We start from the raw sequence: 57671 nt of genomic DNA, 5'->3' as shown, positions 1-57671 counted from the left end.
GAATGCCGGCAAGGCGCCGAATGCCTTCGCGCTGGACATGGCTGCACTGGCTTCGCCGTTGCCGCGCGCCTATGAATTTGTCGATGGCAGTGCGTATCTGCCGCACGTGGAGCGCGTGCGCCGTGCGCGTGGCGCGGAAGTGCCGGAATCGTTCTACGTGGATCCGTTGATGTACCAGGCCACCAGCGCCGGCTTTCTCGGTCCGCGCGATCCGGTCGTGGTGCCGAGCGAAGATTTCGGCATCGACCTTGAAGCGGAAGTGGTCGTGGTCACCGACGATGTGCCGATGGCGGTCACACCGGAACAGGCTGCGGGTCATATCCAGCTCGTGGGACTGGTCAACGATGTCAGCCTGCGCGGCCTGATCCCGGCGGAACTGGCCAAGGGTTTTGGCTTCCTGCAATCGAAACCGCGCTCGGCGCTGTCGCCGGTATTCGTGACGCCTGACGAACTCGGCGATGCCTGGCAGGATGAAAAACTGCACCTGCCGATGCGCACCTGGCTCAACGGCAAGTGGTTCGGCGAGGCCGAGTGCGGCGTGGATATGCAGTTCAACTTCGCGCAGCTCGTGGCGCATGCCGCCAAGACGCGTTCGCTTACGGCGGGCGCCATCGTCGGCTCCGGCACCATCGCCAACCAAGACACCAGCAAGGGTGCATCCTGCCTGGCCGAGCAGCGCACGGTCGAAACCTTGCGCGATGGCAAACCGAGCACGCCGTTCCTCAAGTTCGGCGACACGTTGCGCATCGACGTCACCGATCAGCATGGTGCGTCGATCTTTGGTTCGATCGAGCAGGTCATTGCGCCGTTGAAGTAATGCGCGCGATCCCGCCTCGGCGGGATCGCCAAACCGCGACACGCGCAGGTGACGCGCCGGGACATCGGCGTTATCTTCGGGCGATGTTTTCCTCACACGCCAGGAGTTTCCCCATGTCCCAAGTCACCCTCAAGGGCAATCCGATTCAGGTCGACGGCCATCTGCCGGTCGTGGGCGACAAGGCACCTGCTTTCAGCCTGGTGGCCAAGGATCTGTCCGACGCCACGCTCGCCAGTTTTGGCGGCAAGCGCAAGGTGCTGAACATCTTTCCCAGCGTGGACACGCCCACCTGCGCCACCTCGGTGCGTCAGTTCAACCAAAAGGCCAGCCAGTTGAATAACGCCGTGGTGCTGTGCATTTCGGCGGACCTGCCGTTTGCGCAAGCGCGTTTCTGCGGTGCCGAAGGCCTGGATAACGTGGTGACGTTGTCGACCATGCGGGGCCATGATTTCCTCAAGCATTACGGCGTTTCGATTGCTTCCGGCCCGCTCGCCGGCCTGGCGGCGCGCGCTGTCGTCGTGCTGGACGAACACGACAAAGTGCTGCACACCGAACTGGTCGGCGAGATCGCGCATGAGCCGAACTACGAGGCGGCACTGAAGGCGCTCAGCTAAGTTCTGCATGGTGCCACTCCCTTGGGGCTCCCAAGGGAGCGGTGACCAGGCACCCCTTCAGCCGATCTGGCGCGTGTGGCATTGGCTGGCGCGTACATCCGCCTTTATGCTTGGTGGCTTCAAGCCGGCGGGGACGGTTCGGCCGGTGATGGTGCGTAAGCACGACTATGGCTCAGGGGTGTAGTTATGCAAGGTCCTACAGGGACGTCGATCATCAATCCGGCGGTTTTGGGCAAAGCGGCTGATGTGCGTCAGGAGTTCGTTTCGGCGCCGCCTTTTCCGCATGTCGTTATCGACGACTTCCTTGCGCCTGATTTTGCGCAGTCCCTGCTTGACGCATTCCCGGCGTTCGAGCGCGGTAATGCGATGGGGGATAACGGTGAGCTTGGCGGCAAGTCCACGGTAGACAAGGTTCGCGGCCTGGGTGCGGCCTATCAGCGACTGGACGATGCAATCAAGAGTCCGGAGTTCCTGCAAGCCCTCGGTACGATGACCGGCATCGATGGGCTGATCTATGACCCCTGGTACCTGGGTGGCGGAACGCACGAGAACCGCAATGGCATGGCCCTGGATCCGCATGTCGATTTCAACTATCACCCGAGCGAGCGTTGGCATCGCCGGCTCAATCTGATCGTGTACCTCAATCCAGTCTGGGATCAGGACTGGGGCGGTTGTCTGGAACTGTTCCGCGATCCGCATGCAGATCATCGGCCGTCGCGTTCAGTCAGTCCGGTCTTCAACCGTTGCGTGATCTTCGAGACGTCCGAGGTATCGTGGCATGCGTTTGACGCCATCCGCTTGCCGCCGGAACACGAGGGTCTGACACGCCGTTCGATCGCCCTGTACTTCTATACCAAGGATCGGCCGGCGGAGCAGACGGCATCGCGGCACACGACTTATTACGTCAATCGTCAACTGCCCGCGCATTTTGCCGAAGGGCGTGTGTTGTCGCGCGGTGATCTTGCCGAGATGAAGCATTTGCTGGAGATGCGCGATGGCCATATCCGCATGCTTTACTCAGAAAACACGGCTTTGCGCGAGGCGCAGGATCGTGGCCTGACCGGGCATCTGCTTTACCTCGCCAAGCGTGCATACGTGCGTTTCCGGCGTTGACGTCCTGGTCTGCTGGATGGAAAAGGCCGGACGTTTGTCCGGCCTTTTTTATGGCTCTTCGCGAAGATACGCGGTGACTGCCGTTTACTGGCGTCCAACCATCGGCAGGCCGAGCGGTCTTGCCTGCGAATGCTCAGGAAGCCCGAGCCCCAACCGCAGACTGCGGCCAATGCGTTCGGCGTGCTCGATCACCTGGGCGGCGCCAGCTTCGTCCAGGCAAGCCTTTGCCGTGGTTTGCCACAAGGCCAGCCAGCGCTCGAAATGCTCTGCGCGAATCGGCTGCATGCGGTGTACCGCCATCGGGTTGCCGCGATAGCTGCCGGCGCGCAGGGCGACCGACGCCCAGAACGAGACCAGGGTGCGCTTATGTTCGTCCCAATCGTGCACGGCGGCGTTGAAGACCGGGCCGATCAGTGGATCGAGACGTACTTGCTCGTAAAAGCGGTCGACCAGCCGGGCTATTTGTGTTTCATCGAGTGGAGCTGCGTGCTGCATGTTCCGCATGATAATCCCGGCCTTGCCTGCACGCGATGTGGTGAAAAGCCGCCGCAAGAAAAAAGCCGGGCAAAGCCCGGCTTTTTCGCATGCAGGCAACGCGGCCGATTACTTGGCCGTCGCCAGCGCCTTGGTCATGTCCAGCATACGGTTGGAGAAACCCCACTCGTTGTCGTACCAGCTCAGCACCTTGACCAGCGTGCCGCCCATGACGCGGGTCTGGGTGGCGTCATAGATGGAGGAATGGGCGTTGTGGTTGAAGTCGATCGACACCAGCGGCTTGGTGTTCACCGACAGGATGCCCTTCAGTGCACCGTTGGCGGCTTCGTTGATGACCTGATCGATTTCTTCCTTGCTGGTATTGCGCGCAGCCACGAAGGACAGGTCGACCACCGATACGTTGATGGTTGGCACGCGCATGGCGAAACCGTCCAGCTTGCCGTTGAGGTCCGGCAGCACCAGGCCGACCGCGGCAGCGGCGCCGGTCTTGGTCGGGATCTGCGAGTGCGTAGCCGAACGGGCGCGGCGCAGGTCGGAGTGGTAGACGTCGGTCAGCACCTGGTCGTTGGTGTAGGCGTGGATGGTGGTCATCAGGCCGTGCACGATGCCGATCTTGTCGTGCAGCACCTTGGCCAGCGGCGCGAGGCAGTTGGTGGTGCAGGAAGCGTTGGAGATTACCTGATGGGCGGCGGTGATCTTGTCGTGGTTCACGCCGAACACGAAGGTGCCGTCCACGTCCTTGTCGCCGGGAGCGGAGATGATCACTTTCTTGGCGCCGGCGGCGATGTGCGCGCCGGCCTTGGCCTTGGAGGTGAACAGACCGGTGCATTCCAGCACCACATCCACGCCCAGTTCGCCCCAGGGCAGCTTGGTCGGATCGCGTTCGGCGCAGACCTTGATGCGGTCGCCGTTGACGATCAGGTCGCCGCCGTCCACCGAGACCTCGCCCGGGAACTTGCCGTGGGCCGTGTCGTACTGGGTGAGGTGGGCGTTGGTCTCGGCATTGCCGAGGTCATTGATCGCGACGATCTGGAACTCGTTCGTGCGACCTGCTTCGTACAGCGCGCGCAGAATATTGCGGCCGATACGACCGTAACCGTTGATGGCGACCTTGATGGTCATGGGACAGCGTCCTCCGAAGTGATGGCGGGCAGCAAAGCGGCGGTCCAGGCGGGCCGCCGAAACGCGCATTTTAGCCCGAACCCGGGGCATCCCTCATCCGGGGCTGGCTCTGCCGGCCGGGTGGGGGGCAGGATTATGCGAATACCCCTTCCCCCGGAGAAGTCCATGAGTGGCGAACAATTGGTCGAACTGAGTCTGGAGCAGGTCGAGGATTATGAATTCCGGATCCGTTTCGACGGCACCGCCATGCCGGACCTGATCACCGATGAAACCAAGCCCCTGGGCGGCGAGGTAGGTCCCAACCCCTCCCGCCTGCTAGTTGCCGGCGTCGCCAATTGCCTGGTCGCCAGCCTGCTGTTCGCCTTGCGCAAGTTCAAGAATGCGCCAGGCAAGCTGTCGGCCAAGGTTCGGGGAAGCCTTACGCGCAACGAACAGGGACGCTTGCGCATCACCCACATCGCGGTGGATCTGCAGTTGGCCGACGTCGTCGCAACGCTTGAGCACGCCGATCGCGCCCTGGCTCAGTTCGAGGACTTCTGCATCGTCACCGAGAGCGTGCGGCAAGGTATTGCGGTGGACGTGAGTGTGCGCGATGCCAGCGGTGTGCTCGTGCACAGCAGCAACGTCTGACTGTCACGTTGCCTGTGGCAAGATGCGCCGCTTTCCATTCACGAGTTCGCTTGCATGTTTTCCGTCCGTCGTGTCGCTGCTGCTTTGTTCGCTACGCTCGCCATTGCTCCGGCCGCACAGGCCTGGGGGCCATTAGGTCATAGCGTTGTGGCGGAGCTGGCGCAGCGTCACCTAAGCCCGGCGGCGAAAGCGGAAGTGGCGCATCTGCTTGCGCTGGACCACACCACCTCGCTGGCCGACATCGCCAGCTGGCCGGATGAAATCCGTGACGATCCCAAGCAACAGGATTTGTGGAAGCAGACGCGTGCGCTGCATTACATCGACTTCCAGGGCGATTGCCATTACACCCCGCCACGCGACTGCAAGAATGGCCAGTGCGTGGTCGAGGCGATTCCGCACTACCTTGCCATCCTCGGTGATCGCAGCCAATCCGATGAGGCGCGCCTGCAGGCGCTGAAATTCGTGGTGCATTTCGTTGGTGATATCCACCAGCCTCTGCATGCGAACTATCAGGAAGACGCGGGCGGCAACAAATACCAGGTGCAATTCCAAGGGCAGGGCACGAATCTGCATCGCGTGTGGGATTCGGGCTTGCTCAGCACGCGCAAGATGGATTGGAAGTCTTACGCGGACATGCTTGATGGCGAAGGCGCCGTGCCGCTACCGCCGTCGATCGCACCTTACGACAATGCCGCCGTGCTTTGGGCGGAAGAGTCTTGCCAGATCACGCGCAACATCTATCCGGCCAATCACAAGATCGATCAGGCCTACATCGATGCAGAGTTGCCAGTGGCCGACACCCGCCTGCGCGAAGCAGGCAGGCGGTTGGCGGAGGTGCTCAATCTCGCGTTGCAGAACGGGTGAGCGCTTTTCAGGCCAGCCCGCTATGGGCTGGCTTTGGCTTGAGTCTGTTTATCTGACGCCATATCGCTTGAGCCGATATGGCTGTCGATGAAGCTCACGATCTTTTCATAAGCTTCTTCCCGATGTTGGGGCAGAAAGAAGCCGTGACCTTCATCGGGTTCGACCAGGGTTTCGTAATGCTTGTTGTCCTGATCCAGTGCCTTGGTCAATTCCTTGAAATTCTTGAACGGCGCACGCGGGTCTTCGCCGCCATGGATCAGCAAGAGATCGGCCTTGATGCGGTTGACGCCGCTGAGCGGCGAGCGGCGCAACAGGTCATCCTGGTCGTAACCGAGGGCGAGCTTTAAATACGCATCGCCTTTGTCAGTTTGCTCCGTGTCGCTGTTGCTCAGCTGCACGCGCAAGTCGTAGACGCCCGAATACCCAACCGCGCACTTGTACAGATCCGGTTCGCGTACAGCGCCTTCGATTGCGGCATAGCCGCCATAGCTGGCGCCGTAGATGCAGATACGTTGCGCATCGGCATAGCCCTGGTGGATGGCCCATTCGGTGGCATCGGTAAGGTCATCCTGCATGCTCAGGCCCCACTGCCGGAAACCGCGTGAGACGAAATTGACGCCATAACCGCCAGAGCCGCGATAGTTGATTTGCAGGACCGCGTAGCCACGATCGGCGAACATCTGCGTTTCCGAATTGAATCCCCACGTGTCGAAGATCCAGTGGGGACCGCCATGCGGCAGCACGATCAGCGGGAACGGCTTGTTGCCGGCCGGCACGGTCAGAAAGCCATGCAAGAGCAGCCCGTCCCGGGTCGTCAGTTCAATCGGTTGCATCGGGCGCATCTGGTGCGCGTCGATCCAGGGCATGGCGCTGAATACGTAGCGTGCGTTGCGCGTGTCCAGATCGAACAGGTAGTAGTCGCCCGGATTGCGATCGCTGACCACCCGCACGATGGCGCGCTTGCCGTCACGTGTGAAGCTGGAAAAGTAGGCCAGCTGACCAGGAAAGTTGGCAGCCAGGGCTTTGCTTAGTTGGGCTTCCGGACTGTTTTCATTGAGATAGAACAGTTTCTGCTCACCATCGTTGGTGATGATGGCGTAGTAATCCAGGCCATCGGCGGTCGGCAACAGCTCGCCGGGATCGGCGAACTGGCCTTGGTACACCTTGGTGAATGTGTGATTGGCCAGATCCATCAGTTCGATGGCGTCGGGCCGATCGCCATGCGCCATGCGTACATAGAGCTTGCTGTTATCGCGATTGAATCCGATGGGGGCGAATTCGACGCCGGATTTGCCCGGGTCGTTGAGCACCGTCCATGCATCGCTAGGCGAGGCGCGAAGCCAGACCATGTCGCCCTTGAACTGATTGTCCGCATAGGCCACACGCACCTGGCCGGCATGATCGGCAATCAGCTTGGCATTGGGGACCGGGGAGTTGCCCTGGCTGACCGCTCGTCCATTGCGTATATCAAGAATCTCGGCTTCAGTGAAGCTTCCTGCACGCTCGTGGGTGAAGTCGTTGACCGCGATGAGGATCTTGTTTTTATCGATGGGATAACGGCTTATAGGCTCCGCATAGGCGTTGCGCTTTTCCGTCGTGTGAATCAGGGTGCCGGTCTGCGGACCGCCCGCGCGATAGCCGAACAGGTCGACCTGATCGCTGCCGTCCGCATTGGTGGCGAAAAGTTCGCCGGTTGGTAGTGGTGTGTCCAGGCCGCCGCGCTGGGTGGCCAGCGTTGCCACGATGCGGTCATCGCTGGCCCAGAAATAATCGGCGATGAGCGTGTTCGAGGCGGAGCGCAGCACGTGCACTATCTTGGCGGTCTTCGCGTCGACGATGCCGATCAGGTTGCCATAGGGATTGTCCGGCAGCGGCACGAGTGCCGCGAGGTAGCGGCCATCCGGGGAGATGGTGACCTTGGAAAAGTCCGGCTGTCGAATGAAGTTGCCGATGGGTATCGGACCATGCGCGGCAGTATTGGGGGCTGCGTCAGCGGCGGCTCCCTCATGAGTTATCAAGAGAGAAGTTACGAGCAGGGCCATTAGGCCCCATTTACGTCTAGCCATCCATTTTCCCCTTTGGATTTTTGCGGCGATGCGTCACGGTATGCATTCGTTTGCATAGCTGGTGACTGTCCGAATACGAGTGTAGTTCTGTTAGTCTCCGAAGACGACTACGAACACCGAAGCGATGACTACCGATACTCATTCCCGCCGCACCAAGATTGTTGCCACCCTGGGCCCCGCCACCGATGCGCCGGGCATGCTTGAAAAAATCATCGCCGAAGGCGTGGATGTGGTTCGCCTCAACCTGTCGCATGGTCAGTCCGATGATCATCGTGCCCGCGCCGTGGCTGTGCGCAAGGCGGCCGAAAAGGTAGGGCGCGAAGTGGGCATCCTGGCGGACTTGCAGGGGCCGAAGATCCGTGTTGAACGCTTTGCCAACGGCCCGGTTGAACTGAAAGACGGCGATACCTTCGTGCTGGATTGCCGTGTCGATGCGCCTGCGGGCGATGCATCGCGTGTCGGGGTGAGTTACCTCGGCCTGCCGCAGGATGTGAAAGCCGATGACGTGTTGTTGCTGGATGATGGCCTGGTAGCGTTGACGGTGCTTGAGGTGGTCGGCACGGAAGTGCGTTGCCGGGTATTGATCGGCGGTCGTCTTTCCGATCGCAAGGGCTTGAATCGTCAGGGTGGTGGCCTGTCCGTGTCCGCGTTGTCGGAGAAAGACAAGGCGGACATCAAGCTGGCCGCCGAGATCGGTGCGGATTTTCTTGCGGTGTCCTTCGTGCGTTCCGGTGCGGACATGGAGCAGGCACGACGCCTGTTGCATGAAGCCGGTGGTAATGCCTCGCTGGTCGCCAAGATCGAGCGCGCCGATGCGATTCCGGTGTTGGGTGAAATCATCGATGCGTCCGATGTGGTGATGGTGGCGCGTGGCGATCTTGGCGTGGAAATCGGCGACGCCGAGCTACCGGGCCTGCAGAAAAAGATCATCCGCGAGACGGTGCAACGGAACCGCGCCGTCATCACCGCGACACAGATGCTGCAGTCGATGGTGCGCTCGCCGATTCCGACCCGTGCTGAGGTGCTCGACGTCGCCAATGCTGTCATCGATGGCACCGATGCAGTGATGTTGTCGGAAGAGTCGGCAGCGGGCGCGCACCCGGACAAGGCCGTCGCTGCATTGCGCCGTATCTGCCTGGGCGCCGAACGCCAGTTCGAACCCAAGGAAGACATGACCGCCAGCGGCGGCCACCGCCTCGATCGTACCGATCAGGCGATCGCGCTGGCGGCGATGTTGCTGGCCAGCGAAGTCGGTGTGCGTGCAATTGTGGCGTTGACCGAGTCGGGCGCCACGGCACAGTGGTTGTCTCGCTATCGCAGTGCGGTGCCGATCTATGCGCTGTCGCCGTTCGACGATGCGCGTCGTCGCATGCTGGTACTGCGTGACGTGCAGCCAGTGAAGTTCACCCACGACACCTTGAACCCCGCCGTGTCGGCACGCGAGGCCGTGCGTCAGTTGTTTGCAGCCGGCAAGCTATCGGAAGGCGATCGCGTGGTGCTCACCCACGGCGATCACATCGGTCGCGGTGGCGGCACCAATACGCTGAAGCTGCTTTCGGTCGGTGCGGATGGCATGGTGGAAAGCCTGCGCGATCTTTGAACAGCGGAGCGCTTGGCTGTCACGCAGATGCATGGCGGTTGGCTAGGGCAGGCCCTAGGGTCTGTTAGCACTATTGGCGTAGCCCGCGTTGCCGAGGAGTGGTCGTCAGGTGGTAGTGCGTGGTGCAGGCTTGGCTGGCTGCCAAGGCAAGCCGCGCGCTGCCGCATGGTGGCCACTCCTCGGCAACCCGAAGGGCCGGGTCTGTTTGCCCACCATCCTGCCTCATCACTCAGTCGTGTACCGACGTACACTCCCTCACTCTTCCTTGACTGGCGTGCAAACAGCTTCCGGCGCGGGCCACGCCAATAGTGCTAACAGGCCCTAGACTAGGTTCCATCCCCAACCGCCATACCTCGGAGGCATGTCATGCACGCTTTGACTCGTTTCGGCCAATCCCTGCTGGTGGCCGGTGTGCTTGCTGCCGCCATGCCTGCCATTGCCCAGGAGGCGCAACGCGTCGCGCCGGAGCAGCTCTCCAGCAACTGGATACTGATCAACAATCCCCGGGAAGGCATCCAGGTCGATGTGCCCAATAGTGGCGTGAACATCTACAAGCCGGGTTGCGTGGCGGTGACCTACACCATCGGCTCCGATGGCGTACCGATGAACCTGCAGGTCGCCAAGATGGTGCCACCGAGCGATCTCGGCAAGGCAGCGATCAGCGCGGTGTCCAAGTTCCGCTATGGGCCGTCGCTCAGCAACAAGAACGAAACCCCGATCTCCACTTATTACATCGTCCCGTTCAACTCGCCGGACGATAAAGCCCAGCAGGCCGCCTTGATGGCTCCCTGCAAGCTACCGGGCTACGCCCAGGGCTGATCGCGCCCCCGTTCGGTCCGTCTGGGCGCCGCCTGGACCGGTTGGGTCTATAATCGCGCCTTTTCAAACCTAACCGCCCGCACGGGTGGCGTCCTTCTCTTGCGGCGGTAAGCCGCCAAAGTTTTACGGAGTCGTCCAATGAGCATTGAAGATCTCGAGAGCATCGCCCTGGCGATGGTCGCGCCGGGCAAGGGCATCATCGCCATCGATGAGTCGACCAACACCATCAAGAAGCGCTTCGAGGCGGTCGGGATTGAAAACACCGAAGAGAACCGCCGCGCCTACCGTGAGTTGCTGTTGACCTCGCCGAGCCTCTCCGATCACATCTCCGGCGCGATCCTGTACGACGAAACCATCCGCCAGTCGACCAAGGACGGCGTGCCGTTCACCCAGGTGATGAAGAAGCACGGCATCATCCCGGGCATCAAGGTCGACAAGGGGCCGGTGCCGCTGGCCGGTTTCCCGGGTGATGTGGTGACCGAAGGCCTCGACGGCCTGCGTGAGCGCCTGGCCGAATACGCCAAGCTCGGCGCCCAGTTCGCCAAGTGGCGCGCGGTCATCAATATCAGCGAAGACAACCCCAGCTCCACTGCCATCGAAGCCAACTGCCACGCGCTGGCCCGCTACGCCGCGCTTTGCCAGGAGGCCGGTCTGGTGCCGATGGTCGAGCCGGAAGTGATCATGGACGGCGATCACAGCATCGAAGTCAGCTATGAAGTGCACGAAGCCGTGCTGCGCAGCCTGTTCAACGCGCTGTATGAGCAGAACGTGCTGCTGGAAGGCACGATCCTGAAGGTCAGCATGGTCATCCCGGGCAAGGATGCGGAAGACCAGGCTAGCGTCGAGGAAGTGGCCGAAGCCACCGTGCGCGTGCTGAAGACGACCGTGCCGGCCACCCTGCCGGGCATCGTGTTCCTCTCCGGCGGCCAGAGCGACGAACAGTCCACCGCGCACCTCAATGCGATGAACCGCATGGGTCCGCATCCGTGGCCGCTTTCCTTCTCCTACGGCCGTGCCATGCAACAGGCTGCGCTCAAGCTGTGGTCGAAGGACATGAAAGCCAACTACGCCGAAGCCCAGAAGACGGTTTCCGCCCGCGCCAAGGACAATGGTCTTGCCGCGCTGGGTCAGTGGAAGGGCTGATCGCTTCAGCCGGCATTGATCTGGCCATAAAGAAAGGGCGCCGTTGGGCGCCCTTTCTGTTTCAGCGTCAACCAGCTAACTGAGATCAGAAGCGGTATTCAGCGGAGACCGTGACGGCATTGGTCTGCAACTGCACGCCCTGGTTGCCGCTCTTGCCCTGGCCATCGTAGTAGTCGTAGTTCACGCCCACGCTCCAGTTCGCAGCAAGGTTGTAACCCACGCCCACGCCGGCATACGGGCGAATGCGCTCGAAGCGCTGGTACGAGGAATCATACGTGTCGGTCAGGCCGGAGCCCTGTGCATACATGGCGCCCGCGCGGATTTCGGCATACCAGCTCGGGTTGAAGTTCCAACGCAGGTTGGCGCCGAGGGTCGGGCCATACAGGCGGCCACGGTTCGAAGACACGTTTTCGGCACCCTTTGCATTGACGAAGCCCAGGTACTGGTAACCCGCTTCTACGCCGACCGAGGTTTCCGGATTGATGGCGAAGCGGTAACCGCCCTTGACGCCACCGATGTAGTTGCCTTGGTTGTCATACGGGCCCTTGTTCACCTGGCCATAACCGGCATCGGCGCCCACGTACCAGCCCTGCTGGGCAAGCTGAGCGGGGGCGGTCTGCGCGAACGCTGCGGGGACAGCGGCAAAACCGACGGCGGCGAGAGCAACAGCAAACAGCGTCTTTTTCATGGAGTACTCCTTGTTATGCATTGATCAGGTCGTCGGCACTTAGGGGGAAGCCGAAAGCCTGTACGCATGCGTGCGGCGATGCGTACGGGTTAGATGGGTTTTCGCTGACGTGATTCAACACCAAGAAGTTTAGTATTAAGACTTTATTAATATTTAAGAATTGCCTCTGAATACGTATGAATTTGCGACATTCGGCGTTCGGACAGATGGGCGCCAAGGCCTGCGCCGCGCGGACCGGCTGACTTCAGTCGCGTCAGGTTTTGCGTTCGCAGGCGGGAATCGGACGACAGATCGCAAACGATCGGCGACAATAGCTTCTTTTGTTGCCTGCCTCCGGAGATAAACCTGATGACTTCCCGTCGCGAACTTGCCAATGCTGTCCGCGCCCTGGCCATGGACGCTGTGGAGAAGGCCAACTCCGGCCATCCCGGCATGCCCATGGGCATGGCCGACATCGCCGAAGTGCTGTGGAATGACTTCCTGAAGTTCAATCCAGGCAACCCGAAGTGGCCTAATCGCGACCGTTTCGTGCTCTCCAACGGGCACGGTTCGATGCTGCAGTACGCCTTGCTGCACCTCACCGGCTATGACCTGCCGATGGAGCAGATCAAACAGTTCCGTCAGCTCCATTCCCACACCGCTGGCCATCCGGAAGCCCATGAAACGCCAGGTGTGGAAACCACCACCGGCCCTCTGGGCCAGGGTCTGGCCAATTCGGTGGGTTTCGCGTTGGCGGAAAAGGTGCTCGCCGCGCATTTCAACCGCCCGGGCCACACCATCGTCGATCACCATACTTATGTGACGGTGGGCGACGGCTGCCTTATGGAAGGCATCTCGCACGAAGTGGCTTCGCTGGCCGGTACCTGGAAGCTGGGCAAGCTGGTCGCGATCTACGATGACAACAACATTTCCATCGACGGCGAAGTGGAAGGCTGGTTTACCGATAACACGGCCAAGCGCTTCGAGGCGTATGGCTGGAACGTGATTGGCGTCATCGACGGTCATGATGCCAGCGCGGTGAAAAAGGCGCTGGAGCAGGCTACCTCGCAAAACGAAAAGCCGACGCTGATCATCTGCAAGACCATCATCGGCTTCGGTGCCCCGCACAAGCAGGGCAAGGAAGTAAGCCACGGCGCGGCGCTCGGCAAGGATGAAGTTGCCGCTGCGCGCGATGTGCTCGACTGGCGCTATGCGCCGTTCGAAATCCCGCAGGACATCTATGCCGGCTGGGACAAGAAGGTGATCGGTGCCGAGCGCGAGCAGCAGTGGAACGACGCGTTCGCCAAGTACGAGACTGCCTATCCGGAACTCGCCGCCGAATTCCGCCGCCGCATGGCTGGCGAGCTGCCGGCGGACTTCGCGGAAAAGGCGCAGGCTTATATCGCGAAGATGCAGGCCGAAGGTCCGGACGTCGCCTCGCGCAAGGCTTCGCAGATGACGCTGGACGCGTTTGGTCCGTTGTTGCCGGAACTGGTGGGCGGTTCGGCCGACCTGGCCGGTTCCAACCTCACCATGTGGAAGGGCAGCAAGAACATCACGGGTCCCGAAGGTAACTACGTGCACTACGGCGTGCGCGAGTTCGGCATGACCGCGATCGCCAACGGTCTGGCGTTGCATGGCGGTTTCCTGCCGTATGACGGTACCTTCCTGGTATTTTCCGACTATGCGCGCAATGCCGTGCGCATGAGCTGCCTGATTCCGGCGCATGTCATCCATGTCTATACGCACGACTCGATTGGTTTGGGCGAAGACGGCCGGACCCATCAGCCGGTCGAACACTTGGGGTCGCTGCGACTGATCCCGAACAACAGGGTGTGGCGTCCATGCGACGTGACGGAATCGGCGGTGTCCTGGAAAGCAGCCATTGAGCGCAAGGGCGCACCGTCCTGCCTGATCTTTTCGCGTCAGACGCTCAAGCATCAGCAGCGCACAACGCAGCAGGTAGTGGACATCGCGCGCGGCGCCTATGTGCTTTCCGATCCGGCGGATACCAAGTTCAAGGCGATCTTGATTGCTACGGGCTCGGAAGTGGAGCTGGCGATGGAGGCTGCTCGTACGCTGGCGCAGCAGAACGTGCCGGTGCGTGTGGTGTCGATGCCATGCACGGAAGAGTTCGATGCACAGCCGCTGGAATACCGCGAAGCCGTGCTGCCGAGCTGGTGCCGTGCACGCGTGGCGGTGGAAGCGGCCAATGTCGATTACTGGTTCAAGTACGTCGGCCTCGATGGCGACGCGGTCGGCATGACCACCTACGGCGCTTCTGCGCCGGCGCCCCAATTGTTCGAGTACTACGGATTCACCGTGGCCCATGTGGTCGACACGGTGAAGCGCGTTATCGGCTAATGCATGGCGTTGCCCCTTCCTCCGCAAGGAGGAAGGGGTATTTCATGAGATTGAACCGCAAGTCGCTGGATTAGCGGCTGGCCAGCGTCGTGAGGACGCCGAAGCCGATCGCCATCACCACTGCAACCGCCATGCATGCACTGGCAAGACGTATGCGCCGCGCATCGATGCGTGGAATCAGTCGCCACAATGTGAGCACGCCGACCAGCATGGATATCGCCAGCACAAGGCGAAACAGGTTGCTGGCAAGCAAAGGCGTGAGTGGTGGACGCAGCACCCCGATGTGCGCTGCCACACCGGCACTGACCAGGATCACGAACAGGCACCAGATCAGGCAGGCAAGGTAAGCCCGGTTGAAAACCACCGGCACACGTTCGCTCCAGCGCAACACGAGCCACACGATCAGTGCGGGGACGATGGCGCCGACACTGCTGTAAAGCACCCACCAGATAACGCTGCTGAGCAGCGTAAGCAGAACCGTCATGGGGTTTCCCTGAAACCGATGCGACGGAGCAGTTTATCCATCAACCAGGCCGGACCGATCAACAGGTAGGCAAGATCGGTAAGAAAACTCGGCCGACGTCCTTCGATCAGATGGCCAATAAACTGACCGATCCAGGCCACCACAAACACGGTCAGGCCAAGCTTGAGTAATGAGGCGGGACCGATTTGCGCAAAGGCCCAGGCGCAGCTCAGCGCAATTAACACCAGTGCGATCAACAGTGCCGCACCAAGCCGGCGCGAATGTTTCCAATACCAGGTAAACGCCAGCACGATCGCCAGCACCGCCCACGAGCCCGGACGAAACCACGCTTCCGGCACGGGAATCGTCCACATCATGGCGACGGCGCTCCACACGATCGGTGGTACGCAGATCCAGTGCAGCAGCTGATTGGCGGGGTGCTGATGATCGTGGCTGTAGCTATCGAGCCAATCGTGCATGCTGCGGTTGCCTGGCTCGATCGATCGCATCAGTGCGCGCTACTTTTGGAAAAGAGGTTCAACACCAGGACGCCGGCGACGATCAGCGCGATGCCGAGGACGCCGGGCAGGTCAAGTTTCTGCTGATAGACCGCGATGCCGATAAGGGTGATCAGGGCGGTGCCTGCGCCTGACCACACCGCATAGGCAATGCCGAGCGGCATCTGCCGCAGGGTCAGGCTGAGGCAGAAAAACGCCACGCCATAACCCGCGATCACCACGACACTCGGCAGCAGTTGGCTGAAGCCGTTCGATGCCTTCAACGCACTGGTAGCGATGACTTCGGCCAGGATCGCCAGGCCAAGGGTGAGCCAGGCTTTCATCACTTAATCCAGGGTGATGCCTGCCAGACGCTGCAGCGCTTCGGCGTACTTGGCTGCCGTGCCGGCAATCACGTTGGCTGGAATCTGCGGGCCGGGAGCCTTCTTGTTCCAGTCCAGCGTTTCCAGGTAGTCACGCACGAACTGCTTGTCGTAGCTGGGTGGACTGATGCCGATCTGGTATTGATCGGCGGGCCAGAAACGCGAGGAGTCCGGCGTGAGCATTTCATCCATGACGTAAAGCTTGCCGTCCTCATCCGTGCCGAATTCGAACTTGGTGTCGGCGATGATGATGCCGCGCTCGGCGGCATAGGCAGCCGCCCACTTGTAGATCGCCAGTGTCGCGTCGCGCACCTGTTCGGCCAGATCCTTGCCCACCGCCGCTACGACGGCATCGAAGCTCACGTTCTCGTCATGATCGCCCACCGCCGCCTTGGTCGACGGCGTGAAGATCGGCTCGGGCAATTGCTCGGCTTGGCGTAGTCCTGTCGGCAGTGTGATGCCGCACAGCGAGCCGGTTGCTTTGTAATCCTTCCAGCCCGAACCGATCAGGTAGCCGCGTGCAATGGCTTCCACCGGCACCGGCTTCAGTCGCTTGGTAACGACAGCGCGCTTGTTGTACAGCGCGAGATCGGCGCCCTCGGGCAGTACTTCGTTCAGCGGCGTGTGCAGCAGGTGATTGGGCACGATGTGCGCCGTCTTGCCGAACCAGAAATTGGAGATCTGAGTGAGCATTTCACCCTTGCCCGGAATAGGGTTGGGCAATACGACGTCGAACGCAGACAGGCGATCGGTCGCCACGATCAGCAGGCGATTGCCAGGCAGGGCATGGACATCGCGCACCTTGCCGCGGTGGATCAGCTCAAGGCCAGGCAGGTTCGATTGCAGCAAGGTGGTGGGCACGGCGCGCTCCGGTAGATCGACAAGCGGGCTATTGTAACGGGCTGGGCACGCGGAATAGATCAGGGCGCCCCTGCACGCTGCTAGAATCCGTCCCTTTATATCCATCTGTTGCCAATGCGAACCGTACTCGTCGCGGCACTCGGTCTCATCTGTGCCCTGCCAGCGCTTGCCGCCGATATGCCACCCAAGCCGGTGCGCCTTGGGTTGTGCGCGGCTTGTCACGGCGAAACCGGAATGGCGCAGATCCCCGGCGCGCCGAATCTGGCCGGGCAACGGCTGGATTACCTGCGCAAGGCCTTGAAGGATTACCGCGACGGCAGTCGCAATGTACCGCTGATGCGCGCGGCCATCGGCCCCGTCAGTGATGCGGACCTGGATCAACTCGCACGCTGGTACAGCGCGCAGACACCCCAACCACAGGCCGCTGCGCAGCCATGAGCTACACCTATACGTTCTGGTTCGCCATGGCGGGCTTGCTGTTTGGTCATGGCCTGGTTGGGGCGGGCGTAGGAGCGATTGTCGGTTTCGTGCTGGACAACCTGCGCTTCAGCCAGCGCCGCAGCGCGACGCCCGAGGCCGGTGGCTACGTATCGCCGTTGTTTGCCCTGTTGGGCGCAATCGCGAAATCCGACGGCCGCGTCTCCGAAGCGGAAATTGCCATTGCCGAACGCGTGATGGCGCGCATGGGTCTGGATGCCGGCGCGCGCCAGCGGGCCATCAGCGCCTTCAATGAAGGCAAGCAACCCGAATTCGATGTCACCGGCCCGATCAACGCCTTGCGCCAATGGGTCGGCCTGCGCCGCGATCACGCCTTTCCGGTGCTGGATGTGGTGATCGAGACCGTGCTGGCCGAGGGCAATCCGCCGCCCGAGAAAATGGCGATCCTGCGCCAGCTGGCGTTTGCCCTGCGCGTCAGCGACATGGAGCTGATGGCGCTGATGGCCATGAAGGGCTACGTCTGGCAGGGCGCGGCGGGCGCGCGTAGCCACGGCGCGTGGCATGGCGGTGGTGGCTATGTCCCACCGCAGCGGAACACCCAGGGGCCGGATCCCTATGCCGTGCTCGGCATTCCGCGCAGCGCGGATGATCGCGCGATCAAGCGCGCCTACCGCAAGCTTATTTCCGAACACCATCCCGACCGCCTGGGCGATCTGCCCGAAGAGATGCGCAAACGCGCCGAGGCGCGCGCCAGCGAAATCAATGCGGCGTACGAGCAGATCAAGGCGGAGCGGGGCTTCAAGTAGGGCGGGGCAGGGATCGAGCAGGGACGCCCGGCCCGGCCTCATGGCAAAATTGCGGCTTCCAGCAAGCGCTTCCTCGCATCTCTGACGCAGACAGGACGAGTTCTTACGTCCCCGCTACGCGTCTGCAGTACCTCGATCCCTACACCAAGGTTCGCCATGAGCAAACAATCCCCCATCATCGCCCCCTCCATTCTTTCCGCCGATTTCGCACGGCTGGGCGAAGACACCGCCAAGGTGCTGGCCGCAGGCGGCGACTGGGTGCACTACGACGTGATGGACAACCACTACGTGCCCAACCTCACCATGGGGCCGATGGTGCTCAAAGCATTGCGCGACTACGGCATTACCGCACCGATCGACGTGCACCTGATGGTGAAGCCGGTGGATCGCATCGTGCCGGATTTCGCCAAGGCCGGCGCAACCCGCATCAGCTTCCATCCCGAAGCCACCGAACACGTGGACCGCACCATCGCCCTGATCAAGGACTCCGGCTGCGAAGCCGGCCTGGTGTTCAACCCGGCCACGCCGCTGAACTGGCTCGATCACGTGCTCGACAAGCTGGATCTGGTGCTGATCATGTCGGTGAACCCCGGCTTCGGCGGCCAGAAGTTCATTCCCGAGGCGCTGAACAAGTTGCGTGCGGTGCGTCAGCGCATCGACGAAAGCGGTCGGCCGATCCGGCTTGAAGTGGATGGCGGCGTCACCGCCGACAACATTGGCCAGATCGCTGCAGCGGGCGCCGACACCTTTGTCGCAGGCTCCGCCATCTTTGGCGCGGCCGACTATCAGGCCGTGATCCACAAGATGCGCGCGGCCATCGGCTGACAGGCAAAGAAAAACCCGGCACAGGGGGAAGACTGTGCCGGGTTGGAGGGGCGTCTAAAGACGCTAGAGGAGACACCATTGACAGGTGCTTATGCAGGCTGAAGGACGGGAGGCTCGGCCGTCAGTCAGCGCTGGTAACTTCCACGGCATGGAAATAAGCGCCTGTCGGGTAATAGGACCGGGCCTGTCCCAAATGGTTCCCGTCCGGGCGCAAATAATTTCAAAAGCGCCAAAAAAATCCCCTCCGAAGCTGGGAGGGGAGGAAACGCCGGGACAGGAATGACCGGAAAAGTGGCTTAGTGGTGCGGTTTGCAGAGGAACAACGGAGTCGGGCTCAGTGAATGGCGCGACCGGCTGGCACATCCTGCGCGCCGGCCGCGCCGAGGCCTTCCACGGCAGCCTCATGTGACGGGGTACTCATTGCGCGCTCATCAGCAAGGCGAGCAGCAAGGAACCTACGGCCAGCGCGACGCGCAGCGGTTCAAAGCTGCGGAGTTCGGCATTGGGGTCGATGGAGGGATCAGCACGCATGGGTTGGGGCTCGCTTTAGGGCTTGGGCATATCAAACACCTCGCCAAGGCGCCGCCCCCGGCGGCGCAAGGGCGATCGGGCGATGGAATCTGGCAGAACGCGGGCAAACGGCGCCCACGGCTTGCGCTGGCGCGACCTGCATAGCAACCTGCGCGCCATCATCACGAGGAATCCCTATGGGACGAAGCATCGCCATTGTCGAAGACGAACCGTTGATTCGCGCCAACTATGTCGAAGCCCTGAATCGCTTCGGCTACGACACGCGCGGCTACGGCTCGCGCCAGGAGGCATCCAATGCCTTTGCCGTGCGCTTGCCGGAACTGGTCATCATCGACATCGGACTGGGTGACGAACCCGAAGGCGGTTTCGACCTCTGCCGCGAGTTGCGGGCGCGCTCGGCCACGCTGCCGATCATCTTCCTCACCGCCCGCGATTCGGATTTCGACGTGATCTCCGGCCTGCGCCTGGGCGCTGACGATTACCTCAGCAAGGACACCAGCCTGCATCAGCTGGCGGCCCGCATCGCCGCGCTGTTCCGCCGGATCGAATCGCTGAAGACACCGGCCTCCAGCGAAACGGTGATCGGACACGGTCCGCTCAAGCTCGAATCCGAGCGCATGCGCATCACCTGGAACGAGGTGGAGGTGCCGCTTACCGTGACCGAATTCTGGATGGTGCATACGCTGGTGCGCTTTCCCGGTCACGTAAAGAATCGCGATCAGCTGATGCGTGAAGCGGAGCTGGTGGTTGACGACGCCACCATCACCTCGCACATCAAGCGCATCCGCAAGAAATTCATCGCGGTGGCGCCGGAGTTCGATGCCATCGAAACGGTGCACGGCGTCGGCTACCGGTGGCGTCCGTGAGGCGGCTGCGTTGGTTGCTCACCGGTCTGCTGTTGTGTGCGGGCGCTGCCGCAGCGGCGGCGCCGGCGGATAACGTGGTCGAAGCACACGGTCCGGCCGACGGCGGCGCGCCTGCGTGGAGCATCACCACCACGGCCCCCGCTGGCTGGACCAAGGACTGTTGCACCTACGCCAGCGCCATCGGCGTGAACTACGTGCTTTATCAGGGCGAATGGACCGGCAAGCCGGACCGCGTGATGGTGCTCAACGTATGGCCGGCTAAATTGAGTTCGCTGGATGACGAACTGCAGGATGATCGCAAGCATTACCTGCAAACCGATCCCGCCGGAAAGGTCGGCGATTTTCCGATCAGCAACGCACACATGCCATGCAAGGGCGTGATGTATACCGGTAGCGACCATGTCGACGACGTGGTCGTATTCTGCGATCCGGGCAAGAGTGCGGGCATCCGCTATAGCTGGTCGATGACCATTGGTCAGGGCGATCCCAAGACGCAGGCCGTGGTCGATGCATTCAAGCAGGTGGTGGAGAAATCCAGTTACACCAAATACGTTCCACCTCCCTCTGCGGTTAAAAAAGCCGCGGAGCATTAATTGGTAAGACGCTCGTGTGAGCGATATGGCCAATCAATACGGCGCAATGGAGTCGCTTGGATGGGCGAGGCATGGGAGATACCTACTCGTCGGCAGGCGGCGTGGTTCTGGATACGCAGCCGATGGCTGATTGCACGGCGAAGTGCGCGTAATCTTCTCGATAGCGACCACCGCCGTTGGCGTAGATCGCCCAACCTGGTCGATGGAGCAACCATTGCGCAGGTCATCACACCGCTGTGGGATGACACTCGCCCCGACGAGTTCGTGCTGCTGGCAGGAAAAGTGCATAACCTGAGAACGGCAGTGTGGGCTTTCAATGGCATCGTCGTGCCAGCTCAAGGGGTGCTGAGCTTTTGGCGCCAGCTTGGGCGGCCGTTGCGATGGCGCGGGTACGTGAAAGGGCGAGAAGTACGGGGTGGTTGCGTCATTCCCACTATCGCTGGCGGCATATGTCAATTATCCAATGCCATTGCTGTGTGTGCGGAACGTGCCGGTTTCGGACTGGTGGAGCGTCACACACACAGCGTCGTGGGTGACCACGCTGGGTGGGGTGACGCCACCGTATTCTGGAACTATGTCGATCTCCGAATTCGGGCGCCGGAGCCATGGCGCATCGAAGTGGTGATGACGGAGCGAGATCTCATAGTGACGATAAAAGCTCACGATGATCGGCTAAACCGGACCAATCCAGGGGATGCGTCATTTGATTACAACCGTGCGTCTGCACAGCGGCCGCGAATCTTGGCGGCGCGCGGCTGCATCACGTGCAATGAACTGAACTGCTTCCGGCATCAGCCGGCGTCTGGCCATACGCAACAGGCAAGCGCATGGTTGCTGGACGCGGCAACTCCGGAGTTTATTTCTTATCTAGCGACAAAGGAGTCGCCTACTGACCGTATTCAGTCATTACCAGTCCGCAATGTCATTCGCTGGTTGTTCGGTCGCTCTTTTACCGATCTGTGGTTTCGAGAACCAGGAAGGATTGCCGAGAAAGTCCACTTTGTCGTTGCTATAAACGTCTGGCGTAGTTGGTCGCTACGTCGCGCTGCGAGGTCACAGGGAAAGCGACAAGCTGTGGTGGTGAAGTCGGCGCAGAGGCTGGCGCGAGCGTACGCTCGGCGGCTGCGCCCTGAACATACGCATCTTGTCGTGGATCAGACGCTGTTGCCCCATCTGTATCAATCGGGAGTCCTCGGTGGACGCAGTTATGATGTCTTGGCGCAGGCATTGCCGATGCGCGAAATCCAGCGGCGCCTAGATCAAGCGGCGCAAGGCACAGTAGTCAATTCAGACACGTTGACCGATTTTCGTGCTAGCGATGACCTGCTCGAAGCGGAATTTCGGGCCATGCTCCGCGCGCGACGAGTGATTACGGCGCATCAAGAGATAGCCGATTACTGGTGCGCTCAAGGTCTATCGCACGTTGAAAAGCTACCGTGGATTCGCCCAGAAACGGCATTGCGTGAGCTGTCAGGAAACGATGTGCCGGTGATCGTTTTTGCGGCCAGCGCGTTGGCGCGTAAAGGCGCATACGAATTGGCGTCGGCACTGCAGGGGCTGCGTTGCCGCTTGCTCGTGCTGGGTTCGCCGTCGGACGATACTTTGCTTTGGCGCGGCATTGCAGTCGAGCACGTGGGGTGGCATCCCTCGGCGTGGTTGCCGCGAGCTGACCTGGTTACCCTGCCCGCGCATGTCGAACATTCGCCTCGTGCCGTCTTACTCGCCCTGACGGCGGGGATTCCGGTGATCGTCACACCCGCATGCGGCGTGCCGGGGGGATCGGGTGTAACCCTGGTTTCGGCAGGCGATGTGCCCGCATTACGATGCGCTGTGCAGGCGCTCCTCGATAGGCTTAAGGCATAGCGTTCGTGTCGTCCGCAGCAACATTCGCAAACGTCTCAAAATAGCGATAACCGATTAATGAGCCTGCGCCAAAAACTACTGCTTGTCGCACTGTGCACGCTTGCACTACCGGTGGCGGGCTGGTTGTACGTGCGTCAGATGGAAACCCTGTTGCGGCAGGGGCAGGAGCAGGCGCTGACGGCGACCGCGACGGCGGTGGCGCGCAGTCTCGCCGTGACGGATGTACCGCTGCCGCAGCCGGGCAATGGCTGGTATGTGCAGCAGGCGGTCAACCCGATCACGATTGATGGTTACGGCGACGACTGGGCGCCGATGACCCCCTGGAGCCAGTCGGTAGGCAGGAACGGCAAGCTGTTGCTGGCCGAGGACGACAACGGGTTCTATCTCTATATCGTGGTGAGAGTGGCGCGCCGCACGCGCGCCGATGCGGCCGATCCCAATGCGCTTTCATCCGATCATCTGATCCTGGATCTGGTACAAGGCTCGCAACATCGGCGTTATCTGATCGCCAGCGCAGCACCGGGTGCCTTTACTGCGTTGGCGCTCGATCCTGCGGCGGGTGATTTGCCTGATCAGATCGTTGGTCAGTGGCAGGAAGATGGCAGTGGTTATCACGCTGAATTGCGTCTGTCGCCGAGTCTTGGACTCAGTGCGTTGGGCGTGGGCGTCTACACCGCGGTCGATGGTGGTGATCCGCTTGCCGCCGATGTGCGCCCGTTGTGGCGTTATTCGCCGGATCTTGCGCAAGAGTTGTCGCGCATGGCGCCGGAAGATACGCGGGCGCGCCTGGTGACGCCGGCTGGTTGGCTGCTGGCGCAGAGCGGACGCTTGACGACTTCGGGCCCGCAGCCGGGCTGGTTTTCTTCGATCATCTATCGCTCCCTGCTCGCCAACCCGCTGGAAGAGGCCGAGCTTTGGACGGCCGACGTCCCGCGCCTGGACCTGCCGGAAATCCAGAGCGCGCGTACCGGTCAGCCCACCACCATCTGGCGCCGTGGTGAGGAGCGCGACAGTGTCGTGCTGGCGACGGCGGTGCCGGTCGAGCGCGACCATGTCGTGGTCGGTGTGCTGTTGCTGGAGCAGGCCAGCCGAGCGGTGCCGCTGCTGGCCAATCGTGCGTTCCTGAGCCTGCTGATGACCAGTTTTGGTGTGATGCTGGTGGCTGGCGCGATTCTGCTGCTGTTTGCGACGCGCCTCAGTTTGCGTCTCGGGCGGTTGCGTGATGCGGTCGAGCGTGCCCAGATCAATGACGGACGTCTGGACGGCCAAATGATCCGCAGTCATTTCCCGATGGCCGAAGCCGAGGACGAGATCGGTGATCTGGCCCGCAGCTTCCAGAAACTGTTCGAAGCCGTGGGCGGCTATACCGATTACCTGCGCACGCTGGCCTCGAAGTTGTCGCATGAGCTCAACACCCCGTTGGCGATCGTGAAGTCATCGCTCGATAACCTCGAGCACGCCGAGTTGTCCGCGGAGGCGCAGCCTTATCTGGCGCGAGCGCGGGACGGCGTGGCGCGACTGGGAACGCTGGTTCGCGCCATGAGTGAAGCGAGCCGGATGGAGCGCGCGATTGCCGCCGCCGAGCCGGAAGATGTCGATCTGGTCGACGTCGTACGCGGCTGTGCCGATGCCTACCGGCCACTGGCCGGCGCGCGGGTGCTGGAATGCGTGCTGCCCGATCAATCCCTGCACCTGCATGGCGCGCCGGAGCTGATCGCCCAGGCGCTGGACAAGCTGTTCGACAACGCCTTGTCGTTTACCCCCGCAGACGGCTGGTTGCGGCTAAGCCTGCGTCCGATTGATGACGGCGCAGAGATCGAGCTGGCCAACCAGGGGCCGCCGCTGCCCGCAGCCATGCAGGGGCGGTTGTTCGATTCGCTCGTCAGCCTGCGTGACAAGGCCACACCGGGCGATGCGCCGCACCTCGGCCTGGGCCTGTATGTGGTGCGCCTGGTGGCTGAGCGGCATGGCGGCGTCGCGGCGGCACGCAATCTCGAGGATGGCAGCGGTGTCGCTTTCAGCCTTCGCCTGCACGGCATGCCGAGGCAGCGCCTAGCCGGCTAGGGGCACGCTTACCTACAATGGCCGTTCCCTGTTCGGCCATTCCGGAACCCCCAGTGATTTCCCGCGACGAATTCGAGGCGCTCGCAGCGCAAGGGCACACCCGTATCCCGCTGGTGCGTGAAGTGTTCTCCGACCTGGATACGCCACTGTCGGTCTATCTGAAGCTGGCCGATGGCCCGTACACCTTCCTGTTCGAATCGGTGGAAGGCGGTGCGACGTGGGGACGCTATTCGATCATCGGTCTGCCGGCCAGGCGCGTATATCGCCTGCGTGGTCACGAGCTGGAAGTGGAAGATGCCGGCGAAGTGGTCGAGCACCGTCACCTGGAGGATCCGCTCGCCGAGATCGAGTGCCTTCGCAAGCAGTACCACGTGCCACGTTTGCCGCAGTTGCCGGCGTTCAGTGGTGGCCTGGTCGGTTACTTCGGTTTTGAAACCATCGGTTATATCGAGCCGCGTCTGGCGCAATGGGATCGCCCCGATGAGCTGGGTACACCCGATGTGCTGTTGATGCTGGCCGAAGAAGTTGCCGTTTTCGACAATCTGAAGGGACGCCTTTACCTGATCGTCCACGCCGATCCATCGCAGCCGCAAGCCTATGCGGATGCGCAGCGCCGGCTCGATGCCTTGGTGTATCGCCTGCGCCAGGGCGGTGCGTCGTATCCGCAGCTCACCCAGTCCATTGCGCTGGATGAAGGCGATTTCAAATCCTCCTTCACGCGCGAAGCCTTCGAGGCGATGGTGGAGCAGGCCAAGGAATACATTCGCGCAGGCGATATTTTTCAGGTAGTTCCTTCGCAGCGCCTCAGCGTAGGTTTTCACGCCCGGCCGGTGGATGTGTACCGCGCGCTGCGCGCGATGAATCCTTCGCCGTATATGTATTTTGTCGACCTGGGCGATACCCAGATCGTTGGTTCGTCACCGGAAATCCTGGCGCGCCTGAAGGATGGCAAGGTAGTTGTGCGTCCGATCGCTGGCACGCGCAAACGGGGAATGACCGAGGAAGAAGATCGGGCGCTTGAAGCGGAGTTGCTGGCCGATCCCAAGGAGCGCGCCGAGCACGTCATGCTGATCGATCTGGGTCGCAACGATATCGGTCGCATCAGCGAGACCGGCAGCGTCGAGGTGAGCGAATCCTTTGTGGTCGAACGCTACTCGCACGTGATGCATATCGTGTCGCAGGTAGAAGGCAAGGCGAAACCGGAGTTGAGCTACATGGATGTGCTCAAAGCCACGTTCCCCGCCGGCACCGTCAGCGGTGCGCCGAAGATCCGCGCGCTCGAAATCATCCAGGAACTCGAACCCTACAAGCGCAACATCTACGCCGGTGCCATCGGCTGGATCGGCTGGTGGGGCGATGCCGATACCGCCATTGCGATCCGCACCGCGGTTATCCAGGGCGGGCGCCTGCATGTGCAGGCGGGTGCAGGCATCGTTTACGACTCCGATCCCGCATCCGAGTGGGAAGAGACGATGAGCAAGGGACGCGCGCTATTCCGCGCGGTGGCACAGGCGGCCAAAGGCCTCTGATGATGTTGTCGGTATCGATCAGTCAATAAGGATTCGTCATGACGCGGGTGGGTTGTTGTTTTCGCTCGATTGCGTTGTTTTCGCTTGCGTGCGCATTACCCGTATTGGCGCAGGAGCCATCGCAAGGCTGGCCAGACACCCTGTTGAGCCGCACACAAGCGCTGGCTGAACTGCAAACCTTGAATGCGCAGTTGCTCAGCCATCCCAGCGCGACCTTGACGCTGGAGCAATGGTGCAGCGCGCATCATCTGGCGGCCGATCCACGCGTCATTGCCAACCGCGTACACGGTGCGGATAAGCCGTTGCCGGAAGGTGCACGCGCCTTGCTGGGTATCGGGCCGGACGAACCGGTGCGCTATCGCAGGGTGGCGCTGAGTTGTGGCGGCGTGGTGCTTTCCGACGCCGACAACTGGTATGTACCGGCACGTTTGACCGAGGCGATGAACCAGCAGCTGGATCACTCCGATGTGCCGTTCGGCAAGGTGGTCCAGCCGTTGCACTTCCGTCGCCAGACGCTTTCAGCGGAGCTGTTGTGGTCACCGTTGCCGCAAGGTTGGGACAGTGGCGCGCCGCTGCCGCCGCCGAGCGGCAAGCCACTAGCCATCCCGGATCATGTGCTGCAGCATCGTGCAGTGCTGTACACCGGCGACAACCAACCCTTCAGCCTGGTCGTGGAGAGCTACACCAACCGCGTGCTGGCGCATCCCTGACTGGTTTAGCCATGCATTGGCCGGGCGAATTCGATTTCAGCCGCTCAGCCAGGGCCGGAACGTTGCTGCGCCGCGGCGATGCAGGCCGGTACAATTAACCGGTATCGGCTGAGTGCCCGCGTGCTCCTCAAGTGCGGCGCCCAGTAGCGATTTCGGTAAATATGTTTAGAGAAATCAAGTGGATGGGTCGTTTATGCTGCTCATGATCGACAACTACGACAGCTTCACCTTCAACCTCGTGCAGTACCTCGGCGAACTGGGTCAGGACGTGAAGGTGGTGCGTAACGATGCGCTGGACGTCGCCGGCATCCGCGCCCTGAAGCCGTCGCACATCATGATTTCGCCGGGCCCGGGTACGCCGGACGACTCGGGCGTGTCGCTGGATGTGTTGCGTGAGTTGAGCGGCGAGATTCCGGTCTTTGGCGTCTGCCTTGGCCATCAGGCCATTGGCCAGGTGTTCGGGGGCAAGGTGATTCGCGCCAAGCAGATCATGCATGGCAAGACCTCTCCGGTGCGCCATCTGGGCAAGGGCGTGTTTGCCGGCTTGCCGGATCCGTTTGAAGCGACGCGCTATCACTCGCTGGTGGTGGAGCAATCCTCGCTGCCCGATTGTCTGGAAGTGACCGCCTGGACCGAAAACCCGGACGGCTCCATCGACGAAATCATGGGCCTGCGCCACAAGACGCTGGCGGTGGAGGGCGTGCAGTTCCATCCCGAGTCGATCCTTACCCAGTACGGCCACGATCTGCTGCGTAATTTCCTGGGCCTGCCGTTGCAAAAGCTCGCCGCATGACCGGGCGCGCCATCACGATCACTCCGCAAGAAGCGCTACAGCGCACGATCGAACATCGCGAGATCTTCCATGACGAGATGATCGCGCTGATGCGGCAGATCATGAACGGCGAAGTGAGCCCGCTGATGACGGCGGCGATCATCACCGGCCTGCGCGTGAAGAAGGAAACCGTCGGCGAGATCACCGGCGCCGCGCGCGTGATGCGCGAGCTCTCGGCCAAGGTGGATGCGCCGCCCCATCCGCACTTCCTGGATATCGTCGGGACCGGCGGCGACGGGGCTTCCAGCTTCAACATTTCCACCGCCTCCATGTTTGTGGCCGCAGCGGCGGGCGCGCGCATCGCCAAGCATGGCGGGCGCAGCGTGTCTTCCAAGTCGGGCAGTGCGGATGTGCTCGAAGCGCTGGGGGCGAAGATCGATCTGCCCCCGGCGCAAGTCACCCAGTGCATGATCGAGACCGATATCGGCTTCATGTATGCCCCTAACCATCATCCGGCCATGAAGGTGGTGGCGCCGGTGCGCAAGGAAATGGGCGTGCGCACGCTGTTCAACATCCTGGGGCCGCTGACCAACCCGGCCGGCGCACCGAACATCCTGATGGGGGTTTTTCATCCCGACCTCGTGGGCATCCAGGTGCGCGCCCTGCAGGCGCTGGGCGCCCAGCACGCCATGGTGGTGTGGGGGCGCGACGGCATGGATGAGATTTCGCTGGGTGCGGCGACCCTGGTCGGCGAACTGCGCAACGGCGAAGTCCGCGAATACGAGATCGAGCCGGAGGATTTCGGCCTGGCCATGGCATCGAGCCGCAATCTGCGCGTGGAAAATGTCGCAGAGTCGAAGACCATGCTGCTCGATGCGCTGGCGGGCCACCACGGCGTCCCGCACGACATCGTCTGTCTGAATGCGGGTGCTGCGCTGTACACCTGCGGCCTGGTCAATTCGATCGCCGGCGGGATCGAGCTCGCCCGGGCGACCATCGCCAGCGGCGCGGCGCGTGCCAAAATGGAATTGTTCGTAGCAACTACCCGGCGACTCGCTGATACTACCGGCTAGGCGCTGCAAATCTCCCCCTCCGTTTTGCTTGTCCCCCACGCCGATCACAGACCCATGACCGACATCCTTCAACGCATCCTTGCCCGCAAGGCGGAAGAGCTTGCCGAGCGCAGCACCAAGTTGCCGCTGAAAGAGCTGTCCGCGCGTGTGAAGGACATGCCCGATACACGCGGCTTTGCGGCAGCCATCGAAGCCAAGATTGCCGAAGGGCTCCCGGCGGTGATTGCCGAGGTAAAGAAGGCCAGCCCGAGCAAGGGCGTGATCCGTCCGGAGTTTGATCCGGCGGCCATCGCGCGCAGCTACGAGGCGGGCGGAGCGGCCTGCCTGTCGGTACTGACCGACAAGGATTTCTTCCAGGGCTGCGAGGATTTCCTGCAGCAGGCCCGTGCGGCCTGCTCGCTGCCGGTACTGCGCAAGGACTTCATCATCGACCCTTATCAGGTCTACGAGGCACGCGTGATCGGCGCGGACTGCATCCTGCTGATCGTGGCCGCGCTGGGCGATGCCGATTTGCTGGAGCTGTCCCTGCTGGCGGCCGATCTGGACCTGGATGTGCTGTGCGAAGTGCACGACGCTGAGGAACTGGAGCGCGCACAGGCCGTGCCGGTGCCGTTGATCGGCGTGAACAACCGCAATCTGCGCACCTTCCATACCTCGCTGGACACATCGCTGGAACTGCAGCATTTGATGGAATACGACCGCATCCTGGTTGCGGAATCGGGCATCCATTCGCCGGATGATGTCGCGCGCCTGCGCGAAGCGGGCATTAACGCCTTTCTGGTCGGCGAGGCGTTCATGCGCGCCGCCGATCCCGGTCTGGAATTGAAGCGACTGTTCGGCACGTACTGATCATGGTGACAGGGGACATGGCCGCTGCGCCGGAGAACACTGGCGCTGATGACGGCACGTCGCGCATCGTGCTGTTCGATTTCGACGGCGTGCTCTTTCAGGGCGATTCGTTTGCGATGTTCATGCGCCATCACTACAAGCAATCGTTCTGGCGCAAGGTGCTGGCCGTATTGACCATGCCGTGGTGGCTGCCTTGCGCGTTATTTTCGCGCTGGTGGGCCGCTCGCACTTTGGTGAATGTGGCGTTGTTCGGCATGGGGCAGAAACGCTATCGGCAGCTTGCCGAGGCGTTTGCCGACCAGATCGTGCGCCGCCCGCGCCAGTTCTACCGCGATGGCCTGCAGGCGCTGCGCAAGCATGTCGCCGAGGGCGATCAGGTGATCGTGGTCACCGGCTGCGAGCAGGTGCTGGCCGAACGTCTGCTGGCGCAACTCGGCTTGCCGGAAGTTGGCGTGATTGGATCGCAGATCCGGCCGGGCTGGTCGGGCATGCGCATCAAGGTGCACAACGTCGGGCGCCGCAAAGTACAGAGTCTGGCGGCCAAAGGCATAAAGAGCTGGAGGGTTGCCTATGGCGATTCCTTCCTCGACATGCAGATGCTCAAGCAGGCCCGCGAGGCCGTGCTGGTCAATGGCACGCCCAAACTGTGCAAGCGAGTGGAAAGGGCATTGGGGCGTTCGGTGACGCGAGTCGCCTGGTACTGATCGGCCACGATTGGCTCTTGCTGGATGGCCTTGGCAGAGATACGTTAGCACTTACGTATTTCTGTGGCAGGCATGGTTCATGTACTTGGCAACCCTGGAGAGGCTGGCGCTCGGCAGCCGCCTGAAGGCGCTCAGCGATCATTTTTACGGCGCGGTGGACGAGGTCTATCAGGTGCGCGGCGCCCGCATCGAATCCCGCTGGCTGCCGGTGCTGCGCTACTTGTGGGATATCGGTCCAAGCTCGGTGACCGAAGTGGCCGATGCCATCGGCCAGACCCATTCTGCGGTCAGCCAGCTCAGCGACAAACTGGTGCGCGCGGGTATGCTGCGGCGGCGGCGCGATCCGGCCGATGGCCGCCGAACGGTGTTGACGCTCACCGACCAGGCCGTCAGCGCCCTGGGTGAACTGGGCCCGATCTGGTGCGCCGTGCGGCGCGGCATTTCCGTATCGCTGGGCGAACATGTCGAGCAATTGCTGGATGCGGTGGCGGCGTGCGAGCGCGCCGTGCAGGAGCGCCCAGTGGCGGAGGCGATCCTGGCCGAACACAGCCAGATCATGGCGACGCCGGTGGAAGTGGTCCCTTATTCGCCCGAGCTGCGCGAGCATTTCTATCGCTTGAACGCGCAATGGCTGGAGCGCTACTTCCGCATCGAGGATATCGACCGGGTGGTGCTCACCGATCCGGAGCACTACATCCTGCAGCACGGCGGCATGATTTTCTTTGCGCGTCTGGGTGAGGACATCATCGGCACCTGCGCCTTGTTGCAAGAATCACCCGGCGTGTACGAGCTGACCAAGATGGGCGTGGATGAAACCTTTCGCGGCATGGGCGCCGGGAAGCGTCTGCTGGATGCGGCCATTGCCGAATTCCATCGCCGCAAGGGCAGGACGCTGTTCCTGGAATCCAACAGTCGCCTCAAACCGGCCCTGCGCATGTATGAGAAGGCCGGATTCCGCCTGCAGCCGAACATCCGCCACGACTCGCATTACGAGCGGGCGGATGTCTACATGATCTATGAGAAGCCGGCCTCCGCCGGCAAAACCCCGGGCGCCCCGGGCAGAAGGCGCCGCGTTTAGGGCCTGTTAGCACTATTGGCGTGGCCCGCGCCGGAAGCTGTTTGCGCGCCAGCCAAGGAAGAGTGAGGGAGTGTACGTCGGTACACGACTGAGCGATGACGCCGGATGGTGGGCAAACAGACCCGGCCCTTCGGGTTGCCGAGGAGTGGCCGTCATGCGGCAGCGCGCGGCTTGACTTGGCAGCCAGCCAAGCCTGCGCCACGCACTACCACCTGACGACCACTCCACGGCAACGCGGGCTACGCCAATAGTGCTAACAGGCCCTAAGGCTTAGCGGGTGCCGCGGACCACGATGGTCTTGCCGGACACTTCGATCATGCCTTGCTCTTCCAGCTGCTTGAGCACGCGGCCCACCATCTCACGGGAGCAGCCGACGATGCGGCTGACTTCCTGGCGGGAGATGCGGATCTGGGTGCCTTCCGGATGGCTCATCGCATCAGGCTCCTGGCACAGGTCGAGCAGGGTGCGCGAAATGCGGTTGGTGACATCCATGAACGCCATGCGGCTGACCTGGCGCGAGGTACGCAGCAGGCGGTGGGTCAGTTGTGCGCCGATGGCGAACAGGATCTTCGGGCATTCGTCACGCAGCGGACCTTCCATCAGCTGGAACAGGCGTTCGTAGCTGATTTCGGCCATTTCGCAGGGGCTGCGTGTGCGCACCATCGACTCACGCTGCGCCTGCTCCACGAACAGACCCATTTCGCCGATGAACTGACCGCGGCTGATATAGGCGAGGATCAGCTCGCGGCCCTGTTCGTCCTCGGTGCAGACGGCCAGGGAGCCTTCGATCACGTAATAAAGAGTGTTGGCGGGGTCGCCGGGACGGATGATGGCGGTCTTGCCCGGGTAGCGGCGGCGGTGGCAGAGCCCCAGAAAGCGCTCCATGGCGGCGGGGTCCGGCGCAAAGCCGAGTGGAGCCTGTGAACGTTCGAACGCTTGTTGTAATTGATATTTCAGCTGCACCACAGATTTTCCCCAAGCTGAGTAGTCTCAAGGGCTGCCCTTACCGGCAGCCGTACTGACGGAATGCGTCCCTTGCAATCCTCGCATTATGGCAAAGACGACACGCGGGTGTGGACACCCCCACGGTTCTGTTTTTCATCGTTTTGCCGCATACTTCGCAGTCTTCCCCGGATGGTGGCATTTGCCATCGTCCGTACACAAGAGGCGTGCAGGATAAGGGTCCAGCACGTCTTTCCATTCAGCGGGGACCCTTGTAGCTAACCCGCCTCACCTGTCGGCCGTGACCCGGCCATGGAGTGTCGCCGTGGTGAAACCCCTCCCGCGCCTGCGTCTGCAGGGCTTCAACAACCTGACCAAGGCGCTGAGCTTCAATATTTATGACATCTGCTATGCGGTGTCCGAAGACCAGCGCCAGCGCTATATCGAGTACATCGACGAGCAGTACGACGCCGATCGTCTCACCCAGATCCTCACCGACGTGGCCGAGATCATCGGCGCGAACATCCTCAACGTGGCCCGCCAGGACTACGACCCGCAGGGTGCCTCGGTCACCATCCTCATTTCCGAGGAGCCGGTGGTGGAGAAGCTGGGCCGCGATACGATTTCCGACGCCGTGGTGGCGCATATGGACAAAAGCCATATCACCGTCCACACCTATCCGGAAACCCATCCGCATAACGGCATCGCGACCTTCCGCGCGGATATCGACGTAGCAACCTGCGGCGTGATCTCCCCGCTGAAAGCCCTGAACTACCTGATCGACAGCTTCGAGTCCGACATCGTGGTCTGCGACTACCGCGTGCGCGGTTTCACCCGCGACGTGAAAGGCAAGAAGCACTTCATCGACCACAAGATCAACTCGGTGCAGGACTACCTCGCGCGCCACATCCGTCAGAAGTACGAGATGTTCGACGTGAACGTGTATCAGGAAAACATCTTCCACACCAAGATGCACATCAAGGACTTCGACCTCGACACCTATCTGTTCGAAGCCCACGCCGACGATCTCTCGTTCAAGGAGCGGCAGAAGATCGAGCAGCTGCTGCGCCGTGAAATCGAAGAACTGTTCCACGGGCGCAACCTGATGTGAACATGAAAAACCCGCCGAAAGGCGGGTTTTGGTAGGTTGGGTTAGCGCAGCGTAACCCAACGATGTTTGTCGCTTCGATGGAATTCCGTTGGGTTACGCTGCGCTAACCCAACCTACCAAACCCACCCAGCCCACGGTTCGCGCCCGTGGTTTGTGCGATCAAACGCGGTAAGCCACCGTCTTCATCACCATCGAGCTGACATGCATCAGCTGCGGAATCGGGAAGGGAAGTGCAATGCCGCCTCGTTCCAGCGCATGCTGTGCGTGCTGTACCTCGTCGGTCTGCATCTGCTTCAGCACCGCCCACGAACGCTGATCCTGCCCGGGCAGCTTGTCCATATGCTCGGCAAGATGGGCTTCCACCTGCTTTTCGGTTTCCACCACAAAACCCAGGCTTACCTTGTCACCGGCCAGCGCCGCCACCGCGCCGATCGCATAACTGCCGGCGTACCACAGCGGATTGAGCAGGCTGGGGCGACTGTCCAATTCGCGCAGACGCTCGCCGCACCAGGCCAGATGATCGGTTTCTTCGGCCGCTGCATGCTGCAGATAAGCGCGGTTTTCTTCCTTGCGGGCCAGCGCGGCTTGCCCGTCATACAGCGCCTGCGCGCACACCTCGCCAGTGTGGTTGACGCGCATCAAGCCGGCCGCGTGGCGGCGCTCTGCATCGTCCATTTCGGCATGAGTGATGCCGTGCGCCGGTGATGGGCGGCTGGCTTCGGGAGATCCGGCCACGGTTTCAAGAGCGCGTTCGATGCCGGCCAGCAATCGATCAAGGGGTGTCAGCGTACGTGTGTTCATTACAAGACTCGTTCCCATTGCTGTGCGAGCAAGGTCAGTGGATGCATGGTCGGCAGCGTTGAGGCCTGCTCGGCAAGTCCGGCCGCCAGATGCAGCCGGCACCCAATATTGGACGACAGTAGCATCTGCACATCCAGTGTCTTGACCTGCGATAGCAGATCATTGCGAAGCGGGGCAGCGCGTTCCGGAAATTGCAGGACATGGGTGCCGGCTGCACCGCAACAGTAGGGCGGGGGTGAAAGACGCAGCACGTTCAATTGGGGAATGCGCTGCAACAGATCGGTCAGCACGGCGTCACTGCGCGCCACGTTGGATTGCGTGCAAGGTACGTGCAGCGCCACGCGCAGCGGGAGCGGGCGGAAGCGCAGCTGTTCGGCGCGCTCGGCCAAAAGGTGGTAGGCGTCGTCCACGCGCACATCGGGGAGCGCGTGGCGCAAGGCGGACAGGCAGCCAGGGGTGACCGTCACCAGATAATCCGCATTCGTGTTGGCCCAGGCCTGTCGAACCTGCACTGCTGCCGCGCCGGCAGCGTCAGCAGCCCCGTCATGCCAATCCAGCGCGCCACAGCAAAAGGCGGGCAGGCGGATCACGCGGTAACCCGCGGCAGCAAGCAGCAGTTCCGCCGCGCGCTCCGCCTCGCTGTCCTGGACACTGGCCGCACAGCCGGGAAACAGGGCAATAGTTCCCTGCGTGGAAGGCGCCATCTCGGCGGCTGTTGAGATGCGTGCGGGTCGCTCGACCCCCTTTAATAAGGAGAGGGCCGACTGCCATGCCCCGAGCTTCCGGCCGCCAAGGATGGCCGGAAGCCAATAACCGGCCCCGGTCATGCGGGCCAGCCACTGCAACCACCGGTTCAGCTTGGGGCGCTTGATCAGGCTGAGCAGCGTTTCAGGGCGCTGCGGTGACGGACCCAGCAAGGCGCGGGTCTCGATCAGCAGCTCCTCATACCGAACGCCCGCCGGACACGCCCGCTGGCAGTTCAGGCAGCCCAGGCAATGGTCCAGCGGCTCGCGCAGTTCCGGGCTGGGCAAAACCTGGCCGCGGGCCAACGCCGCGGCAATCGCAATGCGGCCGCGCGGCGATTCAGCTTCGTTGCCGTCCAGGGCGTAGGTAGGGCAGACCGGCAGGCACAGGCCGCACTGCACGCACTGGTCGGCCAGCACGGCAATGCGGTGTTGGGGCTTCTCAAGAGGCATGTCGTTCATGCTATCATTTGCGACTCGCAGCCCCCCGTGGGCTTGCGCGATAGATGAAAGCTTCGCTATTATCTCGCGCCTTTGTTCCACCGATTCCGCTTACCGCCCATGTGGCGGCAGACAGGTATTCCGAAATGAAAACGTTCAGCGCCAAGCCGGAAAGCGTCAAGCGCGACTGGTACGTGGTTGACGCCACGGACAAGACCCTCGGTCGTCTCTCGACCGAAATCGCGCGTCGCCTTCGCGGCAAGCACAAGCCCGAGTTCACCCCTCACGTCGATACCGGCGACTACATCGTCGTCATCAACGCTGAGAAGGTGGCTGTCACCGGCGCCAAGCTGGACGACAAGATGTACCACCGTTTCACCGGTTACGTCGGCAACCTCAAGACCACCAGCCTGAAAGACATGCTGGCCACCCATCCCGAGCGCGTCATCGAGATCGCCGTGAAGGGCATGCTGCCGAAGAACCCGCTCGGCCGCGCCATGTACCGCAAGCTCAAGGTGTACGGCGGCGCCGAACATCCGCATACCGCTCAGCAGCCGCAGGCGCTGGAAATCTAAGGAAGCAACATGGCGATTCAGCAGAATTACGGCACCGGCCGCCGCAAGACCTCCGCCGCTCGCGTGTTCCTGCGCAAGGGCACCGGCGCTATCGAAGTGAACGGCAAGACCCTGGAGCAGTTCTTCGGTCGCGAGACCTCGCGCATGATCGTGCGTCAGCCGCTTGAGCTGACCCAGAGCGCCGACAAGTTCGACATCAAGGTCACGGTTGCCGGCGGCGGCATCACCGGCCAGGCCGGCGCGATCCGCCTCGGCATTGCCCGCGCCCTGATCGAGTACGACGAAAGCCTGAAGACCCAGCTGCGCAAGGCTGGCTTCGTGACCCGCGACGCCCGTGAAGTCGAGCGTAAGAAGGTCGGTCTGCACAAGGCACGTCGCGCTACCCAGTTCTCGAAGCGCTAATCCTCATCCGAGGTTGCGGTTCGGTCGACGATGCATCAAGTCAGAGCGCATCGATCGGCACGGTATTGGGAGATCGTCTAACGGTAGGACAACGGACTCTGACTCCGTTTATCTAGGTTCGAATCCTAGTCTCCCAGCCACTTCAGAAGGCCCTGATTATTCAGGGTCTTTTGTCGTTTCAGGGGCTCAGGTTGGATCAAAACTTGGATCAACTTTGGATGATCCATGCGACTCCCACACCACCTTATCTACCGGTCCTCCGGATTCTCCTTCCGGCTCATCGTTCCGACCGACCTTCGCCCATTGGTCGGCCAATCGGTTATCAGTAGGTCTCTTCAGACCCATGACCGAAGGTTGGCCCAAGCCTTCGCCTTGGTCATGGCTTCGCAGTATGCTCAAGTCTTCAGGGACCTCCGGGGGGAAGGGATGGCTAGGATTGGGCCGCCATCAGTTGCCGAGTTGTTGCAAGGATTCCAGCAAAGGACCTCGCGCAAGTACGAAATTGACCTCGCCAATGGGGTCCTCAAGGCAAATGATCAAGACGACCATGACCGGGCCATGGAGGCCCTGGATAGGTTAGGTCGGCTTCGGGGGGCTATGCCTGGTCAAGCCAAGCAAAAGGCTGCTTCGCCAGCTACACAATCCGTTGGCCTCACCCTTGAAAAAGCCATCCAGAATTATTCTGAGATAGAAGCCCCTGGACTCAAGGCGGACACCTGGGATGGCCGTCAAAGGGCCTTGAAAACCTTTGTTGAATCATTTGGTGCAAGAACGCCCGTTGCCTCAATCACACGCCCAATGGCAGCAGAGTGGGCCGGTGAACTGGTGCGTAAAGGTGTCGCCAAACGCACAGCCGTCAACTATGTGTCGAACGTCGCACAGCTCTTTGCTTTTCTCGTCCAACAAGGTCATTTGACGGAAAACGTCGTCAAAGGCGTGATGGTGATGAAGAAGCGAGAGAAGGCGCAGCGACGTGCCGAGGGTCATCAGTGGGAAGCGTTTGACACTGACCAACTCAAGCGCATTTATTCTCCAGAGAATTTGGCGCTGATGACCAAGGTGCATCCCTGCTGGGCAGCTTTGCTGGGGTTGTATTCTGGTGCGAGAGTTGGAGAAATTGCCCAGATCTACCTGCGAGATATCGTCCAGGAGCAGGGCATCTGGTGCATCAGGCTCACAGTTGAAAGCGATGGTCAATCGGTCAAGACCGAAGGGTCAAAGCGCTTGGTTCCCCTTCATCCAGACATCTTGGACCTTGGCTTCATCGACTATGTTGAGAAGCTTCGAAGCGAAGGTGCGGAACGCCTCTTCCCTGATGTGAATCTGGAGGGGAAGGCGGGCAAGGGTTCCGTCATCTCCAAGAGCTTCACCTATCACCTCAAGCGCTCAGAAGTGAGTGTGATACCCCGTCGCCAGAACGGACGGGTCGGTTTCCATTCTCTTCGAAAGAGTGTCATCCAATCCTTGCAGGGGACCCAGGTGTCTGATGAGCAGCGTCGTGCCTTTGTGGGTCACGAGCAATCGGATGACGTCCACACCACCTCATACATGAGGCCCTGGACCGCAGAGTTGTCGTCACTGTGGGCTGGATTGAAGTGGGCAGAGTGGCTGAGGATTGCCGAATTGAGGGAGCTACTTTGCTAGATCAACTTGATAGTTACTTCGGAGCAAAGGCGGCTCCCGAATTCAATCTCATACTGCGAGACTTGAACGTTGTGGACTGGAGAAAATATGCACGCGGATGAGCTGGCAACCCTCCGGTGGGTAGTTCTGTAAGCACGGACTATGTGACAGGCGTCAGTGACAGCCCCCTGTCCAAGTTGACAAAGGTAAGGTCGCGAAACGTCTGAATAAGTCCGAACAAGATACGGATTATTGGACGATTAGCCCGAGTTGAAACTCGAACATATTGATTGAATTAAAAAGTGAACGCCAAGAATTTCCGATTTGTTGATTTGTTCGCGGGGTTGGGTGGTTTTCACCTGGCACTTAAGCGCTTGGGCGGTACATGTGTCTATGCAGCTGAGTGGAAGGAGAATCTGAGAACGTTGTACCAGACGAATTTCGGAATTCTTCCTGCGGGCGACATCACGAAGATTGCTCCAACCTCCGTGCCTGACCATGACGTGTTGACTGCCGGTTTTCCATGCCAGCCTTTCTCCAAGGCTGGCGAACAACTTGGCTTTGAGTGCACGAAGCAAGGCGGCTTGTTTTTTAACGTGGAAGAAATTCTTCGGCAGAAGAGGCCTAGGTATTTTATTCTTGAGAACGTGCCTAACCTTCTGAAGCACGATGAAGGTGAGACCTGGAAGAAGATTAAAAAAATTCTGGGTCCTGAAGGATTGGGGTATCACATTGATGCAACGAAGCTGTCACCCCATAACTTTGGCATCCCGCAAATACGCGAACGTGTCTACATCGTTGGTTCGTTGAAGCCGCTCAAGCACTTCTCTTGGCCAAAGACCAAGACGGTTGAGACATCAATTGATAGCGTGCTGGATGATCATCCAGAGGATGCGAAAAAGCTTTCGCCAAGGGTGCGTGCTTGCCTGAACGTTTGGGATGCGTTCTTGAAAGCCTGTCCTAAGGACGTAGTCCTTCCCTCGTTTCCTTTGTGGTCCATGGAGTGGGGGGCGACCTATCCGTTCGAGACCGAAACCCCGTATGCACGTACGGTCTTATATGGGGTGGATGGTTTGAAAGGTTTTAAGGGCAGCCATGGCCGTAAGCTGGGCAATTTTCGTGATGAAGACAAGCAATGGGAGGCCCTGCCGAGTCATGCGCGCACGGAGCAGATGGAGTTTCCTAAGTGGAAGAAAGACTTCATTCGCCAAAACAGGCAGTTTTACGAGGAAAACAAAAGCTGGATAGACCCATGGCTGCCAAGCATCCTCGAGTTTCCCTCAAGTCTTCAGAAGCTAGAGTGGAATATTCAAGGCGGGGATCAGGACCTATGGAAGTATGTTTTGCAGTTCCGAGCATCAGGAGTTCGCGTCAAAAGGCGAACGACTGCACCCAGTCTAATCGCGATGACCGATACGCAGGTGCCAATCATTGGCTGGCAGAAGCGATATATGACGCCGCGCGAATGTGCACGCTTGCAAAGCATGCACACTCTAAAGGAGCTTCCTGAAAGTCAAACACAGGCATTTCACGCCCTAGGGAATGCTGTTAACTCAAAGGTTGTCGAGCGAGTCGCTAGTGCATTGCTTACGGCCAACAAGCCGAAGCCAGTTGCGAAATACCGGATGCTAACCAAGGGCCGAAGAAAACGGAAGGTTGTAAAATGAAGGATTCAAACGGCGCTCAGCCTGCGGCAATTCCAATTAGGCCTGAAGTCACAGTTCTATCTGTTCTGCGGCATCTCAACTACAAAGCATGGTTTGCGCTTGCTGAGTTCATTGATAATTCTTTGCAGAGCGCGATTGCAAATGCTGCGCAACTCCAGGCTGCAAACGGTGGAACTTACCAACTCAAGGTAAAGATCCAACTGGACGCAACTGCGCCCGGTTCGATTGTCATCACTGACAACGCGGCGGGTATTACTATCGCCGACTTTCCGCGTGCCTTTCGGGCAGCACAAGTTCCCCTCGACCGAAGTGGGCTCTCCGAATTTGGCATGGGGATGAAAAGCGCCGCTTGCTGGTTCGCTGAAACTTGGAGCGTACGTACCAAGGCTATTGGCGAGTCTGTTGAGCGAACTATTCATTTCGATGTCAAAAAAATCGTCGAGAACAAGATTGAGTTTCTCAGTACTGAAGTTCGAGAGGTAGACCCACAGAAGCATTACACGGTGGTTTCCCTTCGTGGGCTTCATCATTTGCCGCAAGGTAGAACCGTCGCCAAAATTAAGGATCACTTGGCAAGTATCTATCGGGTTTTCCTTCGAGATGGTCGCCTGATACTTAAGTTCAACACGGACGAGCTCACCTATAAGTCCCCAAAGATACTTCACGCAATTCGTTATACCTCTCCGGGGGTCATGGCAACTGGGGATGATGCAACGCCCATAGATTGGCGCAAAGCTATCGACCTCGATTTTGGTGAGGGGCAGCGAGTCACGGGGTTTGCAGCTCTGCGAGAGGTTGGTTCAACCCATCTCGCAGGCTTCGCCCTCTTTAGGCGTGACCGCCTCATTGTGGGCAGCCATGACGAAACTTATCGGCCGTCCCAAATTTTTAAGCAAACGAATAGTTATCGATATCAAAGGCTCTTTGGTGAACTCCATGTTGAAGGGTTCGAGGTCAGTCACACCAAAGACGGCTTTCGCTGGGAAGAGTACGAAGATATCTTCTTGGAGTGCTTGAAGGACGAACTCGGAAAGCCGCCAGTTGATCTGCTCGCACAAGCGGAGAACTACCGCGCACTACCAACGCGAAGATCTATCGACGCTCAAGCCAAAGCGGCGACGGACTCGGTGGCTGAATACCTGGAAGAAGACGTCGCACCTCTTCTAGTGGAAGCCAAAGAGCACCCAGCCAATCCAGATGATCTTCCTCTAATGATTGAATCTAGTCCGCTTCAGGTGTCCGAGCGGATTGTGACGGTTGATGATGGGGTTTATCGGTGGATCATCACTTTGCGCACATCGATTGACCCAGCCACGGAAGACTGGGTTTCCTTGTCGAAGATGGATGAGGCAAATGATGATGCGAACCGTGTTCGCAGGTTGGGCCTAGACCTCTCTCTTACACACCCGTTTTCGGCTAGGTTCATTGGGGCGAACAACGAGAATATCGAACTCCTTCTTCGTATCGCATCTGCCGTCTGTATCTCGCTTGTTTTGTCGGAAGATCTGACGGGTGAGTCCCCTCAGGGTTTCCTACATCACTTCAACTATCTGCTACGAGGCGTGCTCACTCGCACGACATTTCAATGACGGCATCCATCACTGTTCTGAGCAAAATTAAGCCGCCTCTTCGCTGGGAGCCTGTGAGCGGGGATTTCACTCAAGACTTTCTAGAAAGCAAGTCTAAGGATCCGAATGGACCGCGTATTGAGGACCTAACTTGCGGCGAAGATTCCGTTCTTCATGAGGCGCAGAGAATTCTTGGTCGGTGTCTTCCGCCCACCGAAGCAGCAGGAAGAGAAACTGGACTGGTTATTGGCTACGTTCAAAGTGGCAAGACCATGTCCTTCGAGACTGTAATTTCGCTTGCTCGTGACAACGGATTTGGGGTTGTCATTGTGTTTGCGGGCACCAAGAAGAATCTGCGTGAGCAGTCGGAAGATAGGCTAACGAAGGACCTTGGTATCGATGAGGGTGACAATTGGTATCACTTCTCTAATCCCGCTTTGAACGTGGCAAGTCAGATCGACGACAAGATAGAGGCGTGGAAGAAAAATAAGAAAAGGAAGAAGGCCATCCTCATCACCGTGCTAAAGCACGTAGATCATCTAGAAAATCTCGCCAAAGTTCTCGATAAGCTGCCCCTTGATGGCGTTCCCGTGCTCGTGATTGATGACGAGAGCGATCAGGCGAGTTTGAATACAAACGCTGCGAAGATACGCGACAAGAAGGTCAGTGCTAAAGAGAAGAGCACAACATACGACCGCATCTGCGTCGTTCGTGACAAGATTCCACACCACTCTTTTTTGCAGTACACCGCGACACCACAAGCAAACTTGCTGGTGGCGCAAGCTGATCTTCTGAATCCGTCCTTTGCGGAACTTGTTACTCCCGGGGCAGCTTATACCGGCGGCAAGGCGTTCTTTAAGCACAACCCTGGTTTGGTCATTGATATCCCCGCAAAGGAAGTGCCGAGCAAGACAAATGTTGTTTCAGCAGCACCCAAAAGTCTCATCAGCGCCCTGCGCTACTTCCTGCTTGCTGCCGCGCAGCATGCTCTGACTAAGGTAAAGGGCAAGGATCGAAATAGGTCCATGATGGTTCACCCTGCCATGCAGACCAGTTCGCATAAGGACTACAAAAGATGGATGGACAAGTCATATAAGACGCTAAAGTCTTATGTTGAGCGGCAGTTCCCAAAGGATCCCGCCGAGGTTGCGTCGCGCTTTCAGGCCGAGTACGACTCCCTGAAATCTACGTATCCAGATCTGAAGCCACTGGCGGAATTGATCGAAGCCATGGTGAGTGACGTCTTTGGCGAAGTGAACTGCGTCGAGGTGAACGGCACTCCCGACGCTGAAAAGAAAGTGAAGTGGAAGTCGATTCCGTACTGGATCTTGGTAGGTGGAGCCAAGCTTGATCGTGGCTACACCGTAGAGGGTCTTGCCATCACTTATATGCCGCGTCCACTTGGAAACTCGCCAGCGGCAGATACGTTGCAGCAGCGAGCTCGTTTTTTTGGATACAAGAAAGACTACCTGGGGTTATGTCGCATCTTTGTACAAGGTGACGTACGAGAGGCATTCTCTGATTACGTTGACCATGAGGACTTTATACGGACTGCCCTCGAACGGCATCGTGGAAAATCTTTGAAGGAGTGGAGGCGTGACTTTATTCTTGATGCGCTTCTCAAGCCGACGCGACCAAATGTCGTTGGTCTTGGCACTCGACGTATAGCGGTGGATGGCTGGATGGTGCCTCGCGCACTTCAAAGAGACAGCGATTCGGCGGAATCCAATCGAAAACTTTTGGCTGGCATCGAGAAGAGCTGGAAGGCGAAGTACGGGCCTGCCCGAAACGCGTCTGAGTTTTCTCGGTTCAAAGGCACAAAGTCGGTATCGCCAAATTTTGTGATCGAGGGTGTGCCGCTCAAAGCAGTTCTTGAAGATTTCTTGCTTCAGATTGAAGTCCGAGATGCAACAGATGCCGAAGAGCACAGCGCGATTCTTATCGGCTTAGCTGACTTGCTCCGAGAGAAGCCGGATCTCAAAGTTGACGTATTTCTGATGAACAACCTTGAGGCCCAATACCGTACACGTGATGCCGGTCGCGGGTTTCCGGCTGGCCATCCCAATGCTCCCATGAACCAGTACTTCAGTCAGACCGCTGGCGCAATAAATGACCGGAGTTTCTTCTCTCCTGATCGATTGAGTCTTCAGTTGCGCAGGTTCAACCTGGGAACAAGAACAAGAGATTCGTCAAGTGCGGATATCTTGAACGTCACCTGGTTCGCACTGAATGTTCCGAAGGACCTCCGTCGCGACACTCATGTTGAAGACAGGGACTAAGAGTTGTGTCCAATCTGTTCGACTCATTTCTCGCGCTACCCAATGCAAGCGGCGTGGGCAGCTATCAGGCGATTTCTTTAAGCGATAGGCGCCAGGATTTTCTTGGGAAGAGTGCTGCGGGCGCACCCATCTTTCTCTTGCATGATTCAAGTGATGCCACCTACAACCCCGGTATCAATTTTCGCCATCTCTCAGCGGAATTTCACGCCACTTGCAGGGTACAGACGGATGGTGATGCGATAGAGGGTCAGTTCTGCCTTGTATGGTGCGATGATTCGGCACCCGAGTTGCATGAGCTTTTTGTGCGGTGCGTAGCTGCTGCCATTGAGGAGCTTCCTGATGCGAGTGAAACCAAGGATCTTGAGTCTTGCATCTTGCGCTTGCGCAACTTGTTCAGAGCGCTGGCGGCGCCAGGCGTGCGAGAGATTTCTGGGTTGTGGGCCGAGTTGTTTGTGATCTTGAAGAGCGGGAATCCAACTCAAGCACTGGCCTGCTGGCATGCTGGTCAGTTTGACAAGTTCGATTTCTCGCGTCCTGGCCTTCATTTAGAGGTGAAGTCAACGCTGAAGAGAACAAGGTCTCACGACTTTTCTTTAGAACAGCTACAGCCGCCTATGTCTGGTGCGGGCTTTGTTGCTTCCGTGATGCTTCAGATGCTGACTGGTGGTCTCGGAGTTTTGGATCTCGCGCGAAGTATTGAAGCCAATGTGCACGGCAGTCCTAGGCTCAAACAGAAGCTTTGGGAAAATGTCGCGCTCTCGTTGGGCGTTGATTTTTCGGATCTACTCGATAAGAAATTTGACATGTCTTACGCTGAGCGCGGGTTTGCTATGTACGATATGAGTGAAGTGCCTCGGCCTGCTTCTTCCGGTGATCCTCGTGTCACAGACATCCGCTTTGTCTCTGACCTAACGGGTATCCAAAGTGATAGGCCTTTTGAGGTGTTGAGCGCGGCTATGTCGAAACAGTGAAAGGGCTTCAGCGTGAGGCGCGATGATTCCGTGATCTCGTCATCAGACGCGGCTGGCCTGAACAGCGACAAAGAGGCGTTCAATCTGAGCTAGAGCGCGTCTATGTGTTGTTCCAACACGTCGCTCAGAGTCAAGGCAAAACCCAACAGCATCCCAAGGCCAACCCACGCAAAGGTTGGCTTTTTTTATGCGTTTCAGTCTTGACGCGCTTCGATATTCTGCTTTGATTGGACTCCAAACCGTCGTGCTACTCAAACTTGGGGGGACGTCGATGCTCCACGAGTTTTCCAAGATGCGGCTTCGCCGATGTTCGCTACGGCATCCATGCCTTCGGAGTGTCACTTCTGCCAACCACCTCAAAAGTGCTTGGTAAACCCAACGCTCAGCGCATTGTCGTGCAAACGATTGCCGAAGAATCCTTGATAGTCCGCGTACAGACTCCACGACGCGCCAGCTTCCGCCGTAATACGTGCACTGGCGGTGCCCATGCCGCGCCCTTGTGTTGTACCCGGCAGATCAAACACGGTGCCGTCCTGTGCGGTGACCTGCACGATCGGCGTGGCGCTGTTGCGGGTGTCGTAGCGGTAACCCAGGCTTAGCTGCGGCACGTAAACCACCCCATCCGCGACAAAGCTGTGCGCGATGACCATGTCTGCATAAGGCTGCAATGTGGTGTAGCGGCTGCGTGCGCCGTCCACCGGAAAACTCGATGCATTGGGGGTAGTGCTATTAAGCGTTTCGGTGAAACCATCCAGCGTTTGGCGCTGATACGTAACACCCACTTTTGGCGTGAGTTGCCACTGCGAGAGCTGCAACGGGTAGGCCGCTTGCACGGCAGCTGATTGCATGTTGCCGTCCGGTGCGGAGCTGGCGGTACCGATACCGCTGGCACGATTGAAATGGTAATCGCTGTGCATGGCGTCAATCACGGCCGACAACACCGTCGGGCCAGCATCGGCATAGGCATACAAACCGCCATGCACATTGTCGACGCGACCATTGCCGCCATTCGTGTCGCTGCCGTTCACCTGTCCAACGCCGGCTTCCACACCAGCATGCACTGCATCACCGAGTGCATAATCGGCGCCGCCCAACAGACCGAACGTTGTGCTGTGCGAACCATCGGCACCATTCAACGAAATGCTGGAGCCCGTGTATTGCGCCCAGGTACCGGTACCGCAGGATGCCGTGATGTTTTGCATCGACGTGGCATGATCGGCATTGCATTGCGTTCCACCCGGCGTCAATGCGACGTCGAGCACGGAGCCCAGATCCTGTTGACTGGTCACATTCACACTGCGCATCAAGTTACCGAAGAGTGCGCCGTCGAGTGGTTGTACCAGGCGCCGCGCCAGCACCAAGTCAATGTCAGTTGCGGTGTAGCTGATTTGCGATGTGTATGGTTCCGGCACGGTGCCATCGACCGTATTGAATGTGCCGCTGACCGAGCCGGCCTGCAGCAAGTTGAACTTGCTGCTGCTGTAGGTGCCGGGTGCGAAAATCAGCACCAACGTACCGGCGACAGTCGCGTTGCCGCTGACTTGCAACATGGAGGATTGCGACGGCGTCACGTCGAGCTGCAACGTGCCGTCCGCATTCTGCGTGTAATTGCCGTTGATGGTGAGTGTGCCCATCGTGCCGCCCGGCCACACGATGCCATCGCTCACCACATTGCCATTGATCGTGCCATGGCCGCGTAAGACGCCATCGCCTTGCACATCCACAGTCCCATCGATGGACGCGCTGGCGGTGTTGCTGTCGCCAACTTCCAAGGTGCCGGCGGTGATGGTCGTGCCACCGGTGTAGGTATTCGTGCCATCGAGAATCAAGGTGCCTGCGCCTGCCTTGGTGAGGCTGCCGCTACCACTGATCACGCTGCTGAAGGTGCCGTCACTACCTTGATTGAACACCAGCGCGGCGTTGTCAGTGATGTTGCCTTGCAGGGTTGTTGTGTCACCTTGCAACGTGCCCGCATTGACGGTCGTGCCACCGGTGTAGGTGTTCGCGCCGGTAAGCGTCAGCATGCCGGTGCCATTCATTGTCAACGTGCCACTGCCGGATATCACGCCGCTGTACGTACCACTGCCGGTTTGATCGAAAACCAATGCTGCGTTGTTGACAATGTTGCCTTGCAGACTGTTGCTATTACCTTGCAACGTACCCGCGTTAATCGTCGTGCCACCGGTATACGTATTGGTGCCGCTCAATATCAGGGTGCCCCCACCATTCTTGATCAACTGGCCGCTACCGGACATCGATCCACTGAACGTGCCGTTGCTGGTTTGGGCAAATACCAGTGTCGCATCGTTGGTGATGTTGCCTTGCAAGCTGGTCGTGTTTCCCTGCAAGGTACCGGCGTCGATAACCGTGCCGCCGCTATAGGTGTTGGCACCGGAAAGCACCAATGTGCCCGCGCCACTCTTCAACAAGCCACCCGTACCGGTGAGTGCTTGCGTCACCGTGAAGGTGTTGCTCGCATCATCGATATCAAAGCCGCCGCCAGAACTGCCCCAGATGATGCTTCGTGCCGTCTGATTGAAAGTGGTGCCCGTGATTTCCAGCGTGCCGCCTTCGAAATCCAGCGGATCTGCGCTCGCACCCAAGTTGGCATCCGACGACACCGACAGGTAGCCGCCGCTGAGCGTGGTGGTGCCGGTATAGGTATTGGTGCCGGTGAGCACCAGCGTGCCGCCATCGGTCTTGTTGAAGCCGTCGGTGCCTTGCAGCACGTTGTCGATGGTCGCTGTATCGCCGCTGCTGACGCGCAGTACAGGTGCGACACCGTTCTGCTCCACCAAATCGATGGCATCACCCGTGAGGAGATAACCATCGCTTACAAACTGCATGCCGGTGACGCTGACTTCGCCGCCGCTGTCGTCCACCGTAACCGTGCCCGCCGCGCCGCCGAAGATGGCAAAGCCGGGTTGCGGTGTCATCGGTCCCAGGTATTGGCCGTTGGTATTGGACCAGGTGTCCGACGAGGTGCTCCAGGTGCCGCTGCCACCGCCCATCTGGCTTGGGCTCGCGAGACCGTTCGCGTCCCATTCGTCGAGCGTCACGCCCTGGTCGTCGATCAGGGCGATCTCCTTGTCGTAGGCGAAAATCTGCACGGTCATGCCGCTGGGCGGCGTAAAGCCGCCGCCAGTGATGGAAAGCGTGTCGGCCCAGCTAAACAGCTCGTACAAGCCCGGCCCCATGCTGCCGAGATTGTTGACATTGAGCGTTGAACTGCCGATCGACAGATCGCCGCCCACCACCACGTGGTCGCTCTGGCCTGGTGTGCTGAAGTTCGTGCCGGGTGCGCCGAAGTCGAAATTGAGCTGCGAGCCGTCGCCGATGGTGAGATCGCCATCGATGGTCAGCGAGCCGATAGCACCTGCCTCGCCTGGCGTAAGTGCGGCGCCATTGGAAAGCGTCACGCTGCCCAGTACGGTGCCGTAGCCGCCGAGCGTGCCGCCGTTGACGCTAACGTCGCCGCCCACTGTTGCCGACGTATGCGAGCTGTCACCGACGATCAGCGTGCCGCCAGACGCCACGGTCGTCAGGCCGTTATACGTGTTGGCGCCATTGAGGATCAGCGTGCCGGTGCCGCTTTGGGTCAGCGTACCGGTACCGGAAATCACGCCGTTGTAAGTACCGCTAACGGTTTGATCGAACACCAGCGCGGCATTGTCGACGATGTTGCCTTGCAGGCTGCTGGTATTGCCTTGCAGCGTACCGGCGGTGATCGTGGTGCCGCCGGAATAGTCATTGGTCCCGTTCAACGTCAAAGTCGCTGCACCGTCCTTGACCAGAGTGCCAGTACCCAAGATCTCGCCATTGAGGGTCACCTCATTGCTGCCTTCGATAGTCAACCCCGCATTGAGAATGATGTTGTTGGGTAGCGTGATCACACTGGTGGAATCCAGGGTGGCGTTGCCACCTACCGTCAATGCGCCGGTACCGAGTGCGCTGTTGTTGCCAATGATCAATCCGCCGGCACTGAGCGTCACACCGCCGGTGAAGGTATTCGCGTTCGCCAGCGTCAGTGTTTCGGTGCCGCTTTGGTTGAGTCCGCCTGTGCCGCTGATCACGCCTGACAGCGTAATGTCATTGCTTCCTTCCACCGTCAGACCATCCAGGCCAACCGTGATGAGGTTGCCGACATTGAATCCCGCGACAGTGGCTTGGAGCGCGCCGCCGTTGCTCGTGATCGTGCCGGTCCCGAGCGCCGAAGCGTTGTCGATGACCGCGACGCCACCGCTCAGCGTCGCATCCTCGTAGTTCGCCGCGCCGCTGACAGTCCACGTGCCGCTGTCGATATCGAGGTGCTGGAAGTTGATGTAGCTGGCGTTGTCGATCGAACCGGTGGCCGGTCCACCACTGCCCTGCTGCAGCACCAAGGTATTGTTGCCGTCGGCACCGCCGTCCACCGTGCCCGTCGCAGCAAACTCGAGCGTCAGCGCGCCGACGTCCACATTCAGCACGCCGGCGGTGCCGCCGGCCGTGTTCACCGACGAACCGGTCAGGGCCGTAAACGTATTGGTGCTGTTCGCACCCAGCGATACGCTGCCGTTGATGGTCCCCGAGTTGACGAAGGTATTGCCCGCTCCGGGTGTGCCCGACGCCTGGAACGACACGCGACCTTCGATCGTACCGGAATTGTTGAAGTTGACCTGGGCACCCCCATAGGCCATCACAACCAGCGCATCGGCGCCGGTGTACGTGGCGCCGGAAAGCGCGTCCGAGCTGATGGTGCCGGTATTGGTGATGTTCGTTACACCGCCCGTACCGTTCTGAGCGCCCAGCGCCATGCCGGTGACGCCAGACACGCTCGCACCAGTCGAACCATTCAGGACGTCGTTATTGGTCACCGTGGTCGTGCTAGCCGACGCATTGCCGACAATCAGGCCGCTCGACAGGATACCGAGGCCCGTACCGAGCGCCGCAGGGTCGATCGTGCCATTGTTCGTGACCGTGACTCCGTTGCCCGTCAACGACAGCGACGTACCGCCGACACCGAGCAACACGCCGACGCTCGCGCCGGGGTCGACGGTCACGTTGAGGTTATTGCCGCTATCCGAAAAGCTCGGAGCAAGTGGATTGGCCACGCCGGCACACACCACGGTGCTGCCGCTTTGAGTACAGACCGCATGCGCAGGAGTGATCACGGCACCCGCAAGAATGAACAGGGCACCTGTTGCAGGCACGAATTTCGAACAGCCTCGGTTACTTCCCCGTTGCGGACGCGGCATGCTTTTATTGCTCCAGTCAGGATGGATTTCGGGTAAGCCGTCAGGTGTTGCGCAAGCAAAAACACGCCAATCAATGGGGCTTTCAATCGCCTTGATCTGTTTTTACAAAAGCACTTTCACATCGCCGTACAGATTTTGAGCCGGCTGAAATTCGCCGTTTTATGGCAAGCGCAGCAGATAGCCCCTAGATCTGCTAACGAGCGCCCCCCCTACGCGCCGGTAGTTATCCGCATTTTCTTTCGTTGCGGCATGAGTAAGCGCGCAAAACGATGAGCCATTCTGTCAAGCCGACGTAGTTCGAGCCAGTGCCGTAAGTGGCAATGACCAAGTGCCTGATATTTCGGGATGTATGGCACGTGATGCGGCGAACCCTGCTTCCCTTTGGGCGCTTACTCCAGACTTCTTCACGGTCGAGAATGGATGGCCCAAGAGCCGTCGCCACCTGGACCCGCTTGTAAAGGCTGTGGACCGACACGCCCAGGCGTGCGGACACGCCCACTACGCAATAGCCACGATCGACAATGTGCCGGAAAGCTTCTTCTTTAAACTCGAGGGATAAAACGAGGGGTGCTCATGGGACTTCCTTCTATGCTCAAATCATAGGCTGGAAGTACTTGCGATGCCGGGGCAGTCCAATCCATTCGGAGCGCGGCCATCGCAAAAGCAAACTGCCGGAACAGGGGAGGGGTGGCAGTGACTCGGTACTACTTTTCGCTAGGCCTGCGCAGTCTGCGCAAGGCGCCGATTCTTACGGCGTTGATGGTGATGTCAGTGGCGTTCGGGGTAGCCGCTTCGATGACCACCTACGCGGTGTTCCGCGCGGTGTCCGGCGATCCGATCCCATGGAAATCGCGCCAGCTGTTTTTCCCGCAGCTTGATGTGTGGGGCCCCGCCAGCCGAGCCGCCCACGGCTATACCACGCTGCCTTCCGACCTTACCTATACCGATGCCATGGCGCTGATGCGCCGCCGTGGTGACATCCCGCAAACGGCGATCTACCCCATCGAGCCCACCGTCTACGCCCAGGATCCCACGCAAAAGCCGCGTGCTATCGCCGGACAGGCTGTGTTCGTGGATTTCTTCAAGATTGTCGATGCACCGTTCCGCTATGGCAGTGCGTGGTCGGCGCAGGACGACCAGGACCGCACTCCGCTGGCTGTGATCAGCGACGACCTCAATCAACGGCTGTTCGGCGGCACCAACAGCATCGGTCGCGATCTGCGTCTCAACGACCTCACCTTTCGCATCGTCGGGGTGCTTAAAAGCTGGCGGCCGCAACCGAAGTTCTACAACCTGGCTAATAACCAAGCCTTCGAAGAAGAGGATGATGTCTTCGTGCCGTTCAATGCGGCCATCGATGCACAGATGGACAGCAACGGTGACTTCTACTGCAACGACGACTTGCCGGCTACCGGCTTTGCCGCCACGCTGGTCTCCAGCTGTGTCTGGGTTGGCTACATGGTGCAGTTGTCCAGTCCTGCGCAAATCAGCGCCTACGGACAACGGCTGGACGGTTACATGAGCGAGCAACGTCAGGCCGGCCGCTTCAACTGGCCGGCCAACTATGCGCTGCCTGATTTGCAGGCAATGATGCAGCAGATGCACGTGGTACCCGCAGAAACCAAGATGTCCGTGGTGGTGGCGGCGTCATTGCTGATCGTCTGCATGGTCAATGCTATCGGCCTGTTGCTGGCCAAGTTCCTGCGTCGCTCCGGTGAAATCGGCGTACGCCGCGCCCTGGGTGCGACGCGCGGGGCAATTGTCCTGCAATTCGGGGCCGAGGCTGCCGCCGTCGGCGTTGCTGGCGGTGTGCTCGGCCTGCTTCTGACCGGGTTGGGCGTGACCTGGATGCAGCATGTGCTGGATCCACGCATCGCCGAACTGGTGCGTGTCGATGCTTTGCTGATGCTGGAAACGTTGCTACTTGCCGTCGTGGCCACAGTGATTGCCGGCATGTATCCCATCCTGCGCGCTGCAGGTGTCCGCCCGGCCATGCAACTGAAGATTGATTGAGGAGCGTGCCGTGTCTATCCATCCGATCATTGCGGCCCTGCGTAAGCACAAGACCGGCACTATCCTGATCATGTTGCAGATCGCCCTCACCCTGGGCGTCGTGTGCAATGCCTTGTTCGTTGTGGGCCAGCGACTCGACCGCATGCATCGCGCGACCGGCATCGACGAGGCCAATCTGCTGCTGATCAATACGTCGCATACAGGGCTAAAAACGAATACCGATGCAAGCAGGTCTCAGCTCGATGCGTCGATACAAGGCGACCTGCAGGCGCTACGCAAATTGCCCGACGTTGCCGATGCTTACGAATCCAACTCGATGCCACTGGCCCGTTTTGGTGAAGGACTCGGTCTACGGAAAACGGCTGATAAGCATGGCGACATCAACGGCCTAATATTCTATGTTGACGAACACGCCATACCCACGCTGGGACTGAAGCTAATTGCTGGGCGCAATTTTCGTGCTGACGAAATTGGTGCGCATTCCTTACTTGGAGTGGTTGAGCCACCCGTCATCATCATTACCCAGCACATGGCCAACGAACTGTTCCCCGCCGGCGACGCGCTGGGTAAGCAGGTCTACATGACGAGCTCAACTCGGCCTAGCACCATCATCGGCATCATCGGCCACATGGAGAGCAACGCACCTCACGCCAACGACGAGGACTACGTCTGGAATTGCATGCTGTTGCCGTACCGCATGACCGCATCGCAACGGATCTATGTGATACGAGCCCGACCCGGGCGTTTGCAGGCCGCTACACAAAGCGTGCCGACCGCGCTGATTGCCCAGGATCCGCTGCGCGTTATTCCCGATGGCTACGGAGATGAAGCTGGCGGACGTACCTTCGCGCAGGTCCGCGCGGACACTTTCCGCAGCGACCGGGCCGTCCTGCAGTTCATGCTGGTGATCAGCGTGATCCTGCTGGCGGTGACCGGTGCCGGCATCGTCGGCCTGACCAGCTTCTGGGTCGGCCAGCGACGCAAGCAGATTGGCGTGCGTCGCGCGCTGGGTGCCACCCAGCACGGCATCCTGTTGTATTTCCTCACTGAAAACATCTTCATCAGCAGCTGCGGCGTGATATTGGGTGTGGCAATGGCCATCGGCTTCAACCTATGGATGGAGACGCAGTTCGAAATGCATCGTTTGCCGTTGCCTTACATCGCCTGGGGCGTGGTGGCCTTGCTGGTACTGGGACAAGCTGCCGTACTTGGTCCCGCGTTGCGTGCGTCAAAAGTTTCGCCGATGGAGGCGACGCGTTCGGTGTGAAGCCCGCTCGACATCCTCCGGTTTTGAGTAGCGCGGCGATTTAGGGTCCCGAAATAGGGGGAGCTCTAGGTCCACTTCTTGCTCTGAGCAAAGTGAACTTAACCCAGTGATTTTTGAAGGTCACCCGAGACACCCCTCATCTCAGGTTCTGCAAAGTCCCAGCCGCCTTGTAGACATTGACGACAATACCCATCGGCGTAGCGTGCGTGCTTTCCAACGCCAAGGCGCGCGGCGGAGTGCCCTCCGCAAGTAGGCGCTTTCCTTTGCCTAGCAAGACCGGATTGACCAGCAGAATCACTTCATCCGCCAGCCCATGCTCGATCAGTGCCGACGTCAGCGACGAGCTTCCTGCGAGGATCAGGTTCGGGCCGTCCTTCGCCTTGATGTCACGAACACTCTCCACGAGATCCGGCCCAATGCCCACGAACGGACCCCATGCCAGGCTCTCTGGCCGGTGGGTGACGACATATTTCGTCGCTGCATTCAGGCGGTCCGCCATCGGACTCGGTGGTGCCTTCGGCCAGAAGCCTGACCACAGATCGTAGGTTCGGCGGCCAAGCAACACGTCGCAGGTCTCGCCATAAATCGCGAGGACTTTCTCCAGCCCCGCAGGCGTGCGATACGGCGCGGTCCAGTCACCGTAGGGGAAGTCGCTGTCGTTCGGACCATTGGCGATCTGGATCACGCCATCCAGCGACATATGTTCGATGATCTTGAGCTTGCGCATGCTGGATCTCCTCCACGAGTTTGTGTCGCTGAGTCAGTCGGGCTGGTCGCCCTGCACGTCACCATTACAACGGAGGGCGAGACCAGACTTCGACACGTCGCCCAGCAGCATTTCTGGTTCCTGGGTTCGAATGGTGGTGCTGCGCCTGTATCAGTTGGAATGCATGTCCACAGGCGTTCCGTCGGACCACGTTGGGACTGCGACCAGGAACACAAGAATCGGCGGTAGCCCTTTCGTTTGGGGTTGTTCGTTCGGAGAGAAGAACCAATAGGGGGCAGACATGATCGGCGAGAGTGCTGCGCCAGAACCCCAATCGCTACCGTCTTTGACGTGGGTGTAAAACATGACATGAGGCATGTCATGGCCGCCTTGGTCGGTGAGATACGACGACTTCGACATCATGTAATCCATCGCGCCGCTTTCGAGCTCCGGCAGTTGTTTGTTCTGGTACGCCGCTTTGAATGCCGACACCATCTCCTCCTTGGAACGACCGGCCATCACCATCTTCGCGCGCAGAGAAATGATGGGCAGGATCGAATGTGCAGCCTGAGGGTTCAGGCAATCGGCAGCTTTTACCTTCGGGTTCCAGAATTCGTCCCAGTCGAATGCTGCTCCCCACGAGCGTCCCACAAAGCAGACGAAACCGTTTTTTCCCTGGATCGCTGTTTCGTAGCCATGCCGTCCCAGAATCAGGACCGTCGCGTCGCGGGATATGGCATCGGGCGCTGCACTTCGCGCCAGGGCGATTTCCGCATTCCGGTCCGCCATGAGGTATTGGTCGATCGGGGCCATTTTCGGATAGTGCGTCGTGGCATCCTGTGCGATCGCCTGGTACGCCGTGCCGAGCCCAACAAACAGCATGGAGCACGTGATGACGATCGCGCCAATCTTGTTGTTTCCGCGCATAGCCTTCTCCTCCTGATCGGTCTTTTCACGCATGGCCGCCGAAGCGTGCCGTGCACCTGTTGACGCCGCTCACCTCTACTTTTCGTTTGTTTAGGTCTGGCACAGCGGATTTCGCTATAGCGACGAACATCGAGACCGGAATTCGACCCGTTGCCCGGAAGAAGATGGCTCTTGTCGCCGTGGGTCGAAAGCGGGCGTCCCAGAGGCTACGCCACTGGCAGGGCGTCAAGCCACACGGATCGCCTCAAGCCGGTGCCAAAGGGTCTGGGCGGGCTTATGGAAATTCGTTGCGTTGGTCCCAGAATGTCGCTTTTGAGCTTCGTAACACCTTGATTCTTGGGGCTTGGTATCGGGCCTTTCGAATCCCGGCCACCCGGCCCAAAACAAAAAGCCCGCCTTCAAGGCGGGCTTTGAAGCAGTTGCGCTTCAGTGCTTACTCCTGCGAAAACATCGGCTCGCCCACCCACGATTTCTGCGCGACCCGTTGCCCCAAGGCGGCATACGCATCAGAAGCGCGGAATTGTTTCATCGTGACGGGCTTCAAGGCCTCGCTGGTGTTGTCCAGACGGCCGCTGACCAGCAGGCCGGTCATTGCCTGGAGGATCGGGTAGTCGGGATTCATGTCTTCCATAAACAGGAATTGGCCGGCCTGATTCACTTCCAGGAAGTGGTAGTTGCCTTCGCGATCCACCACCAGGTCGATCGCGCCAAAAACCAGGCCGAGTTCCTGCATCAGTGCGCGCAGCTTGCTTTCGACTGTGGAGGGCAGGGTGATGGTTTGGGCGACCATCTCGGGATGATCGGTATAGGTGCGCCAATCCAGGAAGCCGCCGTTCGCGCCCTTGCCAAAGCTCATTGCGAACAGATGTTGGCCCATGACCGTTACACGTACATCGAGCGCTTTATCGATATAGCGTTGATAGATGCCGGGGCAGATGGCGATGGAGTCTTCCGGTAGTTCGCTGTTCTGGTCGAGCAGGGCGACGCCGACGGTGTGCCGCTCACCGGTCTGCTGATCTTGCCAGTGATGGGGAAGGAAGCTCTTGAAGATGATGCGGCCCCATTTTTTGCGCAGCATGTCCACTTGGCCGGCATCGGTGGTGACCACGGTTTCAGGGAACGGCAGGCCGAGTTTGCGGGCCACGCTAAGCTGCACCATTTTGTGCTCGGCGCGTATCGCTTCAGGGAGGCGATTTACCCACAAGGCGTCGCCATACGCATTGCCGAGCGTGAACATACTGCGCTGAAACATTTTCCATTCCAGGCGCGCAAAGGCTTCATCGGCTTCGGCGCAGGTGGGGTCGGGATCTTGCATGCGGCGGTTCCATACCGCACTGACGACGCTTTGGCCGACATTGGAATCAAGCAGGAATTCGTGTTCGGCATCGATATGAAAGGTGTAGTGGTTTCCTGGCTTCGCCTGCAACGACGGCATGCAAATCGGTGTGACGCCCTGTTGCTCCAGCGCCCAACTCACGGCGCATGCGTGGGGATCGGTATCCGGTGCGAGTATCAGCACGCTGTGTTGCATATGCGCTCCTTTGTATGCAAAAGCACACCCCGCGAGTGGCGGGGCATGCTGTTCAAGCCGATTCGCTGTTTAGCTCAATGCTCCGAATTCAGGCTCTACCGGAGGCGTGTGGGTGGTCAGGAACTGACCCTTTTCCATTTCCTCGTCCATGGTCTTTGCGACTTTCACAGCTTGCACGCGAGCGAAAGTGCGAACGATTTCCAGTGCCTCGTTAGATTGAGAAACCATTGTGCCGACTCCTTATTGAGTAATCACATGGGATGCCTCCGAAGCGGAGGCCGGCCGAGTCTACGGGTGTGAAAAATGCATCGCCAGTACCAAACAGGACAATCGTGTGTGCGCGGGCACACGATCTGTGCGGTCATGAAAGTGAATGCTTTGTGCATGCATTTGTCGTGATGGTCGCGACGTTGCTGGCAGTTGCATGATGGATAAAGAGAAAGTCAGCAATCGAGAAAGGGTGGCTTTGCCGTGCTGGGATGGTGCGGGTGATGCATCAGTGCAATCACGCAACCAGCTGCGACAATCTTGCGTTGTTTCTTGGTGCCGCAAAAAAAATCGATGTTGCGTCGTCATTTGCGTGAAGGCGGAATGATGACTCGGAAAACGTGGGATGCCTGAGTGGCGGTCTGCGTTTCCGAAATGGAAACTTACTCTCACTTTTTCTCAGCGATGTTCTGCGCTTTGGTGCTGATTCGTTGGGTTACGCTGCGCTAACCCAACCCACGCACGACGTGTGGTGTGGTTTGCTGCGGGTGGTGGACTTTTCGCCATCACCAAAAAAACGGCACGTTGTTCCTACTCAACGTGCCGGAAATGACGCACTGTCCTACTCCAGCGCGCCAGCATGGCCGCCCTCATACGTACACGCGTTAATCCACCTTACGCTGTGGTATGCGTGTCGACGTGGTGATGCAGGAAGTAGAGGGCGGCTTGCAGGCCGTTGCGTTGCAGCGCGTTGGGCAGCACGTGACTACTGCGTTGGGCGTTGTGCTGAGGTGAGAGGGCGTCGTCTGCCCGGAGTAGCCCGTCAATCACCCGCACCGCGAGCGCGATGCAAGCTTGTCTGGACCTGGGGGATAGCCGTTTTTCCTGACCCGAACTCCGCGTTGGGAGCGTGCTGTCGAGGTTTAAGGTGGGGCCGGGTTCGGATTTGTTGGAATCCAAAGGGCACGGCGGTGCCGTATGATGATGGGAGACCATGATCAACTTCCTTAGAGTTGGTTTTGGTTTAGCGGGGCGTGGGAGTTGGTAGCTCTCACGGCCCGCGTCTCGCCAAGCATTGCTGCCTGGGTCATCAGCGTTTGCTGTTTCGCGAACTGCGTTGATGACCCGCCTAGGGTAATGAAGTGACCCCGTGGGTGTCATGTAGGATTTTGATGACACTTGTTGTGGGCATAACGTCGCCGTTGCTTAGTGTCGCTCTCCAAACAGATGTTCTGCCTCCCAGGCATTCCCTGGATATGGTTCGGTGTGCGTCGATGCGCAAATTGTTTTTCTGACGAAGCATCGAATTCGCTTTTGTCCTGCAAAACCCATCGCCCCAACATGTTCGATACATTCGAGCATTTTTCCCGTGACAACGGCACGTCAATGCACGGCCGCAGGTTCAAGGTATCTCCATCGACGCTACTGAGCTCAAGCGTGTTGC

At 59.8% G+C, this 57671-nt stretch carries 48 protein-coding genes, 1 tRNA gene and 4 pseudogenes (2 of these 53 only partly in view); 36 read left to right on the top strand and 17 right to left on the bottom strand.

Annotated features, from left to right (window positions below; genetic code table 11):
• The 3 genes from ISP19_RS15305 to ISP19_RS15295 all read left to right on the top strand — a co-directional run.
• Positions 1 to 817: the 3' portion of a fumarylacetoacetate hydrolase family protein gene (locus tag ISP19_RS15305; RefSeq protein WP_204683265.1), read on the top strand. It extends 167 nt beyond the left edge of the window; only the last 817 of its 984 coding nucleotides appear in the window; its start codon lies beyond the left edge, outside the window; it ends in the stop codon at positions 815 to 817.
• Positions 818 to 930: 113 nt separating this feature from the next.
• Positions 931 to 1431, top strand: a complete 501-nt coding sequence (gene tpx / locus ISP19_RS15300; RefSeq protein ID WP_204683264.1) for a thiol peroxidase — start codon at positions 931 to 933, stop codon at positions 1429 to 1431.
• A gap of 186 nt (positions 1432 to 1617) precedes the next feature.
• Positions 1618 to 2544, top strand: coding sequence for a 2OG-Fe(II) oxygenase (locus tag ISP19_RS15295; protein ID WP_204683263.1), 927 nt, complete (start codon positions 1618 to 1620; stop codon positions 2542 to 2544).
• 84 nt (positions 2545 to 2628) lie between these two features.
• Here ISP19_RS15295 and ISP19_RS15290 read toward each other — a convergent pair whose 3' ends face one another.
• The gene (locus ISP19_RS15290; RefSeq protein ID WP_204683262.1) at positions 2629 to 3039 is read right to left on the bottom strand and encodes a group III truncated hemoglobin; all 411 of its coding nucleotides are present in this window, start codon (positions 3037 to 3039) and stop codon (positions 2629 to 2631) included.
• A 108-nt stretch (positions 3040 to 3147) separates the two neighbouring features.
• Positions 3148 to 4161, bottom strand: coding sequence for a type I glyceraldehyde-3-phosphate dehydrogenase (gene gap, locus ISP19_RS15285; RefSeq protein WP_204683261.1), 1014 nt, complete (start codon positions 4159 to 4161; stop codon positions 3148 to 3150).
• A 165-nt stretch (positions 4162 to 4326) separates the two neighbouring features.
• On the opposite strand from gap, the gene ISP19_RS15280 reads away from it, so the two are divergent.
• Together ISP19_RS15280 and ISP19_RS15275 are read left to right on the top strand one after the other, a co-directional pair.
• Positions 4327 to 4791, top strand: coding sequence for an OsmC family protein (locus ISP19_RS15280; protein ID WP_204683260.1), 465 nt, complete (start codon positions 4327 to 4329; stop codon positions 4789 to 4791).
• 54 nt (positions 4792 to 4845) lie between these two features.
• Complete coding sequence (locus ISP19_RS15275; RefSeq protein WP_204683259.1) at positions 4846 to 5655, top strand: S1/P1 nuclease; 810 nt, start codon at positions 4846 to 4848, stop codon at positions 5653 to 5655.
• Positions 5656 to 5675: 20 nt separating this feature from the next.
• Here the strand turns inward: ISP19_RS15275 and ISP19_RS15270 are convergent, their stop codons facing one another.
• Positions 5676 to 7697, bottom strand: coding sequence for an alpha/beta hydrolase family protein (locus ISP19_RS15270; RefSeq protein ID WP_204683258.1), 2022 nt, complete (start codon positions 7695 to 7697; stop codon positions 5676 to 5678).
• 148 nt (positions 7698 to 7845) lie between these two features.
• On the opposite strand from ISP19_RS15270, the gene pyk reads away from it, so the two are divergent.
• From pyk to ISP19_RS15255, 3 genes are all read left to right on the top strand, one after another.
• Positions 7846 to 9321: a pyruvate kinase gene (gene pyk, locus ISP19_RS15265; RefSeq protein WP_204683257.1), complete on the top strand. Its 1476-nt coding sequence runs from the start codon at positions 7846 to 7848 to the stop codon at positions 9319 to 9321.
• Between the two features lie 366 nt (positions 9322 to 9687).
• Entirely contained in the window at positions 9688 to 10140 is a 453-nt protein-coding gene (locus ISP19_RS15260; protein ID WP_204683256.1) for an energy transducer TonB, read from the top strand.
• Positions 10141 to 10278: 138 nt separating this feature from the next.
• A complete protein-coding gene (locus ISP19_RS15255) occupies positions 10279 to 11283 on the top strand; it encodes a class I fructose-bisphosphate aldolase (protein ID WP_204683255.1) in 1005 nt (334 codons plus the stop codon).
• Between the two features lie 85 nt (positions 11284 to 11368).
• Here ISP19_RS15255 and ISP19_RS15250 read toward each other — a convergent pair whose 3' ends face one another.
• Positions 11369 to 11971 (bottom strand): outer membrane beta-barrel protein, encoded by a 603-nt coding sequence (locus tag ISP19_RS15250; protein ID WP_204683254.1) that lies wholly within the window; start codon positions 11969 to 11971, stop codon positions 11369 to 11371.
• A gap of 348 nt (positions 11972 to 12319) precedes the next feature.
• Between ISP19_RS15250 and tkt the strand changes: the two genes are divergently transcribed.
• Positions 12320 to 14314, top strand: a complete 1995-nt coding sequence (gene tkt / locus ISP19_RS15245; RefSeq protein ID WP_204683253.1) for a transketolase — start codon at positions 12320 to 12322, stop codon at positions 14312 to 14314.
• A 70-nt stretch (positions 14315 to 14384) separates the two neighbouring features.
• On the opposite strand, the gene ISP19_RS15240 is transcribed toward tkt, so the two are convergent.
• Genes ISP19_RS15240 through ISP19_RS15225 form a run of 4 tightly spaced genes read right to left on the bottom strand, consistent with a single transcriptional unit; the run spans position 14385 to position 16518 of the window.
• The gene (locus ISP19_RS15240; RefSeq protein WP_204683252.1) at positions 14385 to 14798 is read right to left on the bottom strand and encodes a hypothetical protein; all 414 of its coding nucleotides are present in this window, start codon (positions 14796 to 14798) and stop codon (positions 14385 to 14387) included.
• Positions 14795 to 15256, bottom strand: coding sequence for an Mpo1 family 2-hydroxy fatty acid dioxygenase (locus ISP19_RS15235; protein WP_204683251.1), 462 nt, complete (start codon positions 15254 to 15256; stop codon positions 14795 to 14797). The genes ISP19_RS15240 and ISP19_RS15235 overlap by 4 nt, the downstream gene beginning before the upstream one ends.
• 29 nt (positions 15257 to 15285) lie before the next feature.
• Positions 15286 to 15618, bottom strand: a complete 333-nt coding sequence (locus tag ISP19_RS15230; protein ID WP_204683250.1) for a DMT family transporter — start codon at positions 15616 to 15618, stop codon at positions 15286 to 15288.
• Between the two features lie 3 nt (positions 15619 to 15621).
• Positions 15622 to 16518 (bottom strand): phosphoribosylaminoimidazolesuccinocarboxamide synthase, encoded by an 897-nt coding sequence (locus ISP19_RS15225; RefSeq protein ID WP_204683249.1) that lies wholly within the window; start codon positions 16516 to 16518, stop codon positions 15622 to 15624.
• 114 nt (positions 16519 to 16632) lie between these two features.
• Between ISP19_RS15225 and ISP19_RS15220 the strand changes: the two genes are divergently transcribed.
• The 14 genes from ISP19_RS15220 (at position 16633) to ISP19_RS15155 (ending at position 31219) form a co-directional block, all read left to right on the top strand.
• Positions 16633 to 16956 (top strand): c-type cytochrome, encoded by a 324-nt coding sequence (locus ISP19_RS15220; RefSeq protein WP_204683248.1) that lies wholly within the window; start codon positions 16633 to 16635, stop codon positions 16954 to 16956.
• Positions 16953 to 17762 (top strand): co-chaperone DjlA, encoded by an 810-nt coding sequence (gene djlA, locus ISP19_RS15215; RefSeq protein ID WP_204683247.1) that lies wholly within the window; start codon positions 16953 to 16955, stop codon positions 17760 to 17762. The genes ISP19_RS15220 and djlA overlap by 4 nt, the downstream gene beginning before the upstream one ends.
• A 156-nt stretch (positions 17763 to 17918) precedes the next feature.
• Positions 17919 to 18587: a ribulose-phosphate 3-epimerase gene (rpe, locus tag ISP19_RS15210; protein ID WP_204683246.1), complete on the top strand. Its 669-nt coding sequence runs from the start codon at positions 17919 to 17921 to the stop codon at positions 18585 to 18587.
• Between the two features lie 707 nt (positions 18588 to 19294).
• Complete coding sequence (gene pdsR, locus ISP19_RS15205; protein WP_204683245.1) at positions 19295 to 19984, top strand: proteobacterial dedicated sortase system response regulator; 690 nt, start codon at positions 19295 to 19297, stop codon at positions 19982 to 19984.
• On the top strand, positions 19981 to 20577 hold the full coding sequence (locus ISP19_RS15200; RefSeq protein WP_284384679.1) for a hypothetical protein: 597 nt from the start codon (positions 19981 to 19983) through the stop codon (positions 20575 to 20577). Before pdsR ends, ISP19_RS15200 begins: the two co-directional genes overlap by 4 nt.
• A gap of 60 nt (positions 20578 to 20637) precedes the next feature.
• A complete protein-coding gene (locus ISP19_RS15195; protein ID WP_204683244.1) occupies positions 20638 to 22440 on the top strand; it encodes a VanW family protein in 1803 nt (600 codons plus the stop codon).
• A 57-nt stretch (positions 22441 to 22497) separates the two neighbouring features.
• On the top strand, positions 22498 to 24504 hold the full coding sequence (locus ISP19_RS15190) for an ATP-binding protein (RefSeq protein ID WP_204683243.1): 2007 nt from the start codon (positions 22498 to 22500) through the stop codon (positions 24502 to 24504).
• A gap of 17 nt (positions 24505 to 24521) precedes the next feature.
• Positions 24522 to 26033, top strand: coding sequence for an anthranilate synthase component I (gene trpE / locus ISP19_RS15185; protein WP_239556831.1), 1512 nt, complete (start codon positions 24522 to 24524; stop codon positions 26031 to 26033).
• Between the two features lie 38 nt (positions 26034 to 26071).
• Positions 26072 to 26743: a hypothetical protein gene (locus ISP19_RS15180; protein WP_204683241.1), complete on the top strand. Its 672-nt coding sequence runs from the start codon at positions 26072 to 26074 to the stop codon at positions 26741 to 26743.
• Positions 26744 to 26936: 193 nt separating this feature from the next.
• A complete protein-coding gene (locus ISP19_RS15175) occupies positions 26937 to 27536 on the top strand; it encodes an anthranilate synthase component II (RefSeq protein WP_204683240.1) in 600 nt (199 codons plus the stop codon).
• A complete protein-coding gene (gene trpD, locus ISP19_RS15170) occupies positions 27533 to 28588 on the top strand; it encodes an anthranilate phosphoribosyltransferase (RefSeq protein WP_204683239.1) in 1056 nt (351 codons plus the stop codon). Before ISP19_RS15175 ends, trpD begins: the two co-directional genes overlap by 4 nt.
• A 54-nt stretch (positions 28589 to 28642) precedes the next feature.
• Positions 28643 to 29437: an indole-3-glycerol phosphate synthase TrpC gene (trpC, locus tag ISP19_RS15165; protein WP_204683238.1), complete on the top strand. Its 795-nt coding sequence runs from the start codon at positions 28643 to 28645 to the stop codon at positions 29435 to 29437.
• Positions 29438 to 29439: 2 nt separating this feature from the next.
• A complete protein-coding gene (locus ISP19_RS15160; protein ID WP_239556830.1) occupies positions 29440 to 30141 on the top strand; it encodes an HAD family hydrolase in 702 nt (233 codons plus the stop codon).
• 79 nt (positions 30142 to 30220) lie between these two features.
• On the top strand, positions 30221 to 31219 hold the full coding sequence (locus ISP19_RS15155) for a bifunctional helix-turn-helix transcriptional regulator/GNAT family N-acetyltransferase (protein WP_204683237.1): 999 nt from the start codon (positions 30221 to 30223) through the stop codon (positions 31217 to 31219).
• A 270-nt stretch (positions 31220 to 31489) separates the two neighbouring features.
• Here ISP19_RS15155 and crp read toward each other — a convergent pair whose 3' ends face one another.
• Complete coding sequence (gene crp / locus ISP19_RS15150) at positions 31490 to 32185, bottom strand: cAMP-activated global transcriptional regulator CRP (RefSeq protein ID WP_204683236.1); 696 nt, start codon at positions 32183 to 32185, stop codon at positions 31490 to 31492.
• 301 nt (positions 32186 to 32486) lie between these two features.
• Between crp and speD the strand changes: the two genes are divergently transcribed.
• Complete coding sequence (gene speD / locus ISP19_RS15145) at positions 32487 to 33272, top strand: adenosylmethionine decarboxylase (protein ID WP_126685269.1); 786 nt, start codon at positions 32487 to 32489, stop codon at positions 33270 to 33272.
• Positions 33273 to 33431: 159 nt separating this feature from the next.
• Here the strand turns inward: speD and coq7 are convergent, their stop codons facing one another.
• Together coq7 and ISP19_RS15135 are read right to left on the bottom strand one after the other, a co-directional pair.
• Entirely contained in the window at positions 33432 to 34073 is a 642-nt protein-coding gene (gene coq7 / locus ISP19_RS15140; protein ID WP_204683235.1) for a 2-polyprenyl-3-methyl-6-methoxy-1,4-benzoquinone monooxygenase, read from the bottom strand.
• Entirely contained in the window at positions 34073 to 35278 is a 1206-nt protein-coding gene (locus ISP19_RS15135; RefSeq protein ID WP_204683234.1) for a (Fe-S)-binding protein, read from the bottom strand. Before ISP19_RS15135 ends, coq7 begins: the two co-directional genes overlap by 1 nt.
• A gap of 125 nt (positions 35279 to 35403) precedes the next feature.
• Here ISP19_RS15135 and rplM point away from each other — a divergent pair, with 125 nt between their 5' ends.
• From rplM to ISP19_RS15095, 9 genes and pseudogenes are all read left to right on the top strand, one after another.
• Positions 35404 to 35832 carry a 50S ribosomal protein L13 gene (gene rplM / locus ISP19_RS15130; RefSeq protein WP_204683233.1) on the top strand — a complete coding sequence of 143 codons (429 nt, stop codon included), beginning with the start codon at positions 35404 to 35406 and terminating at the stop codon, positions 35830 to 35832.
• A gap of 9 nt (positions 35833 to 35841) precedes the next feature.
• A complete protein-coding gene (gene rpsI, locus ISP19_RS15125) occupies positions 35842 to 36234 on the top strand; it encodes a 30S ribosomal protein S9 (RefSeq protein ID WP_204683232.1) in 393 nt (130 codons plus the stop codon).
• A gap of 66 nt (positions 36235 to 36300) precedes the next feature.
• Positions 36301 to 36374: transfer RNA gene (locus tag ISP19_RS15120), tRNA-Gln, on the top strand.
• A gap of 85 nt (positions 36375 to 36459) precedes the next feature.
• Positions 36460 to 36639: pseudogene (locus ISP19_RS21655) on the top strand (DUF6538 domain-containing protein); the annotation flags it as partial.
• Between the two features lie 21 nt (positions 36640 to 36660).
• Complete coding sequence (locus ISP19_RS15115; RefSeq protein WP_204683231.1) at positions 36661 to 37878, top strand: site-specific integrase; 1218 nt, start codon at positions 36661 to 36663, stop codon at positions 37876 to 37878.
• A gap of 281 nt (positions 37879 to 38159) precedes the next feature.
• Complete coding sequence (locus tag ISP19_RS21505; RefSeq protein WP_204683230.1) at positions 38160 to 39524, top strand: DNA cytosine methyltransferase; 1365 nt, start codon at positions 38160 to 38162, stop codon at positions 39522 to 39524.
• Complete coding sequence (locus tag ISP19_RS15105) at positions 39521 to 41113, top strand: ATP-binding protein (protein WP_204683229.1); 1593 nt, start codon at positions 39521 to 39523, stop codon at positions 41111 to 41113. The genes ISP19_RS21505 and ISP19_RS15105 overlap by 4 nt, the downstream gene beginning before the upstream one ends.
• Entirely contained in the window at positions 41110 to 43371 is a 2262-nt protein-coding gene (locus ISP19_RS15100; RefSeq protein ID WP_204683228.1) for a Z1 domain-containing protein, read from the top strand. Before ISP19_RS15105 ends, ISP19_RS15100 begins: the two co-directional genes overlap by 4 nt.
• A 5-nt stretch (positions 43372 to 43376) precedes the next feature.
• A complete protein-coding gene (locus tag ISP19_RS15095) occupies positions 43377 to 44342 on the top strand; it encodes a PD-(D/E)XK motif protein (RefSeq protein ID WP_204683227.1) in 966 nt (321 codons plus the stop codon).
• 431 nt (positions 44343 to 44773) lie between these two features.
• Here ISP19_RS15095 and ISP19_RS15090 read toward each other — a convergent pair.
• Positions 44774 to 48484 (bottom strand): annotated as a pseudogene (locus ISP19_RS15090) (autotransporter outer membrane beta-barrel domain-containing protein); the annotation flags it as partial.
• A 1543-nt stretch (positions 48485 to 50027) separates the two neighbouring features.
• Positions 50028 to 50151 (bottom strand): annotated as a pseudogene (locus ISP19_RS15085) (transposase); the annotation flags it as partial.
• A 118-nt stretch (positions 50152 to 50269) separates the two neighbouring features.
• On the opposite strand from ISP19_RS15085, the gene ISP19_RS15080 reads away from it, so the two are divergent.
• Positions 50270 to 51589 (top strand): ABC transporter permease, encoded by a 1320-nt coding sequence (locus tag ISP19_RS15080; RefSeq protein WP_284384680.1) that lies wholly within the window; start codon positions 50270 to 50272, stop codon positions 51587 to 51589.
• 10 nt (positions 51590 to 51599) lie between these two features.
• The gene (locus ISP19_RS15075; RefSeq protein ID WP_284384681.1) at positions 51600 to 52856 is read left to right on the top strand and encodes an ABC transporter permease; all 1257 of its coding nucleotides are present in this window, start codon (positions 51600 to 51602) and stop codon (positions 52854 to 52856) included.
• 136 nt (positions 52857 to 52992) lie between these two features.
• On the opposite strand, the gene ISP19_RS15070 is transcribed toward ISP19_RS15075, so the two are convergent.
• The 4 genes from ISP19_RS15070 to ISP19_RS15055 form a co-directional block, all read right to left on the bottom strand.
• The gene (locus tag ISP19_RS15070; RefSeq protein WP_204683225.1) at positions 52993 to 53583 is read right to left on the bottom strand and encodes a dihydrofolate reductase family protein; all 591 of its coding nucleotides are present in this window, start codon (positions 53581 to 53583) and stop codon (positions 52993 to 52995) included.
• Between the two features lie 150 nt (positions 53584 to 53733).
• Positions 53734 to 54522 carry a hypothetical protein gene (locus tag ISP19_RS15065; protein ID WP_239556829.1) on the bottom strand — a complete coding sequence of 263 codons (789 nt, stop codon included), beginning with the start codon at positions 54520 to 54522 and terminating at the stop codon, positions 53734 to 53736.
• Between the two features lie 400 nt (positions 54523 to 54922).
• Complete coding sequence (locus ISP19_RS15060) at positions 54923 to 56020, bottom strand: ATP-grasp domain-containing protein (RefSeq protein WP_204683224.1); 1098 nt, start codon at positions 56018 to 56020, stop codon at positions 54923 to 54925.
• Positions 56021 to 56089: 69 nt separating this feature from the next.
• Entirely contained in the window at positions 56090 to 56248 is a 159-nt protein-coding gene (locus ISP19_RS15055; RefSeq protein WP_204683223.1) for a hypothetical protein, read from the bottom strand.
• 1376 nt (positions 56249 to 57624) lie between these two features.
• Between ISP19_RS15055 and ISP19_RS15050 the strand changes: the two are divergent.
• Positions 57625 to 57671, top strand: a pseudogene (locus tag ISP19_RS15050) (SDR family oxidoreductase) (its annotated part continues 112 nt past the right edge of the window); the annotation flags it as partial.

Source organism: Dyella flava, from assembly GCF_016904955.1.
In the GTDB taxonomy this organism is placed as follows: Bacteria; Pseudomonadota; Gammaproteobacteria; order Xanthomonadales; family Rhodanobacteraceae; genus Dyella_B; species Dyella_B flava.
Note: the sequence above shows the minus strand (reverse complement) of the source record. Positions and strands in the feature narration are given on the sequence as shown.

What these genes read in the sequence shown, in the direction of transcription:
- tpx (WP_204683264.1), top strand. Translation starts at nt 931, where the DNA reads ATGTCCCAAGTCACCCTCAAGGGCAATCCGATTCAGGTCGACGGCCAT.
- ISP19_RS15295 (WP_204683263.1), top strand. Translation starts at nt 1,618, where the DNA reads ATGCAAGGTCCTACAGGGACGTCGATCATCAATCCGGCGGTTTTGGGC.
- ISP19_RS15290 (WP_204683262.1), bottom strand. Translation starts at nt 3,039, where the DNA reads ATGCAGCACGCAGCTCCACTCGATGAAACACAAATAGCCCGGCTGGTC.
- gap (WP_204683261.1), bottom strand. Translation starts at nt 4,161, where the DNA reads ATGACCATCAAGGTCGCCATCAACGGTTACGGTCGTATCGGCCGCAAT.
- ISP19_RS15280 (WP_204683260.1), top strand. Translation starts at nt 4,327, where the DNA reads ATGAGTGGCGAACAATTGGTCGAACTGAGTCTGGAGCAGGTCGAGGAT.
- ISP19_RS15275 (WP_204683259.1), top strand. Translation starts at nt 4,846, where the DNA reads ATGTTTTCCGTCCGTCGTGTCGCTGCTGCTTTGTTCGCTACGCTCGCC.
- ISP19_RS15270 (WP_204683258.1), bottom strand. Translation starts at nt 7,697, where the DNA reads ATGGCCCTGCTCGTAACTTCTCTCTTGATAACTCATGAGGGAGCCGCC.
- pyk (WP_204683257.1), top strand. Translation starts at nt 7,846, where the DNA reads ATGACTACCGATACTCATTCCCGCCGCACCAAGATTGTTGCCACCCTG.
- ISP19_RS15260 (WP_204683256.1), top strand. Translation starts at nt 9,688, where the DNA reads ATGCACGCTTTGACTCGTTTCGGCCAATCCCTGCTGGTGGCCGGTGTG.
- ISP19_RS15255 (WP_204683255.1), top strand. Translation starts at nt 10,279, where the DNA reads ATGAGCATTGAAGATCTCGAGAGCATCGCCCTGGCGATGGTCGCGCCG.
- ISP19_RS15250 (WP_204683254.1), bottom strand. Translation starts at nt 11,971, where the DNA reads ATGAAAAAGACGCTGTTTGCTGTTGCTCTCGCCGCCGTCGGTTTTGCC.
- tkt (WP_204683253.1), top strand. Translation starts at nt 12,320, where the DNA reads ATGACTTCCCGTCGCGAACTTGCCAATGCTGTCCGCGCCCTGGCCATG.
- ISP19_RS15240 (WP_204683252.1), bottom strand. Translation starts at nt 14,798, where the DNA reads ATGACGGTTCTGCTTACGCTGCTCAGCAGCGTTATCTGGTGGGTGCTT.
- ISP19_RS15235 (WP_204683251.1), bottom strand. Translation starts at nt 15,256, where the DNA reads ATGCACGATTGGCTCGATAGCTACAGCCACGATCATCAGCACCCCGCC.
- ISP19_RS15230 (WP_204683250.1), bottom strand. Translation starts at nt 15,618, where the DNA reads ATGAAAGCCTGGCTCACCCTTGGCCTGGCGATCCTGGCCGAAGTCATC.
- ISP19_RS15220 (WP_204683248.1), top strand. Translation starts at nt 16,633, where the DNA reads ATGCGAACCGTACTCGTCGCGGCACTCGGTCTCATCTGTGCCCTGCCA.
- djlA (WP_204683247.1), top strand. Translation starts at nt 16,953, where the DNA reads ATGAGCTACACCTATACGTTCTGGTTCGCCATGGCGGGCTTGCTGTTT.
- rpe (WP_204683246.1), top strand. Translation starts at nt 17,919, where the DNA reads ATGAGCAAACAATCCCCCATCATCGCCCCCTCCATTCTTTCCGCCGAT.
- pdsR (WP_204683245.1), top strand. Translation starts at nt 19,295, where the DNA reads ATGGGACGAAGCATCGCCATTGTCGAAGACGAACCGTTGATTCGCGCC.
- ISP19_RS15195 (WP_204683244.1), top strand. Translation starts at nt 20,638, where the DNA reads ATGGGCGAGGCATGGGAGATACCTACTCGTCGGCAGGCGGCGTGGTTC.
- ISP19_RS15190 (WP_204683243.1), top strand. Translation starts at nt 22,498, where the DNA reads ATGAGCCTGCGCCAAAAACTACTGCTTGTCGCACTGTGCACGCTTGCA.
- trpE (WP_239556831.1), top strand. Translation starts at nt 24,522, where the DNA reads ATGGCCGTTCCCTGTTCGGCCATTCCGGAACCCCCAGTGATTTCCCGC.
- ISP19_RS15180 (WP_204683241.1), top strand. Translation starts at nt 26,072, where the DNA reads ATGACGCGGGTGGGTTGTTGTTTTCGCTCGATTGCGTTGTTTTCGCTT.
- ISP19_RS15175 (WP_204683240.1), top strand. Translation starts at nt 26,937, where the DNA reads ATGCTGCTCATGATCGACAACTACGACAGCTTCACCTTCAACCTCGTG.
- trpD (WP_204683239.1), top strand. Translation starts at nt 27,533, where the DNA reads ATGACCGGGCGCGCCATCACGATCACTCCGCAAGAAGCGCTACAGCGC.
- trpC (WP_204683238.1), top strand. Translation starts at nt 28,643, where the DNA reads ATGACCGACATCCTTCAACGCATCCTTGCCCGCAAGGCGGAAGAGCTT.
- ISP19_RS15160 (WP_239556830.1), top strand. Translation starts at nt 29,440, where the DNA reads ATGGTGACAGGGGACATGGCCGCTGCGCCGGAGAACACTGGCGCTGAT.
- ISP19_RS15155 (WP_204683237.1), top strand. Translation starts at nt 30,221, where the DNA reads ATGTACTTGGCAACCCTGGAGAGGCTGGCGCTCGGCAGCCGCCTGAAG.
- coq7 (WP_204683235.1), bottom strand. Translation starts at nt 34,073, where the DNA reads ATGAACACACGTACGCTGACACCCCTTGATCGATTGCTGGCCGGCATC.
- ISP19_RS15135 (WP_204683234.1), bottom strand. Translation starts at nt 35,278, where the DNA reads ATGAACGACATGCCTCTTGAGAAGCCCCAACACCGCATTGCCGTGCTG.
- rplM (WP_204683233.1), top strand. Translation starts at nt 35,404, where the DNA reads ATGAAAACGTTCAGCGCCAAGCCGGAAAGCGTCAAGCGCGACTGGTAC.
- rpsI (WP_204683232.1), top strand. Translation starts at nt 35,842, where the DNA reads ATGGCGATTCAGCAGAATTACGGCACCGGCCGCCGCAAGACCTCCGCC.
- ISP19_RS15115 (WP_204683231.1), top strand. Translation starts at nt 36,661, where the DNA reads ATGGCTAGGATTGGGCCGCCATCAGTTGCCGAGTTGTTGCAAGGATTC.
- ISP19_RS15105 (WP_204683229.1), top strand. Translation starts at nt 39,521, where the DNA reads ATGAAGGATTCAAACGGCGCTCAGCCTGCGGCAATTCCAATTAGGCCT.
- ISP19_RS15100 (WP_204683228.1), top strand. Translation starts at nt 41,110, where the DNA reads ATGACGGCATCCATCACTGTTCTGAGCAAAATTAAGCCGCCTCTTCGC.
- ISP19_RS15070 (WP_204683225.1), bottom strand. Translation starts at nt 53,583, where the DNA reads ATGCGCAAGCTCAAGATCATCGAACATATGTCGCTGGATGGCGTGATC.
- ISP19_RS15065 (WP_239556829.1), bottom strand. Translation starts at nt 54,522, where the DNA reads ATGCGTGAAAAGACCGATCAGGAGGAGAAGGCTATGCGCGGAAACAAC.
- ISP19_RS15060 (WP_204683224.1), bottom strand. Translation starts at nt 56,020, where the DNA reads ATGCAACACAGCGTGCTGATACTCGCACCGGATACCGATCCCCACGCA.
- ISP19_RS15055 (WP_204683223.1), bottom strand. Translation starts at nt 56,248, where the DNA reads ATGGTTTCTCAATCTAACGAGGCACTGGAAATCGTTCGCACTTTCGCT.